Origin of the sequence: Paenibacillus sp. FSL R10-2796, assembly GCF_037965315.1 — a bacterium.
Classification (GTDB): Bacteria; Bacillota; Bacilli; order Paenibacillales; family Paenibacillaceae; genus Paenibacillus_AQ; species Paenibacillus_AQ odorifer.
Genome location: NZ_CP150178.1, coordinates 6799376 through 6857046, shown reverse-complemented (window position 1 = coordinate 6857046; position 57671 = coordinate 6799376). Strand labels below are relative to the sequence as shown.

The window sequence follows — 57671 nt, the reverse complement described above, 5'->3', positions numbered from 1 at the left end:
TTATCTTGGTGGGCATTGCAGAACCTTAAGCTCGATTTGGTCATAAGATATCCCAAGAGTCCTCAGGGAAGGCTGCTGCACTTGCTGTTGGCCATTGTACTTGGTCGTTTTGTAGCGGGGTTCTTCCTGGATTACCTGAGCTGGAGTGGGATGATCCGATATATGTTTTAAGGGGATGTAGTTTGGTTATAAGTGTCTTAGGTCGCAGTGGTCAAAAGGTGTCGAATAATAAGGTTTTATTATGTCAACACTGAACTTTAAGGAACATGCCCGAGTAAATGGGCGTATTGATGGAGTAGAGAACTTTTTTGCAATTACTTTAATCTAAAAAAATAATTTAAGAAATAATGGACGCGGAGGGAAACCGAAAATGAGCAAATTTATCGTCCGCGGTGGCAACAGATTGACCGGGAGCGTGAAAGTTAGCGGCGCAAAAAATTCCGTATTACCGATCATAGCCGCCTCTCTATTGGCAGAAGAAGGAGTAAGCGTCATTGTAGACGCACCTCCGCTTGATGATGTGATGACGATATCAAAAATGCTGGAATCTCTGGGTGCAGGGGTTACATATCAGAACGATATTATCCAGGTGGATGCTACAAATATCACATCCTGTGAAGCACCTTATGAATGGGTTCGAAAAATGCGGGCGTCTTTTTTAGTCATGGGCCCACTGTTATCTAGACTTGGTCAGACAAGAATTTCCCTGCCAGGCGGCTGTGCCATTGGTACACGACCGATTGATCAGCATTTGAAAGGGTTTGAAGCACTGGGTGCGGAGATTAGTCTCGGCCAGGGCTACATTGAAGCGAAAAGCAACGGACGCCTGCGCGGTGCCAAAGTGTATTTGGATGTAGCAAGCGTAGGTGCGACCGAAAATATAATGATGGCAGCTACACTAGCCGAAGGCGTGACCGTTATCGAGAATGCGGCTAAGGAGCCTGAGATTGTCGACCTGGCCAATTACTTGAATGGTATGGGCGCAATCGTACGCGGTGCGGGAACAGGTGTTATCCGTATTGAAGGGGTAGAACGTCTGCATGGGGTCAAACATCATGTAATCCCTGACCGTATCGAAGCAGGTACGTACATGGCGGCTGCAGCAATTACCGGTGGCGATGTATATGTGGAAGGCGCAATTGCTGATCACTTAGGTCCTGTTATTGCTAAGATGGAAGAAATGGGCGTAACCATTATTCCTGACGAGAACGGTATTCGTGTAATCAGTGACAAGCCTCTCAAAGCTGTTGATTTGAAGACTTTGCCGTATCCAGGTTTTCCTACGGATATGCAGTCGCAAATGATGGCATTATTGCTGCGTTCTGAAGGTACCAGTGTCGTTACAGAAACTGTATTTGAGAACCGGTTTATGCATGTGGATGAATTCCACAACATGAACGCTGAGATTAAAATCGAAGGTCGCTCGGCGATCGTTACAGGTAATGCACAATTGGTCGGAGCTAAGGTTTGTGCTACGGATCTGCGTGCGGGAGCTGCGCTTATTTTGGCAGGTCTGGTTGCTGAAGGCACTACTGAAGTAAGCGGAACTCATCATATTGACCGCGGGTATGTTCATTTGGCTGAGAAACTGTCCGGACTGGGTGCGGAAATTTGGCGCATCTCCATGGAAGATACTTCAGCGCAAACCGTGAAGGATGAAGTTCTTAAACCGGAAGTATCCAAGAGTGAATCGACTAAAAACGAAGAGGTTAAACCACGCTTTCAGGTTCAACCAACTTGGGTATAATATCAATCATTAGGAGAGACCAGGCTGCAGTTTGCAGCTTGGTCTTTTTTTATGGAATCCTCATTTGATGGGGATTTTTTTGTATGCAATTTAATAGCCTGTGGTCTAGTAATAGATTGAGGACAGGAACTCTATTTCTCTCAAATTGTGTTCTAGCAGTTGCTGCAAATTCATATCTATAAGAATCACCAGTGATTCACGGAAGGAGCCATAGAGATGAAAGATTTCCGCTACTTGCGAAGAAACAAGACAACGCGCTGGCACTCGCGTCCCCTTGCTCCCCGGCGCAGGCGACTCATCCCCGTCGCCTGGCTCGCAGCGCCTTTCCTGGCGGCGCTGCTGATTCCGCTGGCGGTTGTCCCGCTACACCGGGGACAACCGGCGCCTGTGGCCGTGCCAGCAGTCACGGCCCCTCCGGCGGCGCCGGAGACGGCTGCGCAGGAAGCGCCGCAGCCGGACGTCTCTGTCTATTTGTCACACAGCGGACAAATAGAGACATTGCCGCTGGAGGACTACGTCCGCGGCGTGCTTGCGGCCGAGATGCCGGCCGACTTTGAGCTTGAAGCGCTCAAAGCGCAGGCCGTAGCTGCCCGCACCTTTATCATGCGCCGCCTGGTGGCTGGCGACAGAAGCGGCGTACCCGTTCCGGAGGCGGATGTAACCGATACGGTAAGCCATCAGGCTTACATATCTAAGGACACGCTGGAACGGCAATGGAAGCTCGGCGGAAGAAGCGCCGACCTCGCAAAGCTGCAGCGCGCGGTCCTTGAGACGCGCGGAGTGATCATGACTTATAAAGGGCAGCCGATAACGGCCTCCTTTTTCGCCTCCAGTGGAGGATATACTGAGAACTCAGAAGAGTATTGGAATGCAGCGATTCCCTATCTGCGCAGCGTGACGAGTCCTTGGGAGAAAGAGATTACCCCAAACTATGCAGTGACTAACACCTTTACTGTTGCTGAAATACTTACTAGATTGGGTCTAAACGATAAAGTCATTCCAGCCTCCAAAGAAACTACCAATTCAGGAACTACAACGAAGATTTCATCATCTTCGAGATTACCTATGGAAGTGTTGTCTCTTACCACTGGACATCGGATTAAAGAGGTCTCAATTGGAGGCTCTATATTTACTGGACGTGAAGTGAGAGAGAAGCTGGGCCTACGATCCAGCCAATTCAGTTGGAGTCGTAAGGGAAATAAGATCTTAATCACGACCTTCGGAAATGGGCATGGAGTAGGGATGAGCCAGTGGGGGGCAAATGGGATGGCTAAAGAGGGTGGAACTGCTACCCAAATTCTCAAACACTATTATAGTGGTATCTCATTTACACAAATCTCAACTCTTCTGAAAAAATAACTTGAAAGATACGTATAAAAGAGAAAACCCCGGTAACACTGGTTACTGAGGTGATAACCATATGAATGAACAAGACAAAAACAAAACAAACCAAGATGAATCTCTCAAAAAAACTCAGGGAGATTTACCTGGCGCAAAACCTTCTTCATGGAACAGACTGGTATCTAAACGTTGGGTATTCCCAGCAGTCTACACGGCGGCAGCGGCAATTATACTAACCTTGGTGTGGGTCTATCAGGATGCCGGCCAGAAGCCGCTCAACCAGGACACCGCCGCCACTTCGCAGCAAGTAGGAACTTCCGCTAACGAAGCTGGTACAACAACCGGAGGTCCAGATGCACTTGAAGTTGTTGCTTCAACGGAAAGTATGACTTGGCCAGTAGCTAATCCAGGTGAAGTAGAAGTAGTTAAGCCGTATTATGATGAGAATGGTACAGAGGACAATCACGTTGCCGCTATGGTGCAATATAACGACAAATTTATTCCTAATGTCGGAATCGATATTGCCCGTGAAGACAACAATACGTTCGATGTTAAAGCAGCGCTCAGCGGTGAAGTGACCAGAGTGGAAGATGTTGCGGTATTAGGTAAAGTGATTGAAATTACCCATCAAGGTAATTTGAAGACTGTATACCAAAGTCTTGGTGAAACAAAAGTTAAACAAGGCGATGTAGTGAAGCAAGGAGATACTCTTGCCACAGCTGGTCGCAGTGAGATCGAAAAGGACCTTGGAAATCATGTACACTTTGAAGTGTACGAAGATGGCAAAGTAGTCAATCCATCGGATTTACTGCCACAGCGATAAAAATTTCTATAGCAGGGGGCGAAAGCCCCCTATTTTTTTGTGTATATAAGGATTTTTAAGGTTGTGTTTGTGATGAGCCTTTTGTTTACGCGGGAAACGGTTGTTGACCTAAAGGGAGAACGACGGCTTTTCATCATGCTAATAACACGGGTTATTAGGTTGTCCATTAAATAAAATGAGCCCTCCATAGCTTGTCATGTCTTGAAAGCGCGAATATATAAGCCCGCCCCTCATATAATGTACCAAACTATCCACAGTTGGGAGGCGGGAGCGTGCACGATTACATCAAGGAACGTACGATCAAAATCGGACGCTGCATCGTGGAAACCAGGCATACGGTCCGGACCATAGCCAAGGAATTTGGCGTTTCAAAGAGCACGGTGCATAAAGATTTAACTGAGCGTCTGCCAGAGATCAACCCTGATCTGGCCGATCAGGTGAAGCACATTCTCGAATATCACAAGTCCATCCGACATCTTCGGGGGGGAGAAGCCACAAAAATCAAATATAAAAAATCGACGGGGAAAAAACGTGAGGTTGCTGTAGCATCAAAGCCATGAGATTTTCGGAAATTTAAGGAAATATTCAGCTTTAATACATTGTGTACTTCCCCTAAAGTATGGTATTTTTAAATTTAGTACTAACTGCTGTTTTTTCAATTAAAATAACACTTTGGGGGCTCTTTCATTATGTTTAGCAAGGATATCGGAATCGACCTCGGCACGGCCAATGTGCTCATACATGTTAAAGGAAGGGGAGTCGTTCTGGATGAACCTTCCGTGGTCACACTTGAAAGTGATACGAAGAGAGTCCTTGCGGTGGGAGAACAGGCACGTCGCATGGTTGGACGTACACCTGGAAATATTATAACAATCCGTCCTCTACGGGATGGTGTCATTGCAGATTTTGAAATCACAGAAATGATGCTCAAGTATTTTATCGACCGCGTTGGCGGCCGGTCCTGGTACGCACGGCCCCGTATTCTGATTTGCGCCCCTACAAATATTACATCTGTGGAACAGAAGTCCATACGGGAAGCGGCAGAGCGGAGCGGGGCTAAGGAAGTTTTTATGGAGGAAGAGCCAAAAGCCGCTGCAATCGGAGCGGGAATGGATATTTATCAGCCTAGTGGGAACATGGTCGTCGATATCGGTGGCGGAACGACGGATGTAGCCGTACTTTCTATGGGCGACGTCGTTACCGCTTCTTCGATTAAAGTCGCAGGAGACAAGTTCGATGAGGCCATTTTAAGATATATTAAACAAAAGTATAAGCTGTTAATCGGTGAACGTACGGCAGAGGATATTAAGGTTACAATTGGCACCGTGCGTCCAGGCCTGATGCAGGCTGAAATGGATATTCGTGGTCGTGATATGGTAAGTGGACTCCCTCAGACGCTCACTATTACTTCAGGCGAGGTAAAAGAAGCACTATGGGATCCGGTTTCTTCTATTGTGGCAGCTGCTAAGTCCGTTCTGGAACGTACACCGCCTGAGCTATCAGCAGATATTATTGACCGGGGTGTTGTTCTAACTGGTGGTGGCGCTTTACTTAATGGATTGGACGAGCTCCTCTCAGAAGAATTACATGTTCCGGTGTGGATAGCGGAAGACCCGATGCATTGTGTAGTTAAGGGAACCGGAATAATGCTAGATAATTTGGACAAGGTCGTTAAGAAAAAGTTCTAAGCAGCCGATATAAAAGGTAGCAAAAGATTCGGAAGGGGACTACCTTCATGATAAGAGGATTATATACAGCCGCTGCAGGTATGGTTACACAGCAGCGTAGACATGATACGGCAACACAGAACATCGCTAACTTGAATACAACGGGGTACAAGCAGGTTGACAGTGTCAATCATGCTTTTCCGGATGTATTGATCTCTGCTATGAGTAATGGCAATACAAAGCCAGTGGGGCGCCTTAACACTGGGGTTTTTGCAGAACAATCGATATCCCAATATTTACAGGGTGATTTAAGGGAGAGCGGCAAGACCATGGATTTTGCTTTATCTACGGATTTGCAAGTAGCTGATCCTGTGACAGGTCAAAATATCTCCTTTGATGGTTCAGGCAAATATGTAAGCCCTGAGGGTGAGGTTGTTTATCGTCCACAGGCCTTCTTTACTGTACAGGATGCTGAAGGGAATAATCTGTATACGCGAAATGGGAGCTTCTCAATAAACGCGGCTACAGGAGAGGTACTGAGCAGTGGTGGCTTCAAGGTTCTTGATTCCACAGGCAAGCCCCTTGTCTTGACAGGAAATCAGGACACCCTTAAAGTGGACGGGCAGGGTAATTTGCTTAATCCAGTAACAGGACTTCCGACAGGGACCAAGCTTGGTGTGAGTGTAGTAACAAAGCCACAGGAGCTTGTACGTGACGGTAATGGTGTATTTCACGCTGATGATGTAGAGGCGGCAGATATCCGTTTCTCTAACGGAACAGATAACATGCAAGTACGCCAAGGTTACCTGGAAAGCTCCAATGTAGATCCTACTCAGGTTACTGTGGATTTGAATGCCGCCTATCGGGCTTATGAAGCGAACCAGAAGATTGTTCAATATTATGATGGCAGCTTGCAGAAGGCTGTAAGTGAAGTTGGCAGGGTATAGGCAGTGCTTAGGAATGAGCTTTACAGGTAGAGCTTATAGGAGGTTTGATCTATGAACAACTCAACGATTAGTGCAGCAGTCTCCATGTCGAGCCTTCAGCAGCGGCTTGATATTATAGCGGATAATCTAGCCAACATGGATACCAATGGTTATAAGAGCAAGCAGGGCTCTTTTGAGGACGTGCTGACTCGTGTACAACAGCAATCAGATGATTATGACCAACCGGGCCGTTCTACACCTCTAGGCTTTAATATGGGTTTTGGGACTTATGTGCCTTCGATCTCAACGAATTGGGAAGAGGGACCCCTTAAAGAAACAGGGAGTCCGACCGACTTAGCCATTCAGGGCAACGGGCTTTTTGGTGTTCAGGTCAATGGTACTACGGCGTACACACGTCAGGGTGATTTTCACTTTATTCCTGATACGACTGATGCTAAAAAGATGGTATTGGTTGATAACACTGGAAACTCTGTTTTAAATACAGAGGGCAAACCTCTAACGGTTCCTGTAGGTGTGAATGCTGCTATCGATGAATCCGGTCGTGTGTTAACGAAAAAGACAGAGAATGGACCTGTTCAGGTAGCGGGTACTATAATGATAGTAGAACCTAAGACACAGAATGCCTTAAAGGCTGTCGACGGGAATTTCTATATGCTTGCAGATGGAGTTACAGCACAGCAGGCTTTTGTACAAAGAGCGGCAGGCGAGGCATCTGGAATTGGAGTGCGCTCAGGATGGCTGGAGCAGTCGAATGTCGATATGACCTCAGAAATGACAGAAATGATGCAGATTCAACGCACGTATCAACTCGTAGCTCGGGCACTTTCGTCCAGTGATCAGATGTTTGGTCTAGCCAATAACATGCGCGCGTAGAGGTGAAGGAATGGATCGACAGGAAAAAGTTAAATCGGAAGAGAAGAAAGAACCCTCTCCACGAGGGATCTCCAAATGGACCATGATACAATGGGTTCTTATTCCCTTGCTTCTCGTAGCTGCACTTGGAGGCGGCCTGGCCGTCGGTTACGTTGTCCTGGGTAAGAAAGAGTTAAGCGATGCTCTGCAGTGGAGCACGTGGAGACATGTATATGATTTGGTTTTTGCTCCATAAATGAAGATGATTTAACCACTCCCTTGTTATACAAGGGAGTTTTCTTTTTTATGCTGAAAAATGTATAATGGTGGGGGGCCTCGGGCAGCAAAAAGGGCCCTCTCCGCCATGCTGCCGCATCCGGTGGAGAAAGCCCCTTATCTCAACCTCCACTTCTGCAGTTGGTGAAGGATAAATATAGTTTTTACCGAACCTGCCTAATTTTATGCATTTCGGCAAAGAATAAAAGAAAATGTGCAACATCCGAAAGGAGTTTTGTCATAATGCTGGATATCAACCAAATTCAAGAAATCATCCCCCATCGGCCTCCATTTCTGCTGGTGGACAAAATTATCGAGATTGAAATGGGCAAAAAAGCTGTAGGAATCAAAAATGTAACGATCAATGAACCGTTCTTTGTAGGTCACTTTCCGGGCTATCCGGTAATGCCGGGTGTACTGATTACAGAAGCCCTTGCACAAGTGGGTGCGGTTGCTATCCTGGGAGTAGAGGCTAATCGCGGCCGAATCGGTTTTTTAGCTGGGCTGGACGGATTCCGTTTCCGCGGTCAAGTAGTACCGGGCGATACACTTACTCTTGAAGTAGAGATCACCCGCCTTAAGGGCAGCATCGGAAAAGGACAAGCTACTGCTTCCGTTGAAGGTAAGGTTGTAGCCTCTGGAGAAATTATGTTTGCTCTGAGCTAAATATTTTATTTTTCTATAAATATATCTAAAGGAGAGATTCATATGACTCAATTAAGTGCGAAAGCGGCAGACACATTATCCCGCTGGTTGCAGGACCCTTCTGTTGACGAGGCTACAAAGGCAGAGCTTCGCGCTCTGGAGAATGAGCCACAGGAGCTTGAAGAGCGTTTTTACAGAGACTTAGAGTTTGGTACAGGCGGCTTGCGTGGGGTTATTGGTGCGGGCAGCAATCGTATCAATCGTTATACTGTTGGCAGAGCTACACAAGGCTTCGCTAATTATATTCTAGAAAAGCATACTGGAGAAGGCAGACCTTCGGTTGTTATCGCGCATGACTCTCGTCGCTTCTCGCCTGAATTCACACTTGAGGCTGCTCTTGTACTGGCTGCTAATGGCATCGAGGCGCATTTGTTTACCTCCCTTCGATCAACACCACAGCTGTCATTCAGCGTGCGTTATTTGAAAGCAACGGGTGGTATTGTAATCACCGCGAGCCATAACCCTCCTGAATACAATGGTTATAAGGTCTATAATTCGGAAGGCGGACAGCTTGTACCACACGAAGCCGAAAAGGTCATTTCTTACATACTAGAGGTTGACACTTTTGATGGTGTAAAGCGGATTTCGCAAGAAGAAGCTGAAGCTCAAGGGCTGTTGCACTGGCTAGGAGAGAAGGATGACGAAGCGTTTACCGATACTGTTGCTGCGGTCAGTCTTGCAAGTGAAGAGATTGCCTCTACGCTTGGAAAAGACTTCAAAATCGTATACACTCCGCTGCATGGTACAGGTAATTTGCCAGTCCGCCGTGTACTTGAGAAAATCGGGTTCACCCAGGTACATGTTGTACCTGAGCAAGAACAGCCGGATTCTGAATTCTCTACAGTGAAATCGCCGAACCCGGAGGAGCGTGAAGCTTTTACGCTGGCTATGAAGCTGGGCGAAGAGTTGAATGCTGACCTTTTGATTGGTACAGATCCTGATGCAGACCGTATGGGTGCGGTAGTTCGCGACAATGAAGGTAAATTTGTTGTTCTGTCCGGTAATCAATCCGGAGCACTGATGATTCATTACTATTTGAGTCGTTTGCAGGAACAAGGAAAGCTGCCTAGCAATGGTGCGGTTGTAAAGACTATCGTTACTAGTGAAATGGGGGCTGCTGTAGCTTCTCATTATGGTGCAACTGTATTTAATACGCTGACTGGCTTCAAATATATTGGAGAAAAGATGACCCAGTTCGAACAATCCGGAGAATACACATATCTTTTCGGATATGAAGAAAGCTATGGTTATCTTGCAGGCAATTATGCTCGCGATAAGGATGCTGTTCTTGCTGCTATGCTTATCGCTGAAGCAGGTGCTTATTATAAAGCTCAAGGCAAAACATTATATGATGTTCTTCAGGAATTGTACAAGCAGTTCGGATACTTCTTGGAAAGCTTGGAGTCCCGTACGCTGAAAGGCAAAGATGGCGTTGCGCAAATTCAAGGAATCATGAATGATTGGCGTTCTAATGCACCACAAGAAATTGCTGGATCTGCCGTAACAGAAATTCAGGATTATTCCCTGGGCTTAAATGGACTGCCGAAGGAAAATGTACTGAAGTATTTGCTGGCTGACGGATCTTGGTTCTGCCTGCGCCCTTCCGGCACAGAACCTAAGATTAAGGTTTATTTTGCAGTAGTGGGTGACTCCCTGCAGAATGCTAAGGATAAGGTTGCTGCACTGTCGAAACAGGTTATGGCTCGCGTTGACGGGGGACAATAATAAATATAGAGTGCTTTCTATATTGTGAATTATATTTTACGTAGAAACGGGTACCGTCTCTAAAAGGATGACGATCCGTTTCTACTTTTGTTAAAAGAGTTTTTAAAGCGAAAGAGGAGGTACTTTTGGTGCGGCAAAAATGGCAACGTTGGAATATTACTTCCCGAAAGTGGCTGTGGATCATAGTTGTGGTTGGCGTTATAGCAGCCTTGCCTGTGGTCTATGATCGACTGCAGACGGAGAAGTCTTCCAAGACAGTAGAATTTGTATTTGATTATCGTGATCTGGTTGATGTAGCCAGCTATCGTGCAAATCCACAAGATTATATTTCCGAACAGTTAGATCGCCTTAAAGACGCTGGTGTACAGAGCATGGCGATTTACGAAAGCACATTGGAAGATTACCGTAAGGCGCGTCGTCTAATGATATGGGGTGCGGCTGATATAGCTAATCTTACGGACACGATCATTCCTGAAAATGAAAACTATACCTATATTCTTTTTACCAGTGCTGATTACAGCGATACTTTAGCGCCTGTAATTAAAGAAGCATTTAGTAATCTTGGGATTAATTCAAGAGACTGGAGTTTCCGCGGACAGCAGGGTCTTATCATCGAGACCCCGCTAGAAGACGCTACATTGAAGCCGCTGCAGCCCGATCCATTTACACTGGACATGCTGCATAACAAGGGATTCAGTATTGTACCTCGTCTTGTGGATTCTCTGACTTATAATGAAGCCACGGTAAAGAAGCTGTTGGATCGTTATGAGGAATTGGGTGTTAAACGGATTCTATTTGAAGGTGAGTCTGTTAAAGGGTTTAATGATGATGCCGATACTGGCAGTATCACTGACTTTGCTAATCTCCTTAAGGAACGTGGAATGGGGATTGCAGCAATTGAGAATATTAAAAAACAGCAAAAGGGCTTTAACAGGCTCGCTTATTTGCTGGATTATAATGTGACACGTTTATATTCCCTTAGTGAGGGAGATTCTGCCTTAGATCCAAAAGTAATTTCGGACCGTTTCGCTCTGGCAACAAAGGATCGGAATATCCGCATGATCTACTTAAACACGATTCCTGCAAGAAATACTGCTAAGGCACAGGTTACAGATACATTAGATAACCTTATTACCAGCCTAAGCGAACCAGGCGGAGCAGTTGAGCAGATTAAAGACAATGGATTTAAACTGGGACAAGCTACGGCATTTGAGGTTGTAGATTCCTCTTATCAACGTTACTTTAAGCTAGTTGCGGTGGTTGGGGCAGTGTCTTTAGTGGCTCTGCTGGTCTCTTACTTCATTCCACAGCTCACGCTTGCTGCTTGGGTGTTAGGTCTGATTGGAAGTGCAGGCCTGATGCTAGTGAAGCCTGAAATGTTTGAACAAGCGCTCGCGCTTGCCGCTGCGATAAGTGCACCAACGCTTGCCGTTGTGCTTGCCATTCGTAAGGTTAATGAAATGGGGCCACCTCTACGGAGCAATCCCCTTACCTATAAGGCTATGAGCCCGCAACGCCGGTTTACACATAGCTTAGTGCTTTATTTTAAGACTTCACTGATCTCTTTGAGCGCTGTGCCGTTTATGATAGCACTGCTTAATAATGTTACTTATAGCCTGGTTCTCAACCAGTTCCGTGGTGTCAGTCTGCTTCATATGGCGCCTATCGGTCTTGTGGCACTTTACGTGCTTTTGTATCGCGGGGATTTTGTTTTTAACAAGACAGGTAAGCTGCTGCGGACACCAATCACATTTGCGATGATTATTATTGCCTTTGTTTTGGCGGTTGTTGGCTATTATTACATGACCCGTACAGGTAACGGTGGCAGTGTGAGTCCGTTGGAAATGGTTTTACGTACATTCTTGGAAAATACGGTTGGCGTTCGACCGCGTAATAAAGAGTTTTTGCTAGCGCATCCGTTATTAATTCTTGGCGCATTCTTGGCCTTTAGATATCGGAATGCAGCGTTTATCATGATTATTGCTGTAATCGGTCAGCTCTCGATGGTAGATACCTTTGCTCATATTCACTCGCCAGTTCTGATCTCGCTCATTCGTGGCTTGCTCGGTCTTGGATTAGGACTGATCATTGGTGTGATTGCCGTAATCGTATGGCAAATTGCAGAAGGGTGTTGGAAACGATGGTCGCCACTCCTAAAAAGATAGTTATTTCCGGTTATTACGGTTTCCATAACAGCGGGGATGAGGCGGTACTGCAATCTATATTGATTGCACTGCAACAACATGCTCAAGCTGCAGGAATAGAGATAGAACCCATTGTCTTGTCCATCGATCCTGAGTGGACTAGCGCCACATATGGAGTGAAATCTGTGCACCGGATGAAGCTGGTTGAAGTCCGTCAAGCTATTTATGAGAGTTCTGGTCTGATCAGCGGTGGAGGCAGCTTGCTGCAAGATGTAACAGGAAGCAAGAGTATTCCTTACTATTTAGGTATTATCAAGCTTGCGCAGTGGATGGGTAAACCGACCTTTATTTATGCTCAAGGAATCGGTCCTGTGAATCGTAAGCTTTTCCACCCATTAATCAAATCAGTGTTTCGCAAATGTACCTATATCTCTGTGCGGGATGAACAATCCCGCGAGCTTTTACTTTCTATGGGATTAGAACAGAAGAACATAGAGGTTGTTCCTGACCCGGTGATGGGCTTATCTTTACCTGAAGATACTGATGCTGCTGAATTACCAGAGTCTTCAGATTCACTTCCGGTAGTAGGTATTTCGGTACGTTATTGGGAACAAGATCACAAGGAGCTGAACGCTCTTGCTCAAGGCTTGATTAAGGCGAATCTTGAAAAACCATTGCATTTAAGATTCCTTCCGTTTCATCTTCCATCTGATATTGAAGCCTCACGTTATGTGATGGAGAAGCTGGAAGAAAATATAAGCCAGCATGGGGGGCAGGTCAGTATTTGTGAAGATGCCAGTCATCCGCAACACATGCTGCGGGAAGTAGGGCAATGTGAAGTGCTGATCGGAATGCGTCTTCATAGCCTGATTTATGCCGCAGGGCGGCGAGTTCCGCTGATTGGTATCTCTTATGATCCGAAAATTGATCATTTTCTAGACAGAGTTCGGTGTCAGCCTGTGGGCACGACCCAATCATTAGATGCTGGACAAGTTGCTGCTGAGATAGGCCATCTTTTGGAAACAGCAGAGGGATGGAAAAATGAGCGGGAGACGATCCTCTCCTCGTTGATTCAAGAAGCAGGGGCTCCAGCACGGCAAATCGTAGAATATTTCCACCATAAAGGATGATCTAAAGTGAAAGCAGAAAGCGCGGTACCTACAGTTCCTATTTTTGGGATTAGAGTCTCCAAGGTTGATATGGCAGCAACTGTTGCTTATTTGACAGAGGCGGTTCATACCCGTATCCCGCATCAAGTGATTACAGCTAATCCGATCATGGTTATGGCTGCTTTGGAAGATCCAGCTTATATGGAGATAATGAAGTCAGCTGAATTGGTTGTCCCAGATGGAACCGGTGTGGTATGGGCTGCTAATTATTGTAAGGAGCCTGTAACCGAACGGGTAGCTGGTTTTGACCTGTTACATGAATTGATGCAACAGGGTGAAAGATATGGTTGGAAGGTATATCTCCTTGGTTCTACACCTGAGGTGATTCAGGAAACCGCTGAAAGGTTACAATTGCAATATCCGCGTGTTATTATTGCAGGATATCATGACGGTTATTTTGGTCCGGAATCGGACGATGAAATTATTGCTGGAATTGTTAAAACCAATCCTGACTTATTATTTGTGGCCAGAGGCGCGGATAGTCAGGAACCATGGATTGCAAAACACAAATCCAATTTAGGTGTTCCGATCATGATGGGGGTCGGCGGCAGCTTTGATGTAATTTCTGGCAAGAGCAAGAGAGCACCAAAAGTTTTCCAAAAAATGAGAATTGAATGGTTGTACCGTTTATTAAAAGAGCCTACGCGGTACAAAAGAATGCTTGCGTTGCCGAAATTCGCATTAAAAGTGGCGCGTGAGAAAGATAAAGTAACAAAAGTCTAGTCAAATGCCGATATTCACCTAGAAAATCAGATGAATAGCCTAAAAAAGGGATTGGAATTTGTTTTTGTAACAGCGTATAATTCAATGCGGTAGAGAAATGGGGGTCGACTGATCAAATGTTAATCATATACATCGCTGGATTTATCGTATGCATGGGACTCGCACTTGGCCTCACACCTTTGGTGAAGAAATTCGCCATTAAGATTGGTGCGACAGATGTGCCGAATGCTCGTAAAGTGCACACGAAAATTATGCCCCGCCTTGGCGGATTAGCTATTTTTCTGGCGTTTGTGTTAGGCCTGCTTGCCGTATTGCCGATTATTCCATATGAGTTCACTCCGCGGGAGGCCAACTTCATCAAAGCGCTGCTGTGTGGCGGCGGACTGATTGTACTTATCGGAGGGTTGGATGACCGATTTGAATTATCAGCAAAGTTGAAGCTGCTGGGCCAAATTGTTGCAGCATGTATTGTAGTTTTCGGTTTTGGTATTACTGTAGATTTTGTGAATATTCCATTTAACAATACGTATTCTTCATTGGAAAGCTGGATTGCTATCCCGCTTACGATTTTCTGGATTGTTGGTGTCACCAATGCTGTTAACCTGATTGACGGGTTGGACGGGCTTGCTGCTGGTGTATCAGGGATTGCGATTGCTACGATTGCGGTAATGGCTTTCTTGATGGGTAACACGATGGTTGCCATGTTATGCCTGTTGCTTCTGGGTAGCATAATCGGATTCTTGTTCTTCAACTTCCATCCCGCCAAGATTTTTATGGGGGATACGGGATCGCTGTTCTTAGGCTTCTGCTTAGCTTTACTTGCTTTGCTAGGGTTTAAACAGATTGCCGTGGTTTCGTTTATTACACCTTTGCTTATTATTGGTGTACCGTTGTCGGACACGTTCTTTGCGATCGTGCGCCGTAAGCTGCAGAAGAAACCAATCTTTGCACCAGACAAAGGTCACTTGCATCATTGCCTTCGCGAGCTAGGCTTTAGTCATCGTCAGACTGTGCTCATTATTTATGGTATTGCTGCATTTTTTGGAGTTTTAGCTGTTATTCAATCCTCTGCCGCTCTTTACGAGGCGAACTGGGTTACCTTCGTAGTCATCTGCATCATGCTCTTCTTCTTGCAGATCGGTGCGGAAGTTACAGGTTTGATCGGTAAGACTAAACGTCCGCTGATTGATTTCTTTTTAAGAATTCGTATGAAGGCTAATCCGGAAAGAGGTTCCAAATCTTAATTTATTAATGGTATTATTCTAATATTTTCTATAACTAACAAAACTCATCCCTTTTCGGATGAGTTTTTTGTTGTTTTCCCTAAAAATATCGCTTCCTATGACCGATAAAGAACAAAGTGAAGGTTTACGAGAATTTATACTCAAAGGAGAGATATAACACATGCAACGCTTTAAGAGACCGTTCGTTTGGCTGATGCTGGCGGCTTTGATCGTTTCTATGTTCCCAGGTAAATACACGCCCATAGCGGCAGCGGCTACCACAACATACTTCAGTCCGGATGATCTCACGCTGCGGAATACAATTGAGCTGAAACAGGAGATTGTGCCGGATAATGATTCGAATGCCAAATATAATATTTCTAGACAAACTGTCTACAAGACAAGCAACCCAAATTTCTCAATTACTGGTACGTATGCTCAAGTAACAACTTCTACAATGAAGGTCACTGTGCAGCAATTGACTCAGGATGGTAGCAAGTGGGTTACTGATGCTACTCACTCAACAACAGGTGCGGTTACAACTGATACTACGAATCCTACTAACCGTTTTATTGCTAGCGGTCTCACATTGTTTACTGGTTATAATAAAATTACTTTCTCAGGGATGCAGGGTACTTTAGAACGCTCAGAGTCGTTTTATGTCCTCTATGACAAGGTTCCTTATATATCGTCTCTGCAAGTGCTCGGAGGTGGACCTTCTGCGATTAATCTGAATGAGGGAACTAAGGTTGTTGTTCCTAATCAACAGATCACGCTTCAAGGTAATGTGACCAATGCCACTCGAGTTGGCGTTTCTCTGAATGGAGGATCATCGCTGCAAACCTCATTGCTTGAGGATGGTACGTTTTTCACACCAGCATTAACGTTGAAATCAGGAGAAAATACCTTGGAGATCGTTGTGCAGAATGCAGCGGACTCGATTACTATTAAACGCTCAATTTATTACTTTGATACAAATAGACCTTTTACTGATTTGCAGATTTATCATGGGGATGGAACGAATTATAGAGCCCACAGTATTCTTGATAATGTTCCTACACTAACTGCTTCAGATACTACTGCAAATATCATAGGACAAGTTCTCCTACCTTATAGTGCAAGTGATAAATCTTTTGAAGATGATCATACAGTCAAAATTAATGATCAGGTTGTTCCGGTTAAAGTGTTAAAGTCATATACGATTTCGGCAGATGGTGTTTATGTATCAGTGGCGGGGAATGCTGGAGAGCAGAAGGAAATAGTTATTCCGGGCCCAGACGGTGTGACGCCTCAATACCGACTGGTTTCTTTTGAGACTACATCACCGTTTACCCTTGCTACAGGTTCTGGCAATGTAGTGTTATCTATTAAATATGGATCTTACGAAACCTCAACCAAGGAAAGTTATAAATATCTGAAAGATGAGACCGTGATTACAGATATGTTCTATCTTTCTGGATATACAGAACCTACATCGGGAAGTGTAGACATTTCTTCCGTTTCTAAACTAGCGTTAAATGGTTCTCAGGTCGAAAAACCGGATTTCTACATTCTGGTGAAAACAAATGTTGCTGCAAAAGCTGCAGCGAAATTGCAGGCCTCTTACCTGCCTTTAGGTGCTTCATTAGTGTTAACAGAACAAACTAATGTTACAAACTTAAAGGATAATGAAAAGGTTTATAAAGTTGAAGGCTTCTCGAATGGACAGCAAAAGGTTAAATTTCAATTTTCGGGGTCTCAGTCTTTTTATAATGCCGATATTGCCTATGTTTCGAAGAACTATATTTATGTAGCTAATTTGAATGACGGGCAGACTTATACCTTTAATTCAGCTACTGGCTCTAATAGTATGACTATTGCTGGTGAATATATTGGATTTGAAAGTATCGGTAATCCTCAATTCTTCATTAATGGGATTTCGAATGAAAAAATAATTACAGATGCACATAAAGATGGATACAAATTTGATGTAACGCTCGCTAATCCAAAGTTTTCATTTGATTTACCTATATCCTCTTCCGGTCCACTAGTTTATGGCGAGAACAAGATTGTATTTGTTGGAACCTCGATGGATAAGGCAAATAATAAAAGAGAAATTCGAAAAGAACTACGAATTTATATTATCGATACGAATGTCTCGAATTTGTCGCAATTCCATCCGGCTATATCAAAGGGGCGAGTTGATTTTACCCATGATTTAGTGAAGGACTACAATGAAAAAGAGCTTAATGACATTTTAGGGTTAACTTCAGAGTTTATTTATAAAGATGAAAAGTTCGTTACAAGTCAAACCAAATATGATTTGGTACTAAGGGGTGGAGCTGCAACTAAGCTTAACTTGTACCAAGGATCAGATCTCTTTCTCTCTTTTGGTAGTGAAGTTTTAACAGCAGATGCTGCCGGACATAGAAAGTTGAATGAATTCACTTATAATAAACAAAAATATTATTATGATTTCTCGGGTAACAGCACAGAATTTATGCTTCGTATTCGTGATATCCCAGCTGAAACCGCTGGAAGCATTGTTTATAATCTCGAATTAATTAATGATACAGGTGCACGTACGAATCAACGTCTAGAAGTTGTTCGGGAAGTATCTCCATATCGCATACTGTCTCCAGTGGCAACAGTAGGTGAACAGATTGTAGTTAACAAAAACTTTGTTCGCTTTGATATTGAAGCAGAAGGTGCGACTAAAGTCATCATTGATAAATATGAGGCTGAAAAGCGTACAGATTTGCCAAATCGCTTCACATTGGACTATGTGGGGTTAAAAGCAGATAAAGCAACAACAATTAAAATTCAAATTGTACGAGCAGATTCTACTCTCAGTGATACGGTAAGTGTGTATTATGCAAGTGCGGTTCAAGTAGATACGCAATATATGGCCGAGAAAGTTGCAACGAAGTATAGTGCGTTTAATAAAGGACTTGAGCTAAGCTTCCCTAAAGGAACACTTATGAAAGGTTACACTACCTCAGGGGCAGCTAAGTATTATCCAGATACAAAGCTATTGTTCGGAATAGCTGATCCTGTAGATGGTGTTGTTGAACGTAAAAATGATTATGGGAATACTATCAACGTTGATTCTGATGCCCGGACACCAGGGGGCTTGAGTACACTGTTGATTCCCTCAGATCTAGTATTGCGGTTTAACTCAACAGTAGAAACTAATAACTTCTCACGTGTGTCTGATATTTATTGGCTCAGCGGTGGACTTGGAGAGAAGGGTGCGAAAGGTACGGCTCTTTATAAACCAGCAACTAATGGGATCGCTCCATATTCTATAGAAGGTAATTTCACGCAAATTGAAGCTGAACGCAAAATTGTACCTTCTCAGCGGGGTGAACTTACACTAACCTTTAATCCAAATATTGTTGATGAGGTTGGCACAACGATTACAGTTTTCCGTTATACAGATTCCGGTCAATGGGAGAATATTGGCGGAGAAGTAGATACAAAGAAGCACACGATTACAGTCCCATTTGATCAATTTGGGTATTATACTGTAATGAAGCTTCGTCGTGGATATACGGATATTACTAATCATCCATGGGCAAGAAATGTTCTGAATGGCCTTTATTCTAAAGGCATTATGAAAAATTTGCGTTTTGACCAATTTGGCGCGGATAATACAACTACTCGGGGCGAGTTTGCTACATTGTTAGTGAAGGGCTTGAGTCTTCCGTTAAACTATAATAACAATCAGCAGACTTTCTTCGATATTGTTCCGGAGGCAGTTTCTACCACTTGGGACTTCAAGCATATTGAGACTGCAGCAAGAGCAGGTATTATTACTGGATTAAGCGATGGGTTCTTTGGTCCTGACCAACCTGTTACACGCGAACAGGCGGCTGTGATGATCGCTCGGGCACTTAAGCTAAAGATGGCTACAAATGACAACAAGCTGTTAACTAGTCTATCCAAATCTTTTGTAGACACCGGTAATATGGATTTCTACTCTCGACCAGCCATTGAGGCAGTTTCCAAGGCAAAGATCATGGAAGGCAGTGCAGTGACGATTACAGGGCAGAAGAAGCCTATATATAATTTCAATCCAAAGGGCAAGCTTACTCGTGCAGAGGCTGGTAAGATTGCTGTAGAGCTACTTAAAAAGAGCACAAGTATTTTCCCAAAAACATTTAACTAATTGATTAGAATTAAAAAACGGCCAATCTCGCGAGAACTTTTGCGGATTGGTCGTTCTTCTTACTACTTTAGTGGAGCAGCTACAACCCGCATTTCCATTTGTGTATAAGGCGGTGGAGGAAAAAGCGTAAACTTACCAGCGACATAAATTTTGTAATCTGCACCGATTTACGATACAATAATGTAGAAAATATTATTTTCTGAAAGGTGAAAGCCATCGATGAAACCGATTTTATCAAAAGCACAGCTGGATTACATGAAAGCCAAGAATATGTTTGAGAATAGAGCAAAAGTGTTGGAAAAGGAAATTGCAGCTAAGCGCGCATTACAGGAAATTACTCAGGAGGTCATGGAAGAGCTTGTGCAAGCAACAGGATTCCATGATTCGTACAACGAGCTTGTTGTTACTGAGAACGCTCTGATCGAATGGTCTCATACTACAATCAAGCATGAAAAGAGCTATCGCGAGAACCGCGCAGCTATTGATGCAATGTATGACAATGTGAACTCGAGTCCTGAGAAACGTCAGGAATTGATCCAGTTATCTATGAAGATTCGTTAGAAACAACGTAATAGAAGCAAGCGCCGATACCGGCGCTTTTTTGTTTTATTTGTAGGAATGTTTAAATTATTAGCACTAGTGTTAATGATTCTTAGTAAATATTGCATAATGACGTTTAGAAAGCGACTATGATATACTATTTTCCGTAGGCGCCCATGATTAGCAATAGTTAGTAGAACATACATATGTATCTTCTAATGGGATCTCACCGGAAAATATAAAAAGAAGATTTTTTTTTTGAGAAACCGCAACTTTTTCAAATCTTCTGCGTTTAAGGTGTAGAGTCATTTACACAGGGGCTGAAATTAACCGCTGGTAAAGCCAATTTGAACAAATGGAAAAATTAGCTTTACGTGACTTGAGGCACATTGTATAATACTTAGGTATAATTAGGAATCTAGTATTGTCATGTCCTAAAATCGTTTACCAGTTTCTGTGATACCCGTCACAGACATTATTTATACTTAATTTGCTCAACTCTGGAAAGGGGGTGCATCGGCTAATGAGTGATATGAGCTACTCAACTAAAGAAAAATCTCAGTTTATGAACGTCCAAGGAGGAGAAAAAAAGGTTATGAAGAAAATTTTATCCGTAGCATTATCTACAGCAATGGCATTCTCGATGTTTGCCTCTGTAGCGTTTGGTGACGCAGCAACAACTCCGCAACAAAAATTTGATGCTTTGGCAGCGAAAGGTATTCTTAACGGATACCCAGATGGTCAAGCTCACCTTGAAAAAGATCTTACTCGCGCTGAATTCGCGAAGATCGTTACTAAATTGTTTGATCTTACAGAAGTAACTAACAAATTGTCTTACAAAGACAAAGGTTACAATGCTTCTAACTGGGCAGTTCCTTACATCGAAGCTGTTACTGCAGCTAACTTGATGCAAGGTAAAGATACTGTTAAAGGTATCTTTGATTACAACGGTAAAGTGACTGTTGAAGAAGTATCGGCTGTATTGTTCCGTGCTTTGAAACTGGAACAACCAACTACAACTGACAACTCTGCATCCGCATGGGCTAAAGGTTACGCTCAAGCAGTAATCGACGCAGGTTTGGTTGCTAAAGACACTAACTTCAAAGCTAACGCTAGCCGTTCTTTGGTAGTTGAAACAGCTTATGCTGTTGACCAAAAGCTTACAGTACCACAATTGACTGTAGCTTCTGCTGAAGCAGTAAGCCCAACTAGCGTAGTTGTGACTTTCTCTGACAAAACTACTACTACTGTAACTTTGACTACTGCACTAGTAGAAGGTGTTGAAACTCCAATTACCTTCAAACACAATGATCGTGATTACACAACTAAAGTAACTTTGGCAGCTCCAAAAGTACTTGCTGCAACAGCTCCAAATGCTAAACAATTGGTACTGAAATTCAACCGTGCCATTGATGCTTCTTCACTGATTTCCAGTGACAAAATCAAATCAGGCGTTGTGCAAGTAGTTCCAGTGAACGGTGCACCAGCAGTTGCTGTTGACGGATCTTACGTTTCCTTGAACACAACTACTAACGAAGCAACAATTACTTTCCCTAACACAGATTATTTGAAGGGCCAATATACTGTGGTTGTTACAGACGCTGTTAAAACAGCAAGCGGAACATCTTTCGCTACTTATACTAACCTTATAACTGTTGCTGATACTGTTGCTCCTACTGTAGTGAGTGCAACAGCTGTAGCTAAAACAACAACTAATACGGTTACTATTCAAGTAAGCGAACCTGTTAAGAGAGCTGGAATCATTGCTTATGTTAACGGTGTAGCTTCCACTGCAACAGTATCTAACGATACTTATGACACTATTACTTTGACTACTGGAACTCTTGACAGTGGAAAAACTTATGATGTTTCCTTGTTGAATCTAACTGACTTTGCAGGTAATGTAGCTAATCCTAACCCGATTAAAACTACTGTAACTGTAACTTCTGATACTGCAGCTCCAACAATTGCAAGCATCACACCAGTAAGTGATAAGTACCTTGATGTTAAATTCAATAAAAAAGTGAATTATGAGTCCTTTATTGCTAATGTGAAATTGCTTGATGCTTATGGCGAAAGCAAAGGTACATTGAGCGTAGAAACTAAACAAAATAGTGATACTATCAGACTGCAAGTTCCAGCTGGATTTAAACTTCCAGAATCCGGTACTTTCACTGGTACACTTTCGTTTGGCGCAACAATTAAAGATACTCTAGGTAACACTTTGGGTGCTGTTGTTACTCAACCAGTAACTCTTACTAAGGACGCTACAGCTCCTACAGTTGTAAGTGCTGTGTTCACAAGTGGTAAAGGATTGGTAGTAACATTCTCCGAAAATATCGATAGTACTTTCGGTACTACTGAAACTCCAACTTTGGTCAACGATACTACTGGTAAGTTGGTTAAATTTGAAGATGGTGCTAACTTTAGCGGTGCTAAAATTGACGGTGCTACTGTAACTTATCCAAATGTTGCTCTAAGTGGTCCGTACACTTTGCGTCTGCCAGCAAAATTGGTTAAAGATATTTCTCTTGCTGGAAACACTCTTGCAGCAAGTTCTGTTACAGTGACTGCAGCAGCAGCTTCCTCAACTGATACTACTAGACCAACAGTTGGTGAAATCACTTATACAGACAGCGTTAAAAACGGTGCTGATATTAAAGTGGTTGTGAATGCATCTGACGATAAAGGCTTGAATGTATCATCATTGCGTGACTTGAACAGCTATACTTTGGCTGGTAAAGCACTTCCAGCTGGTTCAACCACAGTAATTACTAATTCCACTGGTTCTGATCTTACTAAGCCGCTTACTGCAACAGTTGAAATTACAATTCCTAAATCTGCAATTAGCAAAAATGATACCTATAACTTTGTAGCAGTTGGTATTACTGATGCTGCTGGTAACGGTAGCTATGCTAAAGATAAGGATCTTGTTCTGACTGACAGAGTAGCTCCTACATTTACTGGTGCTGCTGTATCTTCAGGCGATAACTCAATCTTGGTATTGAGCTTCTCTGAAAATGTTAAGAACGTTAAAGTTGATGGATCTGACTTCAGTTTCATTATCAACTCTAGCCCTGTAACATCTGGCATTACAATTACTAAAGGTGCAGGAAGTGACGCTGGTAAATACTATGCTTCATTTACTCAATACCCTAACTTGAATGCTAATAACATCAATACTATTGAAGTTAAAGTACTTGATTCCAGTAAGATTACTGATGAAGCTTCCAACGACATCACAACTGGTACAGTACAGTACGCTAAGTAATCTCCGATTACTGAAGCACAGAATAGCCTCTTCGGAGGCTATTCTTTTTTTTATAGGTTTTTATCCCCAATAATGAGGAGGAACTTCTTTGAAATCGGTATGGAAAGTAACAACCGCTGCTGTATTACTAGCTGGTGGTGTATGGGCTGGTTCTTTGTTAAACATTACCGCTGAAGGTGCAGGTGTTGGTTCTCAACCCGGTACATCGGATGATCCTGTAGTTACGAAAAGCTACGTAGATCAGCAAATTCAGAAAGCACTTTCGGGTGGCACAGTAACGACTCCGATCGCGACTGCTACACCTGCGCCTAGTGCAACCACAGCACCCGTAGCTACACCTGGCCAAAATAGCAGTGATGAATCTGTAATTGTCGATGTGAAGCCTGGCCAAACTTTAATTGCTTCGGCAGGTGCTGAATTTATAGTTCGCGCGGGTAAAGCAGTCATCGTATCACAGGATGCGAATGGAGTGGCCGATTTAACAGATGGTAAAGATCTTACAAATGGACTAGCTGCACCATCTAACCACTTATTGTCCTTCCCTCGTGATGGTCGTGGAATAGCTGTTCAAGAGGGTCAAAAGCTAGGTCTTGTTGTGATGGTTCGTGGTGGATATACCTTGAAATAATCTGTAATGATATATATTCATAATGCCCGTAAACGGACTTAATCATACCTTTAAACTGTTTTCCAAAGTTACAAATCATTGGCGCGATTGAAGATTAAGTGATGGACGCACAATATTCCTGTAATCTTACAAATTCACAGGAGGTGCTGTAACATGGCACGTAATAATCGTACAGTCGTACCTGAAAGTCGGACAATGCTGAAACAAATGCAATATGAAATTGCAGCTGAATTTGGTTTATATGGGGCTCATTATGGAGGCGGGGCAGACACGGAATTTGCTTCTGAGTTAGGCGCAGTCGGAGGCAGTGGTTCTGGCCGTAGTCAGTACCTTGGACATCTGAGTTCAAGGGATAATGGGTCTGTTGGAGGAGAAATTACGAAGAGACTCATTAAGCAAGCTGAACAGTCTCTTTTTCAATAATATCAGGGGGTAGAATGCCCTTATTTCCTTAACTGATATTGCTTTTTATAGCGTAAAATCAATATTCATACTGTCACGGGGGGGCTTGTGTTTAATTGACACCACCCCCTAAATAAGATAATATGACCTTTGAGGAAAGCCTTAAACCTTTTCCATATGGAAAAGGTTCATTTTTTGAAGAGTTTAGTGAATATAGACATCAAATTTTGCGAAAATCCTTCATAAAAAGAAATCAGGCAAACCTGAATTTATTTATATTATGTAGTTTTATTATTTGGCCTGTGATCATTAAGGAATCCCTTATACAGTGTCAGACTAACCATATGGGAGGTTGTTATACTTGTCTATTAAAGGGCGTCATTTGTTTACTTCTGAGTCCGTTACGGAAGGGCATCCGGATAAAATCTGTGACCAGATTTCCGATGCGGTATTGGATGCATTTTTAGTTAATGATCCAAATGCACGTGTAGCCTGCGAAGTAGCAGTAGCAACAGGTCTTGTATTGGTGATCGGGGAAATCAGTACCAAATCAGAGTATGTTGATATTCCTGCCATCGTACGCAATACCATTAAAGAGATTGGTTACACACGTGCAAAATATGGATTCGACTATAATACTTGTGCTGTGTTGAGTTCTCTTAACGAGCAATCCGCTGATATTGCTCAAGGCGTTAACTCTGCTCTTGAGCACCGTGATCCTGCTCAAGTGGCTGAAGAAACAGCTAATATTGGTGCGGGCGATCAAGGGCTCATGTTTGGTTTTGCTACGAACGAGACACCTGAACTGATGCCGCTACCGATTGCTTTATCACATCGTATTGCACGTCGTTTATCTGAAGTTCGTAAGAACGGAACCTTGGACTATCTTCGTCCAGACGGCAAAACACAAGTTACAATTGAGTATCAAGATGAAAAACCTGTACGCGTAGACGCTATCGTAGTATCTACACAACATGCTGAGGAAATTTCTCTTGAACAAATTCAGGCGGATATTAAAGAACATGTTATTCTGCCTGTTGTTCCTGCGGAACTGCTTGATGCAGAAACCAAATACTTTATTAACCCAACCGGACGTTTTGTTATTGGAGGTCCTCAGGGGGATGCAGGTCTGACTGGTCGGAAGATTATCGTCGATACATACGGCGGATATGCCCGTCATGGTGGCGGAGCATTCTCGGGTAAGGATCCAACTAAAGTGGACCGTTCAGCAGCTTACGCGGCTCGTTATGTAGCTAAGAATCTTGTAGCTGCTGGTTTAGCCGACAAATGTGAGATCCAACTCGCCTATGCAATTGGTGTAGCTACTCCTGTCTCGATTAATGTGGATACATACGGAACAGGTAAAATCAGTGAAGAGAAAATGGTTCAACTGATCAGCGACAACTTTGATCTTCGCCCTGCGGGCATCATTTCTATGCTTGATTTGCGTAAACCGATTTATAGACAAACTGCAGCTTACGGTCATTTCGGACGTACTGATGTTGATCTTCCATGGGAACGCGTAGATAAGGCAGAATTGCTAAGAGATCAAGCTGGATTGTAATTCATCATACGGTCTTATAATATGTTAGCCCGCAAGTTGGCACCTACTGTCAGCTCTGCGGGCTATTTTTGCGTGCGAACACGAGCAAGGCTAGCGAATCTAGCCATAGGGAAGTAGACTACTAAACTTTGCCAGCCTTTTAGCCGAAATATAAGAATATACATAAAGACGTTAGTATGGCTTGAGAGGAGTCTATCACGGAATGAAAAGAAAAATTTCAATATGGACGGCACTTATTCTAGCGGGAGAGTTAGTACTTGGTTCGGGATATCCTGCTATTGGAGTAGGGAATTCAGCAGTGTATGCTGCATCAGAGTTTGGTATAACAGTCTCACCAGCGCCTGGAGCAAGTTATGTAAGTATCGGATCATCTCTTAGACTGAGCTTTGATCGTCAAGTAAACCCACAGTCTGGTGAAATTACCATCACGGGTCAGGGTGATAGTTCACCTTTTTTAACGATTCCTATTGGTAGTTACGGTCTAATTGGTAGTTCAAAAGATTACGAGCTTAAGCTAAATCAACAGTTTACTTCAAACAAGACCTATACAGTGACAATCCCTAAGGGGTTGTTCAAGGATAATGATGGTAATGAGTCAGGAGATACTTCATGGGCATTTACCACCGCACCTGAGAGTAATGCAGCGATTACGGCAGGCAACTTTACACCTGCTAATAATACAAGAGTGGATGCTGGAGCCCTTAAAGAGCTAAGTCTAACCTTAAATAAAAACCTGAAAAAAGGTGGAGGTTCCATCCGAATTTTGTCGTCTGCAGATAACGCAACCGTGCAGGAGTTCAAAATAAAGGATGACGAATCTAGAGTAAACGTTCAGACTGATGCTAACTCTACTACAGTTAAATTAACATTGGATAAAGCATTGGCTACCGGAGCTAATTATTATATTCTTATTGATTCCTACGCTTTTAAGGATGTTGATAATCGAACTTATTCTGGCATTTCTAGCGGTAATGTATGGAGCTTTTCTACTAAGGGTGTGGCTGAGATTCCAGTGACTCCCGCACCAGTAAATGGAGCAGGTGGGGTATCTACCACTGGAGGACTGCAACTTACTTTTGATCGTCCTATGATGCCTGCAGGCGGAGTAATTACAGTATCTCCAGGGGCCGCTAACGATGCTAGAACGAGATGGCTTAATGTAAACTCCCCAGCCGTTACAGGAGGAAGCAGCAGGACTATTACCTTGATTCCGGCATCAACAGCGTCACCCCTGCTAAACAGTACGCAATATACGGTGACGATTCCGCAGGGAGCTTTTTACGATCAAGATGGGAATGTATTTCCAGCTTCGGGTGTGTATACCTGGACATTTACAACGGCTTCTTTGACAGGACTTAACGTAAGCGCGCTAAATCCAGCTGACCGGAGCGAATCCATAGCTAACAACCGATCATTATCTATCACATTCAATCGTGATGTGAATTATAACAGTGCTGTGGCAAATGGTGTAGCGCTTTATAAAAATGGTGGAGCACAGGTTCCAGTTACTGTTAACCGGAGTACAACTGCAGTAAACGAATATGTAATTACGCCTAAAACAGCTTTAGATAGCGACTCAACCTATTATATTGATATCGCTAAAGGGGCTTTTGTAGACGCTATTGATGCTAATGTTATCTATGATGGACTAAATGGCAAAAATTCATGGAGCTTCCGGACCTTGTCTCAGGACAAGACAGCTCCACAGCTCACATCTGCATCGCTCGAGAACAATCGGACCATTCGTTTAAAATACAATGAGACGCTTAACTCTTCCATTGCATTGTTGAGCTCCAGTTTTAGTGCTACGGTGAATGATGAGAGTCGTACAATTGAAAGTGTTTATATCCAGGGAGACAGCGCCTATGTGGTGCTCAGTACAGGGGTAGCGGTTGGACAAATCGTGAAGGTTAGCTATACAGGTGGTCTGCGGACTATTCAAGATCCAAGTGGAAATGCAGCCAGCACTTTTAGCTCAAAGCAGGTCACTAACACTATCGAGTCCTCCATGCCTACACCAAAGGATGGGCGGATCACAGGTAGAACCGTAGCATTGAATTTCAATGACACCTTAAAGGCTGTTTCCACTTACGCACATAGTCAGTTTCTAGTGACTTCAGATGGGGGATCCCTAGGGGTTAACTCCATAAGCTCCAGCGGGAACACAGTATATTTAGGGTTAAACAGCGACGCATATAACGGCCAGGCCGTTCGTGTCTCCTATTATGCAGGCTCTTATCCTTTGCAGAATTCTTTTGGACAAAATATTGCGGATTTCACAGATTTCTATATTCGCAACAGCAACGATACAATTCCACCCGTGTTCCAAAGTGCAACCGGCGGTGGAAATAAAATCCTTCTGAATTACAATGAAGGCTTGTCAACAACTAACCTCCCGATGAACAGTCAGTTCTCTGTACTTGTTGGCAGCACTCCTAACTATGTTACGAATGTATCGGTCAGTGGCTCACAGGTTACGCTGACGCTCCAGAGTGCTTTGACGGTGAATCAGAATGTTACTGTCTCCTATGTTCCGGGAACTACCGGAATAAGCGATTTAAATGGAAACCGTGCAGCTTATATTAACCTGCAGCCTGTGTCCATCTCGGAAAATAGCGGTACTAGCATTCCTGAAATTAGTTCTGCTACCATCAATGGCGACGAGCTTACGGTTACATTCAGTAAAAACATGCAGGCATCCGGTTCCCTCTATGCTAATCAGTTCGGAGTTAGAGCAGATGGAAGCAGTATGGGCGTACAAAATTACTCTTTGTCAGGGGATATTTTAAAAATAACAACCTCTTCACTAGTAAAGACTGGGCAAACTATCGATTTGTCCTATATGTCAGGTTCAGGTACGATCAAGGATTTGAACGGTAATATACTGTCCTCATTCTCTTCTCTCTCTGTTAAGAACCTAACCGGCGTGAGCACCGGAACGGGAAATCGTCCATCCTATCTAGGGACGCTTGCAACAAGTGAGTTTGGAAAAGAATACGCGTTGCTGAAGAGTGACTCTTCACAAATCGTGGATGACCGTTCGTTATACAATCAATCTGTAAAAAGATATACCTTAAACGCAGATCGCCTGGCGGCCAGTTATGAATATCTGTATAAGGCGAGTAGTGATACATTAGCTTTTGAGGTGCCTGCTACAGAACAATCGGCCTATGTGACTGTTCCTTTAAAGCCTATGCTTGATGCTGTTAACCGTAGTAAAGCCACTAAATTTATGATTCGTTATGGCGATCACTTATATAGCGTTGGATTAGACGATATCGATATGAACGGATTAGCGAGTAGCTTGATTGCAGACAGTAAAAATATCTCGTTGGTGTTCCGATTAGAAAAGGTTCCGGCAGGTACGTTCTCCCCATTTGAACAAAAGCTAAAAACTATGGGGATGCAGAGCGTTACAAGTCTTATGGATGTCCGGGTGACTGCGATAGTTAGCAGTAATTATTCTAATGCTAAGGCATTATCTGTACCTGGAGAATACACGGTGCGTACAACTTCTTCATTAAATAGTGCGCAGACATCTGCCGCTAGACTGGATCTTTCCTATTACGATGCAGCCTATCTGCCAACAAAAGTAAGTACGGTTGGTAGCTATACAATTATTCGTGCTCGTACAGAGGGTAATCAGGTGTTAGGAACCTTTTTATCAACCCGGGCCTTCTCAGATATGAGTAGGCATTGGAGTAATTCGATTGTAGCTGAGCTTAGTGCAAAAACTATCATTGATAGCAGCTACGGGACTACATTTAGTCCAGAAAAAAAGATTACCCGTGCAGAGTTTGCAGTAATGCTTAGCCGGGGACTTGGTTTGCTGGGCGATCGTGAGACCGCACAGCGCTTCCGGGATGTGCAACCTTCCACACAAACGGGAGACTATATTGGTGCAGCAGCTAAGGCTGGTATTATTACAGGGAACACGGATGGCTCCTTCCGGCCTAATGATAATATCACTCGTGAGCAAATGGCAATCATGATGATTCGGGCAATGGAATACACCAAACATCCTATTACTTTAAGCGGCACTTCTGCCTCAACACTGGCTCGCTTTAAGGATAAGTCCAAAATTCAGAATCAAAGTGCAGAATTCGTAGCTAAAGCTGTGCAATCGGGGATTATTTTGGGAATGACCACAAGTGAGTTCCAACCTCAGGGTAATGCCACTCGTGCACAAGCTGCTGTGATGCTGCATCGGATGCTGAAGCAAACAGATTATTTGTAGAATTAATAGATTGGTAAAGCCTGGCATTCTGCTGGGCTTTTTTTTATGTTAATAGTTTGTGTAACGTGACTCTATAAAGCTTGAAATCTCTCAATTTCGCAACTTTTTCGCTTATTTTCAGTCTATTAAAAGAGTACTAGAAAAATAGGAACCAGTTTCCAAACTTTTGATAACGGACTTGAAGAGTAAAAAAGAGATGGGAGAGTTACGTCGAAATGAATGAAGTTTTCATGGAGAAGAAGAGTAGAGAAATTGTTCGGGGAATGAAATTATCATCTACTAAAAAATGGGTTGCCGCTTCATTAGCAGGTGTGTTGTGGATTATGCCGGTAATTGGCAGTGAAGGCTTAGCTATGTTTGGTCATAGTTCCACACCAATTGCTGCCGCAGCCACATCTAATTTTAAAGTAAGCAAGCTGGGAGAAGAAGTAATTACTTCGGGCGCCATTATGATGAAATACAAATATACGGCTACGCGTTCAGGAGCGAGCGCTTCTGGCTTGGCGGATGTTATTCGCGTTGACCTCAACAATCCATATGTATCTTTAGATGTTATGACAGGTAAAGGTGGAAACCTGACAACACGTCAAAGTACTGGCGGGATGGCTAAGGAAACTGGAGCCGTGGCTGCAGTAAACGGAGATTATTTTAATACAGGCGGGGAAGGCGCTCCGATTGGTGGACAAGTATCCAGTGGAGTCTTGGTTTCCACCCCTTCGCAATTGGATGGCATGTATGCCTTTGCAGTGACTAAGGATCGCAAGCCTCTTATTGATGAGTTCAGTTTTGAAGGAATGGTAACCGCACCTGACGGCGCACAGTTTGAGATATCCGGTATCAATAAAGGTGCTTATAGTCCTGAAGGTGGAAGCTCTACTTATAGCCATGCTAATGCAATGTATATCTATACGGATGTATGGACCGCACTCGATCGTCCCAAAAACAGCTCAACCACACCGACAGAGGTGCTCGTTGAAAACGGCGTAGTTACTCAAATATCTGAAAATGCTGCGCTTCCTACAGCGGTTCCAAAGGGAGCTTATATTTTGCGGGCCCATGGCTTAGCCGCACGGTATGTTACTGCCCATCTGACTGTAGGACAACCGGTAACAAGTGTGTACTCCCTGAAATCCAAGACTACACAGCAATCGCTAGATCCTGCTAATCTGCAAACAATGATTGGTGGACATACGATTCTTGTAAATAACGGAAAAGCAGCAACGTTCTCTCGCTCGACTAGCAGTATTGGCGGTTATCGTGCACGTACGGCTTTAGGATATTCTCAGGATGGACGTTATGTATATATCATAGCTACTGAAAAAAATGGCAACAGCTCAGGAATGTCATTGACCGAGCTGCAATCTTTTATGACCAATATTGGAGTCTGGAAAGGGCTTAACTTAGACGGAGGCGGCTCTACAACGATGGTAGACCGGCCTCTTGGTGAAAGCTCAGCCACACTAACCTTTAATACAGAGTATGGCACAGAGCAGCGCAGCATTGTTAACGCGCTTGGTGTTTATACTAACGCACCACAAGGTGAAGTAAAAGGAATTAAAATTAGCGGAAGCACTTCGCTATTAGTTGGACAAAAGGCTACTTATTCGTTAAAAGGTTATGACACTTACTATAACCCTATAGATGTAGCAGCAGGCAATCCTACTTGGACATCAAGCGGAGGAAGCGCAACTGTAAGTGCAGGAGAAGTAACGGCAGTGAAGCCAGGCACCGTTACCTTAACGGCTAAAAGCGGCGTAGCAAGTGCTTCTACAACCCTTACAGTCTTGGGTGGAGATGATCTATCCAGCATGAGTGTAGGCACTGCTACAGCGCCACTGACAGCTGGGACAACTGTATCTGTCCCTGTAAAGGCCTCTACGAAGAGTGGAGCAACCATAAGCGTTCCAGATTCAGCGCTGAAGTGGGAGTTTGTAGGCTTTAAGGGAGTCGTGCAAAATGGCAAGCTTACTGTAAACTCTGTGGATGCAGGGGTTACTACAGGTTACGCTATTGCTCGTTATGATGGATTTAGCACAGCGGTTGTATTATCGACAGCAGCAGCTACAACATGGGAAGATTTCGAGAAGGTAAGTTATCCAGTCAACTTTACTACCAATGTGCCAGCGGTACAGGGGACTGCAACAATCGTAGACGGATCGGCTGAAAGAGTAGGCTCCAAGGTGCTGTCACTCAGTTATGATATGACGGCTGGCAGCGGTAAAATGTACGCTTATGCTCAACTTAACGGCACAAGTGGAAAAGCCGTTCCAGCGCTTGCAACTTCGATGTCAGTTGATGTGATGGGCGATATGAGCTTAAATTGGCTGCGTGCTGAGTTTGTAGACAATAGTGGAGCTACAGCCTATGTAGATCTTGCGAAGATTATCGATTGGAACGGTTGGAAGAACATAAACATCGACTTGTCAGGATCAGGGATTAAATTCCCGGCTACGCTGAAGAGACTTTATGTAGTCAACGTAGAGGAAGGCCAAGATGAACGGGCGAAGACAGGTACCGTTGCTTTTGATAATATCACCTTCACAATGCCTTCACTTTCCAGTGATGCAGGGTTACCAAAGGGTACAGCTTCGATGAGCATCGGCTCCAAAGCAATGACTGTAAATGGAAATAAGAAGGCTATTGATGTAGCTCCAATTGTGAAAGACGGCAGTACTTATGTGCCGATCCGTTATGTGCTGGATGCTTTTGGAGGGAATGCTACCTGGGATCAGGTGAATAAGAAGATCATGGTGTTGCGCGGAGCCAAGGCACTGGATCTGACGGTAAATAAAAAGGAATACCTGTTAAATGGTAAGCGACAAAGTGCTGAAGTAGCACCTATTATTTTACAGGGTAGGACTTTAGTACCTCTGAGACTGGTTTCTGAACAGTTAGGATTAACTGTAAAATGGGAACAGAAAACGAAGACCGTAACTATCGAATCGTGATATGTTAATATATAAGGAAAACCTTAATACGATCCGATAGAAAAGGGGCAAGCATCCGTGGAATTTCAAGCCGATGCGATTGATCGCGTTATTAAAAATACCATCGACGTGATGGAGAGCAGCAAGTATCAGATTTTTGAAATATTGCAGGTTGCACGTGATGAACTTGCTGCACTCAACAAGGAACTGCAGCGGGTCATGGACGAAACGGATGAAACGTTGAAAAAGGTAGACAAGCTGGAGCTACAGTATCACCGCTCCAGAATCCGGCTGACAGAGGTCAGCCGGGACTTTGTCCGCTACTCAGAGAAGGATATCCGTATTGCTTATGAGAAGGCTACGGAGCTTCAGCTCGAACTCATGATGACGCGTGAGCGAGAGGTCTATCTTCGAAGCAGACGTGATGAATTACAAATGCGAGTGCGCAGTGTCGAAAATTCTGTAGAGCGTGCAGAGTCAATTGGTTCGCAAATGAGCGTAGTGCTCGAATATTTGTCGGGAGAACTAGGCCAAGTGACGAGAATTGTCGAATCTGCGAAGAACAGACAGATGATCGGACTCAAAATTATCCTGGCTCAAGAAGAAGAACGGAAGAGAATTGCCCGGGAAATTCATGATGGTCCCGCTCAAATGCTGGCAAATCTAGTCCTTAGGACGGAAATTGTAGAAAGAATGCTGGTAAAGCAGGAATTTGGGCTGGTGCAGGACGAAGTAGTAGATTTAAAAGGGCAGGTTCGTAACAGCCTGGAAGAAATGCGTAAGGTTATTTTTAATTTACGACCGATGGCTCTCGATGATTTGGGCTTGATTCCGACTTTGCGGAAATATGTGCATGATTTTGAAGAGAAGACGAAACTGCGGACGACTCTGGAAACCCGGGGACAGGAACACCGACTATCCTCAGCGATGGAGGCGGCGGTATATCGTCTGGTTCAGGAAGCATTGTCTAATGCAGCAAAACATGCCTACCCAAGCTTCGTATTGGTGGAGATTACATACCAAGCGCAGTTAATTAAGATTGTGATTAAAGATAACGGATTAGGCTTTAATGTACAAAAGTTAAAAAATCAGCAAGGTAATCGGGAAAGCTTCGGGCTAGTAGGTATGCGGGAACGTGTAGAACTGCTTGAAGGAAGAATGGAAATTGTATCAGCCGAGAATCAGGGGACAACAATCGTGATCCATATTCCGACGAATGTGGAGAAGGGGAAGGAGTAGTGTGATGGAGAACTTAAACTCTAGTAAAACGCCCATTAAGGTTCTTTTGGCGGATGATCATCAGCTTTTTCGTGAAGGGCTGAAACGCATTTTGAATATGGAGGAGGATATCGAGGTCATAGGGGAGTGCGGCGACGGTATTCAGGTATTAGAGTTTTGTAACGGGACTAAACCGGACATCGTATTGATGGACATCAATATGCCTGTTGAGAACGGCGTAGAAGCCACTCAAAAACTTCGGGAAATGTTCCCGGAGGTTAAGGTAATTATTTTATCCATTCATGATGATGAGAGTTATGTATTTGAGACCCTTCGTAAGGGCGCCAATGGTTATTTATTGAAGGATATGGAGGCCGAATCCCTTATTAATGCCATTCGTTCGGTCTGTGAAGGACATGCCTTTATCCATCCAAAGGTTACTGGAAAGCTTATCAATCAATTGCGGCGTATGACTTACCTTAACGAGACTGGTGTAACTACAGATACAGTGGTGAAGGAAGCTGGTGTTAAATTTATTGCTGGCGACAACAATCCTCTAACCCGTCGTGAAGCAGAAGTGCTGCGTCTAATGGCTGAAGGTAAGAGCAACAAAATGATTGGTGAATATTTATTCATTAGTGAAAAAACAGTTAAAAACCATGTTAGCAGTATATTGCAAAAAATGGAAGTGGATGATCGGACTCAAGCCGTTATTAATTCGATTAAATATGGCTGGGTAACCTTGTAGAAGCTTCACAGTAATACGTTACATATAGGAAAGAAATTAAGTAGACACAGCTTGCTTCCCTGATGGGTGTTCTAGGCAGTCACCGACCTTTTAATGCCGGCATATAGTGTTGGTATACAGAGGAGGTGCATCTCCATGGTAGCCCAGTTGATATGGATTGCGGTTGTTTATGTATCCGCTGCAGTGATGATTCATATGTTGCATAACCGGCAGAAGGTGCGTAAAACACCGCAGTCCGGAAAATGGATTCATTATATTTTTATTACCCGCAATCATGAATCTGTTGTGGAATGGTACATTCGGGCACTGACATTTCAAGCTCTTCTAACCGGAAAACGATTGCGAGTAACGTTCATGGATGATGGTTCGAGCGATGGAACACTTGGGATTGTTTCCAAAATGGCCGCTAGCGGCTGCTCTATCGATCTTGCAACATCTATGTACTCTCTTCAGATGAGTGAAGAATTGCAGCATGAAGGAATTGTAGTAGACTTGCGGCTGTCAGGGCAGTCTGTATCGCTGCCTTTTATGGGGATGGCAGGAAGTAGGGGATGCGAATCAAAGCGCAACAGATCTTAAGTAAATATGTAAGTAACGGGTGAAGCACACTCTCCAAGAACTGGGGGAGTGTGCTTTTTGCGTTTGGGGAGACGGATTCGTGAATTTGGGATCAAATATGGAGTTGCTAAGTACAAGCGAGAGGTAGGAGGGATTATTATGCAAGTCGCTGTATATGCTGTGGAATGCAAGGGGAGCTGGAGGTTTGAAATTTCATTAGATCTTAGCGTGGATAGATGGTGGTGGTCTGTAGCTAGACCGGAGAAGAAAGCTGGGAGTTCCTTAGCGGCGAATAGTTTGGTTCTGCTTTCTTCTGCGTTGCCGCTAGGTTGGGCTGTGAAGCTCCGGGACAACTTTAAACAAAGAAGCGCAATGGGCACCTGGGGGATTAAGGAGTGGGGGCAATATATTAATAGTATGCTTGAGGCTGAGTTGAGAGAGGAGAAAGAGGCAGGGGGACTGTGGGAGGCACAGTGGTTAAATGATGGAATATTCATATGGAAGCCTAATGAATCAAGTTTCGGAATAGAACAGGACAATAAGAAGAACGAAAGATACGATTGGTGTGAAAAAGAGGATTTTGAATCTGGATTACTAGAATCGGATTCAGAACAATTATTGCGGGCTGTGGCCGGGCGCTCTTTATTGGAGCCGGAAGTAGAAGCGCTGCTGGCAGAAGAATTGCCAGAGCTAGGGGGTTGCTGGCGCCAGGCGGCACAACTGGCGTATCTGCAGGGGCGGCTGTTGCTTACAGCCGCCGTAGGCATTGCGACCCCGGCTACGCACGGGGCGCGGGCCCGCCAGCTCCCTGCGGGTGCTGGCGTTATGATGCGTGCGGCGGCTAAGCTGCCGCACATGTTGCGGCGCGGCGCTGTCGCTCGCCGCGCGGTTTCGCGCTGCCTGCGTTGCGGCAGCGTGCCCACCGGTCGCACGGCATGCGCTGCGTGCGGGCTTATGGGCTGCGCCTATTGCGAGGCCTGCCTCGCGCTTGGGCGCAGCCGGGCTTGTGCGCTGCTGCTGCGCAGCGCAGCACTTCCGGCCGTGCGGTGCACGGCCGCCCTTGACCCCGCCGCGGCCGCAGGCCGGTGGGGGCTGAGCCCAGCGCAGGCGGGAGCCGCTGGCGCTGCGCTGGGTTTTCTGGCGGAGCCGCGCAAGCGCTCCGCCACTTCATGCCCAGAGCGGTTTCTGCTCTGGGCGGTAACGGGAGCGGGGAAGACGGAGATGATCTTCCCGCTCCTAGAGGCTGTGCTCGCCGCCGGAGGGCGGGCGCTGGTAGCGACGCCGCGCCGCGACGTCGTACTTGAGCTCGCGCCGCGGCTCGCCCGGGCTTTTCCGGCGGAGGTCATCGCCGTACTTTATGGCGGCAGCACAGATCGCTGGGTGAGCGGTCGCTTAACGCTCGCAACCACCCATCAGCTCCTGCGCTTCCATCAAGGTTTTGATCTCGTAATCATCGACGAGCTGGATGCGTTTCCATACCACAATGATCCTATGTTGGCCTATGCTGCTGAACAAGCCTGTAAAGTGGACGGCTCTTTCATTTATTTATCAGCTACGCCGCCACAAGAAATGCAGCGTTTGGTTCGGTTAGGCAAACTTCCACATGCCAGAGTGCCTGTCCGCTTCCATGGTCATCCCTTGCCTATCCCGCAGCATTTGAGTATACCCTCGGTTCTAACCTGTTTAAAGCGTGGGAGTTTGCCAAGATCGCTTATACAAAATCTTCAAAAGTCATTGGAGCGAAAAGCACAAATTTTTCTATTTGTGTCTCGAATAGCTCATATCGAAGGATTGCTGATACTACTTCGTCGTAGCTTTCCCGGCGTGGTTATTGAAGGCACCTCGTCCAAGGATTCATTTCGGGCAGAAAAGGTGACTGCTTTTCGCAACCGTATCATCTCTTTGTTAGTGACTACTACGATCCTGGAACGGGGAGTTACCGTGCCACGCAGTGACGTATTTATTTTGGATGCAGACAGTGGTCTTTTTGACGAAGCCTCTTTGGTACAGATGGCAGGACGTGCTGGTCGTTCTAAAGATGATCCTGATGGCCATGTTGTATTTGCCTCCCCTCAGTGGAGCCGATCCCAGCGTGGAGCGATTGCTCAGATTCGTACTATGAATATCATTGCTCGCCGCCAAGGATATATTCGTAAAGGTGGGGCTATATGAATACCAAGCTTACAAGGTTCCCAAAATCTCTGTCTTTCCTCCTTACCCCCTCCGTGCCTCAATGTCTAACCTGCGGGAAGCACAGCCCACAGTCCTCACAGCTGCCGGGTATCTGTAAGAATTGTGCGGAATCCATTCCTTGGATACGCGCTCCACGTTGCTTGATATGTGGGCGGCATGTAGGTTGTCCAGACTGCACTCGCAGCGCTGAGCCCTCCCCCATTGTATGTAACCGGAGTGCGGTAGTCTACACTAATGAGATGAGAGAATGGCTCGGTCAATATAAATATCGCGGGAATGAACGATATGCCCCTCTGCTTGGACTCATGCTGGATAGGGCATATTTAACCCTAAAGGAGGAAAAGCAACAGGGGGCTCTTTTATCTCAGAAAGCATCTTTTTTTCATCTTATTCAACATAAAAGGTACATAAAAAACAGCCTTTGGTCAGCTGATTTATTAGTTCCGGTACCTGTCAGTGATTCAAGGCTTCTAGAACGGGGCTTCAATCAAGCCGAAAGATTGGCCGATGTTCTATCTCGTCATAGGAAGATTCCTCAGCTACCGCTACTGATTCGTACGCATCACACGGGTAAGCAGAGCTTTAAAGGGCGTGCAGAGCGACTGGCGGATATGAAACATGCTTTTGGAGCGAATCAGGCAGTCTCCATACCATTTAAGGATTGGCTGAAAGAAAACTCACCTCTAAGCCGTCCTATCCGAATCATTATTGTTGATGATATCTACACAACGGGGAGCACGATTCGTGCTTGCGCTGAAATTCTAAAACAAATGGTTTCAAACTATGATTATGCTGCAGAAATCTATAGCCTAACCTGGGCGCGTTCCTAAAAAACGAAAAAATGCATGATTGTGAATAGCTATATCCATTCCATTAAGGATTAGTTACGGTTGGTAGCGTTTCTTCTGTCCCATAGACGAATTCCTTGCAATCATGTAATCTAGGAGCATAAGAATATTATGCATTGCACAGAATGTACGGAGAGGAGCGGCTGCTTGTTATGAATCTAGACAATTGTCCAAGGTGCGGCCGGTTGTTTGTCAAGAATCTTATGGGGTTGTGCCAGTCCTGTATCAAAGAGCTGGAGCATGAATATGAGATCTGCGTGAATTATTTACGGGAGAACAAAGGAACCAACATTCAGGAGCTCTCCGATGCTACGGGGATTTCTATTAAAGAGATTACCCGCTTTATTCGAGAAGGCCGGATTTCTATAGCTAATGCACCCAATATGATGTACCCTTGCGAAGTGTGTGGTACACTGATTCGGGATGGCCATATGTGTGACAGCTGTCGTAGTCGGCTCAGGAAAGATCTAACGAATGCTGTCAAGGAAAATTCTGCTGAGGATACTACCAAAAAGACATCTGATGGTGCATATCGTGCCATAGATAAGCTGCGTGACCTATAAAATCTGCAAAAAAACGTTTGCAGCTATAAAGAATGTTTCAGTCTACGCCGATAAACTTAGTAAAGATTATCGGCTTTTTTATATTAGAAGGAAGGTGGAAGTTATGAAAATTAACGAGACCGGACGAATTAACGCGATTAATCCGTATCAACGCAGCGCGGAAGCGCAAAGGCAGGAACAAATGAAGAAAAGCACACGCAAGGATGAGGTTTCGATCTCTGATGAAGCGATTCAACTCTTGCAAGCACAAAACACTGGCAAGAATGATCCAGAACGCGCACTTAAGATCGACAATCTAAAGCAGCAGGTCTCCGCAGGTACCTATCAAGTTGATGCATCTAAGCTAGCAGAGAAACTCGCCCCTTACTTTAAGCAATCCTCCGAGAATTAGGTGAAAACATCCATGGCATTGACGACATTAATAGAACTATTGGAGCGGCTAGATGGAGTGCATGTTCAAATGCTGGATCTGGCCGCTGAGAAGAAACAGACGATTATGGATAACAAGGTGGATGCGTTAATAGACATCCTTAACCGTGAGTCCAAACTAATGAAGGTAATTGGGCAGCTCGAGGAAGAGCGAATATTAGCCGCATATACCGTTTTACAAGGTGTGGGTATTCGTTCCAACCTGAACCTGAACCTAACGGAGCTTTCCAGGCTTATATTTGACCCTGAAGACAAGGCACGACTGCTGCATATTCAGCAGAAGCTTTCGGGCACTTTGCATCGCCTGAAAGAAGCCAATGACCTAAATCAGAAGCTGATAGAGCAGTCGCTTACATTTATAGATTATTCTTTGGATCTGTTGGTCGGAAGACCAAATCAGGATATTACTTATCATCGTCCGTCCGACAAAGGCAACAACGTAAATCGGTCGGGGATTTTTGATGCACGAGGTTAGAATTGTACTGATGAAGTGTTCTGCCAGAGCAGAACATAAGGAGGAGTAAGAAGCATGACATCCACATTTCACTCGATAGAGACGGCGAGACGCAGCCTTTTTACTCAGACCGCAGCTCTTAATACAACTGGACACAATATCGCTAATGCGAATACCGAAGGTTATACTCGTCAACGTGTTAATATGCAAGCCTCTTTACCTATTGAAGCGTACGGGTTGTTTAAATCTACCGTTCCAGGTCAAATGGGTACAGGGGTGGAATTCTCATCTATCGATCGGATTCGAGAAATGTTTCTGGATGATCAGTACCGTGGCGAGAACTCTGCTTTCGGCAACTGGAGTCTTCAAGCAGATACGCTCTCTAAGCTGGAAGCTATCGTTAATGAACCATCGGATACAGGCATTCGTACAGTTCTGGATAACTTCTGGAAATCATGGTCGGATCTGAGTAAGAACCCTGAAGATCCAACGGCCCGTAAGATTGTAGTGCAAACTGCACAATCTTTGACAGATGCCATGAACTATATGAGCACGCAACTGAATAATCTGGAGCGGGATCTAACCACTAATATAGATGTTAAGGCAAAAGAAGCTCAGGGTTACCTAACCGCGATCGCAGATTTAAATAAATCCATCTATAAGATTGAGGGTATGGGGGATCATGCGAACGATCTACGTGATCAACGCGACCTGATGGCGGACAAACTCTCCAAAATTGCTAATATTACTGTTGTAGAGACGGAAGCGGGTTATAACATTTCTTTGGGTGGACAACCTCTCGTAGAGGGTGGAGAAGTTACTGCAACCGTAGATGGCGCGTTTCTTAATAATGCTTATGCCTCCGGAACCTTGAAGGGCGGCGAGGCTTACGGAATGATTTTTTCCAATAATACCTATGTTGCCGATTATAAGAAACAGCTCAATGATTTGGCGAGCACTATTGCTACAGGTGACGTTGAAATTACAGTGCCAGCTGGCTCCAATCTTCCTGAGGGATCAGTGTTGACTAGTGATGTCAAGATTACACAAGCTGACGGTACCGTTGTTACCTTGGCTGCTGGTCAGGCTATGCCTAAGGGCGCAACAATGTATGAAGACGCCAAGACCATTGTCAAAGGGTTAAACGGACTTCACAAGTTAGGTTATGCGATGGATGGAAGCGTCGGACGTGATTTCTTTGTAACATCAGGTGAGGCTGGAACGATCAAGCTGAATCCGGAAATTGCAGCTGACGTAAACCTATTTGCAACTTCGTTACGTACAACTGTTGATGCGAACGGAAATACGCAAGTCGTTAAAGGAAACAACACCTTGGCTCTTTTATTGACGAACCTGAAGGATAGTAAATTTACTAAGCCAGACGGTAGTGTGAGCAACACTGTTGGTGGGCTTTTTAGCTCTATGGTTGGTCAGCTGGGTATTCAATCCCAAGAGGCTGCACGTCAGACGGATAACTCAGATTATCTCGTAGAGCAAGTTAACTCCCGTCGTCAATCAGTCAGCGGTGTATCACTGGATGAAGAAATGTCGAATATGCTAGTATTCCAGCATGCTTATAGTGCCGCAGCGCGTTTTATGACTACTTTTGATGAACTGCTCGACAAATTGATCAATTCCACCGGCACAGTCGGCAGATAAAAGGAGATATAGCGTATGCTAAGAGTAACCTCTAACATGATGAATTCACAGCTTCTACTTAACTTAAACCGTAATGCACGTACAATGAACGATACACAGTTACAGCTTGCCACAGGACGTAAAATCAACAAAGCATCCGATGATCCGGTAGGAATCACGTATTCCCTGCGCTATCGTGCGGAGCTTTCCTCTAATGAACAATATACTAAGAATGTAGATAGCGCTCTGTCGTGGCTTGATTACAATGATACAGTTCTAGGACAGGCCGGTGATGTTGTTCAAAAGATTCGCGAACTGTCCGTACAAGCAGCGACAGGGACTAATCCGCAGTCCGCGCTTGATAGTATTAATGAAGAAGTGATGCAGCTAAAAGAGCAGCTTGTGGATATCGCTAACAGTACACTGAACGGTAAATATATATTTAATGGTGAGCAATACTCCACCAAACCTTATGATTTTGTTTTGGGCACGGACGGTACTTACGATGTATCTAAGCCGATTACAACGGATACTGGGCAGATTCAATTTATTGTAGGTGAAGGTGTGCGTATGCCTATCAGTAAGACAGGGAATGACGTATTCGGTAATACGGGAGATGCAGATAATTTGTTTGCAATCATTAATCAATTATCAAGTGCCTTGAAGTCCGGTGATTCCAAAGGAATATCGGCCCAACTCACTTCAATTGATACAAGGACGGAAAAAATTCTGTCGGCTCGCTCTGAAATAGGAGCCAAAACCAATCGTGTTGAATTGATGCAGGATCGGCTTAGTGATTTGAATGTGAACTTAACGGATCTTCAAGCCAAGACTGAAGATGCTGACTACGAAGGTTTGATTATGAATTCAAAGATTCAAGAGAATATCTATAATGCCTCCTTATCCGTGGGTGCAAAGATTATTTCTACTTCGCTTGTAGACTTTATCAGATAACTGAGGTGGTTCACGTTGCTGCAACCAATCTTACAAATTCGTCAGACTCCTGCTCTATTAGGTATTGACGCTGATCCGGGCACATATTCAATCACTCAGCCTAAGGCGGAATTTAGTGTAACAACTACACCGGGTGAACTAACGGTTCAATCCACTAGGCCTGAGCTGACAATAGATCAGTCCCGTGCTTGGGAGGCTTATAACGGTGGAAAGATGCTGGATATGAACAAACGGATTTATTCTGGGATTCAGCAGTTATACCTTCAGGGCATTGCCAAAAAGGTCGAGCAAGGGAATCGGATGGCTGAGTTTTTTAGACCTGGTAATACGATTGCAGAAGTTTACGGTACAGATACCGAACCCAATTCTTTTCCGGAGTTTCGCGGCCCGGCATCCTATGACAATGTGGATATTCACATTGAAACAAGAGCCCCGCAAATTGATTATCGAGCCGCAAAAGTGGATATTCAGGTAGAGATACATAATCCGGAAATTGAATATACCCGCGGGAAGTTAAATATTTATATGCAGCAATACGCTTCGATTCAGTTTATTCCACCAGAATTGAATGTTCAATTGTAGCTTCATGAGCTATAGATGTGCCAAGCGCCTCTATAGCTTTTGTGCTATATATAATGTAGTAGGCTTTCGTAAGAAGTTAGTTTTGCGCAGCAAAACTTTTGAGGAGTGAATAACTTGATTATAGAAACATTATCTTGGGGTAAACTGGAAGTAGATGAGGAACAATTATATCATTTTTCTAAAGGACTACCTGGTTTTGATGAAGAAACAGATTTTGCTTTGATCGCGATGGCGGAGACGCCTTTTTGGTATTTGCAGTCAATAAAAAGCAAGGGACTATCCTTTCTTCTGGGTGATCCATTTGTTTTTTATCCGTCCTATGAGTTTGAGTTGCCGGATGATGAAGCAGAAGAACTAGGTATAGACAATGAGGTCATCGTTAGGTGCGTTATTACACTTAAGGAAGAAGCCGAGCAGTCCACGATTAATCTTCTTGCTCCTATTGTATTGAATCCTGTAGGGCATACTGGTAAACAAATCGTGCTGCATAAAGCGCCTTATCATACGAAGCATAGCCTACTGCAAGGGCAACCAGTTATCGATGGAAAGGACGGTGGATGATATGCTCGTACTTTCCCGTAAAAAAGGGGAGTCCATTGTTATTCAAGATCAGATCGAGCTGACAATCTTAAGCGTGGAAGGTGACACAGTAAAGGTTGGCATTTCTGCACCAAAACATGTCGATATTTTTCGTAAAGAGGTATATCTCTCGATCCAAGAGGCTAACCGTGAGTCTGTCGCTCCTCAGCAGTCTGATCTGAATGCATTGATCCATCGACTTCGTGGTGTAAATAAGAATGAATAATTTACATGTAGCACACACATAATCCAGAACCTGGGACTGCTTAATCGCAGATTCAGGTTTTTTATTTTATTTTGGAGAATTTAACCAAGAAATTTCAAAAAAACTTCGATTTGCTCTAAACAGTTGGGTGCATACCGTCGATATATGTATTAGACGCTGAGCCGGCAGGGCGGCCGACCTTAATGGATCGGCGTTTACCACATGGATGTGGAACTAACTTAATTTCAGGGAGGAAATATCAAATGATTATCAACCACAATATCGCGGCGATGAACACCCATCGTCAACTGACTGCTAACACAGCTAACACTAACAAAAATATCGAGAAATTGTCTTCCGGTCTTCGTATCAACCGTGCCGGTGACGATGCTGCCGGTTTGGCAATCTCCGAAAAAATGCGCGGTCAAATCCGCGGTTTGGATATGGCTTCCAAAAACTCACAAGATGCAATTTCTTTGATTCAAACTGCTGAAGGCGCTTTGAACGAATCTCACAGCATCCTGCAACGTATGCGCGAATTGGCTGTTCAATCTTCCAATGATACAAATACAGATGCTGACCGTAAAGAACTTCAATCAGAAGTTAAACAATTGGTTACTGAATTGGACCGTATCGGTAACACTACTGAGTTCAATACAAAAAAATTGTTGGATGGCTCTGCTAAGGGTGTAACTGAAGCAGTAGCAGGTACTGCAAAAGTTAACAATAACTCCGGTGTTAAAATTGATGCTACAGCTCTAGAAACTTTGAATAAAGCGGCGGGTACAGCTGCTACCAAGTCAAATGTTGACGGTGCTTACATGATCGTAAGAACTGGAGCAGCTAATGCCGATGGATCATTCGCTGCTGGAGATTACAAAGTTGTTGGACCAGATGGTCAACCTTCCACTGCAATCTCATTGACCGATAAAGACACCATTGCTTTCACAGCTGCGATTATTACTGGTGGAACAACCTTAACTGTTGGTGATGTGGCTGCAAATATGAAAGTCGGAGAAAGTATGACTTTTGTATTCGGTAAAGATGTTGCAGCAGGTAGTGATCTCGACAACTCTATCATGACTCAAATCGGTGCGAATGCTGGTCAAACGGCATTTATCTCCGTAGGAGATATGCGTGCTGACGCTCTTGGCGTTAAAACAATTGATATTTCCTCTAAATTCGGTGCAGCTACTGCAATCGAAACGGTTCAAAACGCTATGCAAAAAGTTTCTTCCCAACGTAGTAACCTGGGTGCTATGCAAAACCGTTTGGAACACACCATCAACAACTTGGGTGCTGCTTCCGAGAACTTGAGTGCAGCTGAGTCCCGTATTCGTGACGTTGACATGGCTAAAGAAATGATGCAACAAACGAAAAACAACATTCTTGCTCAAGCTTCACAAGCTATGTTGGCACAAGCTAACCAACAACCACAAGGCGTTCTACAATTGCTTCGTTAATTTCTTCTTGTTTGACCAAAGCTCCGGGGAAACCCGGGGCTTTTTTTCTTTTTTTTTCTTGACAGGCATCAAATCCTAAATTATCCCTAAATGAAACCGATATATACAATATAAATTAGCGTCGCTGGAGGTCAGGATAATGAATGTACAGTTTTCACTTACTGCCAGTTCTACGATAAGCAGACCTAGCGGTACAGAGCACAGCACAGAATCGACATCACAGGTGAAACCACTCTCTCCGATTCAAGATACTAGGGAGATGAGTTTGAGGGAGAAGCAAGGCGTGAACGTGTCTGTTGCCGAAGAACAGCTTATCCGAACCATCGAGCGAGCAGTAAAATCTCTACAGGGCCCTCAGACCACTCTGGATATCAGTATCCACGAGAAGACGCATGATATTATGGTCAAGGTACTTAATAAAGATACCGGTGAACTCATTCGTGAAGTTCCACCAGAGAAAACGCTGGATCTTGTTGCTAAAATGATGGAAATAGCCGGTATACTTGTGGACGAGAAAATCTAACATTTGGAGGTGCTGATTTGGTTACAAGAATCAATGGATTTTCGGGTATGGATATTGACAGTATGGTCAAAAGCATGATGGCAACTAAGCGTGTACCCCTTGATAAACTCAATCAGGATAAACAGGTATTACAGTGGACTAGAGAAGGTTACCGTGAGCTGAATAGTGTTTTGTATGATTTCCGCACCAATAAATTGAACGATAAATATAAAAAATCGGACTCCTTGAATGTGAATAAAGCAGTGACCACAGGTAATACAAACGCTGTGAAAGCCGAAGCTACTGCAACAGCTAATGGGGTCGATATGAAGATAAGTGTAACTAAGCTAGCTACCAAAAACACTCTTCAGACCTCCGGTTTAGGTCAAGGTATACCTAGTTCAACTTCTTTAGCACAGCTAGACGGGGTAGATTTATCAGAGCTTACTGATGAAGAAGAGGCTGCATATCTGAGCAAAGGCTTTGACATCACCATTAATGGTGTGAGTTTTAAGGATAGTGCAGGTAATTCTCTGTTTAATGGTCTCACTTCTATATCTTCTCTGGTAGCAGCGATCAATTCTAATACAAAGGCTAATGCTGTTGCAAGTTATGATGAGATTACAGGGAAGTTATCAATCGCCTCTAAAAGTGGTGGTTCAGAAGGAACGGTTAAAGTTGAGACCCCAGCTGGTAGCAATTCATTACTGGCACTTTTTTCAAAGAAAACAGTGGTGGAAACTAACGGGGCAGGCACAGGTGTCACAAGTGATAAAACACTCGCTGATTTGCAAAAAATGCTGGATGGGAAAGACCCTGATCCAGCTGCTCCGGCAAAATATTATAGTTTTAATATTAACGGGAAGAGCTTTTCATTTAATGCTTCCACTACAATAGCAGATGTAGTATCAGCGATAAATACCAAACCAGATGTTAATGTGACAGCAAATTTCGTAGATGGTAAACTAACGATTACTGGTAATTCCGCTGGAGAAGTGAAAATGAGTGGAGCCTCCTATGAATTTTTAGGCCTATTCAAAGGTGCAGTACCTTTTGCCGAAGGCACGGATGCAATCAAAGAGGTTATTAAGGGCGAGAATGCAGAAGTCACGATTAATGGTGAGGCTATCAAAAACGTTACTAGCAACGTGTTTACTATTAATGGGGTCCAACTAACATTATTGGATGTGACCAATAGCAGCGGTACAGACATTCCTACCAATGTTAAAACTCAAAGTGATCCAGATAAAGCGCTGGAAACCATCAAGGGTTTTATGGAGGACTATAACGCTTTAATAAAAGCACTTAATAGCAAAGTTAATGAAACTAGGTATCGTGACTTTAAACCACTGTCAGATGAGCAGAAAAAGGAAATGAAAGAAGGAGAAATTGACAGCTGGACAGAAAAAGCTAAGAGTGGTTTGTTCAAAAACAACGATATTGTCACTAATCTTCTATCAAAAATGAGAGAAGCAATAACGGAGAAGCTTGGAAGCCTTAATGCAATTGGTATAACCACAGGGAACTATATGGAGAACGGCAAGTTGGTTATATCGGATGAGACGAAGCTTAAAAATGCTTTAAGTGCAAATCCACAGCTCGCTATTGATCTATTTCAAGGTACCGCAAACGCTCCACAATCAGGTATCTTTAATAAATTAGCAACTAACATTACTAGCACCTTAGATATGATCTCTGATCGCGCTGGTACTAACAAATTCTCTATGGATTTAAATAGTACCTTTAAAGAGGAAAGTGTTATTGGGAAACAACTTAGAAGTTATAATAGTCGAATAACTACTATGCAGAAAAATCTGCAAATGGTAGAAGACCGTTATTACAAGCAATTCTCAGCGATGGAAAGTGCAATGAACAAGCTGACAACACAGTCCTCCAGCCTGATGTCCAGCTTGGGACTATCTTAAAATAAAGGGTGAGACAATCTTGCTTACATCTCCTTATGAGAAATACCGACAATCATCTATCCAAACTTCCACGCCTGCACAGTTAGTTGTAATGTTGTATGACGGTGCAATTCGTTTCGTGAGAACAGCAATGGACGGGCTGAAAAAGCATGATTTGGAGAAGACTAATCTTAACCTTGGCAAAGCTCAGACTATTATCAGCGAGTTAATGAGTACCCTTGATTATACCTATGAAATATCCAAAAACTTATACTCAATGTATGAATATACGAATTTTCTGCTGGTTGAGGCTAATATTCGTAAAGATATAGTTAAGGCAGAAGAAGCTTTGGGCTATCTAACAGAGTTGCGGGAAACTTGGCTACAAGCTTCGAAACTCGCGACAACTCAGGGGCTAGAGCCGTTATCTACGGAAAGTGCGAATGGATAAAGATAAGCTTATTGTAGAGTTGAAGCAATTGACGCAGAATATAATGGAGCGGTTATACGAAGTAGAATTTGAGGAGTTAGAGTCCTTCGTGGACGAGCGTCAGAAATTGATTGATGACATCATCCGACAGCTCTTGTCAGTTCCTGCAACGGAGGCGCAAAAGGTCGAAATTGAACGGATTTTGTATCACGATTCAGAAATCACTGCTCGCATGAACGCTCTTTGCCATGAGGCTCTGGACTGGCTACAGAAGCGGAATCAGGCCAAAGCCCAACGCAACGCCTACGAGGCCGCCTACACTCCAGACAGTTTTCTTATGGATCGCAAAAAATAATTTTATCGGTGTTTCACTATAGGAGTAGACGGGTATTAAATACCGTCTGCTCCTTTTTTTGATCATTGTACCGAATCTATTTCTTGTTTATGGAAAATTTAATAGTTTATTTTACGTGGTAAATTATTGAATGTAAACATTTTCTTTTCCAATTGACAATAAATAAGTTACGGTGGTATAGTCGAATTGTGAGCAAGACTCACGTTCATCTGATGACGAAGGGAATGTTTAATCAATGGAAGGTAAAGTAAAATGGTTTAACGCAGAAAAAGGTTATGGTTTTATCGAGACTGCAGACGGTGGCGACGTATTCGTACACTTTTCCGCGATTCAAACTGATGGTTTCAAGACATTGGATGAAGGTCAATCCGTAGAATTCGATATCGTTGAAGGTGCACGTGGACCACAAGCAGCTAACGTAATCAAATTATAATCATCCGGCGAAGCCGAACTACATATAAGTAGATGGTTAGCAATTTAGACAGCGCTAGCAGGGATCTTGGAATCTTCCAGGATCCTTTTTTTGTGCGTTCATATGTGTCTAGTATAGCCAATCCTAGTAAAGAAAATAGCATACTTTGTAAATTCATTTTATGGAAAATGTTAGAACTCTGCGAAAGGTGGGTAATAGATATACGTTGAGCTGTTTATCTTACCTCGACACACACTATGTTAGCCTAGGTTATTACATTCACCAAAAAATTCAATATAGCCTAAGCTATCAAAACAATTAGGAGGGTGATTAGCAGGATGAAGAAGATGTGGCGCGGTCTTATGACCGGAATATTAGGTACTAGTATGTTATTAGGGTCTCTCGGCAGCGTATCTGCTGCAACTGTACCTAAGGATATTCAAGGCCACTGGGCGCAAGGTCAGCTGCAGGAATGGCTAGATAGAGGATACCTTGGAGGCTACCCAGATGGAACGGTGAAACCAAATAAGGCAATTACGCGTGGTGAGTATGTGACTATGGTAAATCGCCTGTTAGGGTTTACATCTAAAGCAACAGTAACTTTTAAAGATATGAAAAGCACAAACTGGAATTACAGTGAAGTGGCTAAAGCCGTGGAAGCTGGATATATCGGAGGATACGAGGATAATACGTTCCGTCCTAATAATCCGCTCACAAGACAAGAGGCAGCTGTGATTACTGCAAAATTACTTAAATTGAGCACCAATACGACTTCGAACAAATTTAAAGACAATGCACAAATTGCAGCATGGGCAAAAGGTGCTGTAGCAGCTGCAGTGGAAAAGAAGATTGTTAACGGTTATCCAGATGGAACCTTTGGTCCTAAGAGATCGTTAACACGTGCCGAGGCTGTAGGTATTATCAATACTTCAGCTATTTATTATCCTGGTAGTGGCACAGGTGGTGGTGTAACACCTACACCAACTCCAACGGCGACTCCGACACCAACAGCTACACCAACCCCAACTGCTGCTCCAGGTGGTAGTACGGGCGGAGGTTCTGGTGGTGGTAACGGTGACGGCGGAAGTAGCACAGCGCCAACAGTAAGTGGGGCAACCTACGGTAATGTTGGTTCGGTCACAGCGGATGTATACCTGACACCTTCCGTAACTGGTGCAGTATACTATGTTGTAGCTCCTTATAATGCTGATGTAACTGCTCCAACTGCATTGCAGGTGGAAAAAGGACAAATTAGTAACGGGACTGCAAGTGGTATCCATGGTAGTGTTGCGACTGTAGCTAAAACAACGGTTACATTCTCTGTTTACGGATTGAATCCTGGTACAGAATATGCAACATATATCACGCTGGCGGATGCAGCTGGTAACTTGTCTACTGTAACGACAGTTCGGTTGACTACTGCTCAAGCTACTGCTAGCTCGATTTCGCTTTTTGAGCCGGGACAAGTTAGTACAGTTACAGCAGATGTATATGTTAAATATGGTGTGACAGGTGGCACTACAACCCCAGTTAGATATGTAGTATTGCCAGCAACTGATAAGGCACCTACTGCAGCACAGATTGCTTTAGGTCAAAATGGTAGCGGTACTGCATTGGCTGCTCCGTGGACTAACACGCTTACGTTTGCTCCTGGTGTAAAGCATACACAGACTTTAACTGGTTTAGCAGCAAATACTGCCTATAAGGTATATGTTATTGCAGGATCGGGTTCTCAATGGTCTCCTGTAGAAATTATTCAAATTCATACCAAATAGCCTGACCTTATGTGATTTCATTCGGAGAATATAAGAGTGGAATCCGTACTATAATAACGACAGGTTTACTTTTGGTCCGGTAGGGCGATTGGTTGCTCTTACCGGACTTGTTTTATTTGTGAACGCTATGACAACATTTGTTATCTAAATGTAAGGGCTGTAAGGAATTGCTTTTTACTTAGCGCTTACAATTTGGTATAATGAAGGTGTAACTAAAGGAGGAGTGGCCATGCAATTCACCATTCGAGGTCAACAAATTGACGTGACCGACGCTTTGAGAGAGTATGTTGATAAGAAGCTCAGCAAACTTGAGAAGTATTTCGAAGCACCCCCTACCTCTGAAGGGTCTGTGACGCTTGGCGTAGTTCGCGGCCTTCATACGGTGGAAGTAACCATTCCGCTTGCTGGCGTGACGCTTCGTGCGGAAGATCGCAGCGATGACATGTATGCTTCCATAGACGCCGTTGTGGACAAGCTGGAACGCCAAATTCGCAAACACAAAACGAAGCTGAATCGGAAGTTCCGTCAAGAGGGACTCAAGACGCTGTTTGTGGATGGAGCTAGTGCCGCTGTTGCTGTAGAAGAACAAGATTATGATGATTTAGAAGTGGTTAGGAACAAACGCTTTACGATGAAGCCGATGGATGTGGAAGAAGCGATTCTGCAAATGAACATGGTAGGACATAATTTCTTTGTGTTTTCCAATATCGACACCTCGGAAGTTAGCGTAGTTTACAAACGTGATGATGGTAAATATGGACTGATTGAACAGGGCTAAGTTATAATGATGCCAGTTATGCTCTAAGTATAAAGGGCCTCGAGAGTTAGTCAGAACCTAAGAAATTTAAACCGAGCCCCTATTCGCTTATAGCGAATAGGGCTCTTGTGCGTATATATGAAAAATGTGGCTGTTACACCTTGTATTGCGGCATCTCTTACAAACTGTTACAATTTATGAAGCAGCGGAATCGAATTTATAAATGGCCCTTTCAATTTTGTGAGGATGGGCTCGGTTCCACCATCTGTGTTGCATGAAAGGGGTTAACCATGCTAGGACTTGTAAAGAAAATATTCGGAGACACAAACGATCGTGACGTTAAACGTCTCATGAAGACAGTCGATGTAATTAATGGATTGGAGCCGGAATTTGTAGCACTATCCGATGAAGCTTTAAAAGCTAAGACGGAAGAGTTCCGCGCCCGTATTGAGAAAGGCGAAACCTTGGAAGAAATTCTTCCTGAGGCGTTTGCAACCGTACGTGAAGCTTCCAAACGGACGCTTGGCATGCGGCATTTTGATGTACAGTTAATTGGTGGTATGGCCCTGCATGAAGGCCGAATCTCCGAGATGAAGACTGGTGAAGGTAAGACTCTAGTAGGAACATTGCCAGTGTACTTAAATGCTTTGCTTGGTAAAGGCGTACACGTAGTAACGGTCAATGACTATTTGGCTCAGCGCGACAGCGCACAAATGGCACAAATCTATAACTTCCTGGGCATGACGGTTGGGGTTAACCTAAGCGGTATGGACCATGCTGATAAACAAGATGCTTACGCCTGCGATATTACGTATGGCACGAACAACGAATTTGGTTTCGATTATTTGCGTGACAACATGGTGCTTTATAAAGAACAAATGGTTCAGCGCCCTCTTTATTTCTGTATTATTGATGAAGTGGACTCCATTCTTATTGATGAAGCACGTACACCTCTTATCATTTCCGGACAAGCTGAGAAGTCTACTGAATTGTACTTTGCGGCAGACCGTTTTGTGAAAAAGCTTAAAGCTGAAGAAGACTACACAGTTGATATCAAAGTGAAGTCCGTAGCCTTGACTGAAAAAGGTGTAGCTACTGCTGAACGTGCTTTTGGTATTGAGAACTTGTATGATCACAGTCATGTAACCTTGAATCACCATATCGTCCAAGCCCTGAAAGCAAACGTAATTATGCGTCGTGACGTAGATTACGTTGTTAACGAGGGTGAGGTCGTTATTGTTGATGAATTTACGGGACGTTTAATGTCAGGCCGTCGTTATAGTGACGGTTTGCACCAAGCGATTGAAGCGAAGGAAGAAATCGAAGTACAGAATGAGAGCATGACGCTTGCTACGATTACTTTCCAGAACTATTTCCGTATGTATCGCAAATTGGGTGGTATGACAGGTACAGCTAAAACTGAGGAAGAAGAGTTCAAGAAGATTTATGGTCTTGAAGTTCTTCAAGTCCCTACGAATAAACCGAATCAGCGCATAGATATGCCGGATGTTGTCTACAAGAGTGAGAACGGTAAGTTCAACGCTGTTGTGGCAGAAATTGTAGAACGTCACAAAAAGAACCAACCTGTACTTGTGGGTACAGTGTCGATTGAGAATTCAGAGCTCGTATCTGAAATGCTGAAGCGCAAAGGCGTTAGACACCAAGTGCTTAACGCGAAGCATCATGCTGCGGAAGCTGAAATCATTACACATGCAGGTCAGCCAGGTACAGTTACGATTGCTACCAACATGGCTGGTCGGGGTACAGATATCGTTCTAGGTGAAGGTGTGACAGATCTTGGAGGTCTGCATATCATTGGTACAGAGCGTCATGAATCGCGCCGGATTGATAACCAGCTGCGTGGTCGTGCGGGTCGTCAAGGAGACCCAGGTTCTACACAATTCTACTTGTCCCTTGGGGATGAGTTGATGAAGCGTTTCGGCGCTGACAACGTTTTGAGTATGATGGATCGCCTTGGGTTTGAGGAAGATCAGCCGATTGAGAGCCGCATGATTACGCGTGCTGTGGAATCTGCTCAGAAACGTGTTGAAGGTAATAACTTTGATATTCGTAAAGTCGTATTGCAATATGATGACGTGATGAATCAACAGCGTGAAATTATTTATAAACAACGCCGTGAGATTCTGGAGTCTGAAAATATTAAAGATATCGTACTTGAAATGATCAAGCCAGTTATTGAACGTATTGTTCACGCACACTGCAGTGACGATATTCCTGAAAACTGGGAGCTGCAAGAAGTTGCTGATTACGTAAACAGCAAGCTGCTTGAAGAAGGTGCTTTGACTCGCGATATTCTGTGGGGCAAGGAAGCAGAAGAGATCATTGAGTACATCTTTGAACGTGTACTTGAGAAATATGCTGCTCGTGAAGAACGCCTAGGTTCAGAATTGGTACGTGAATTCGAGAAGGTAATCGTGCTGCGCTCCGTGGACAGCAAGTGGATGGATCATATCGATGCGATGGATCAACTGCGTCAAGGAATTCACCTACGTGCTTACGGTGGTACAGATCCACTTCGCGAGTATCAATTCGAAGGATTCGAAATGTTTAATACTATGACGGCTACGATTCAAGAAGAAGTAGCTACTTATATTATGAAGGCTCACATCGAGACAAATCAGGAGCGTCAATCTGTTGTAGAGGAAAATAAAATTTCCACTAACAGCGAACCTGCTGAGAAACGTCCGGTACATGTTGAGGCGGCAGCTGGTCGTAATGATCTTTGCCCTTGCGGAAGCGGCAAGAAGTACAAGAACTGCCACGGTCAAAACGCATAAGACAAACGTTTAGTAGCGCTCATATATTCAGGTGTTGAAGATGTAAGTCTTTAACCCTGATCTCTATGGGTATACTAACCATAAAGAGCGGCTGGGCCCGGGGGTATCCCCCGTTTACGGCCCAGTCGCTTTTTTGGATATATAGCACTTGAGTGAATGTGGAATGGAGAGAAGGTTTGGAACTGGAGAAACGGAGTGTTCGCCTTTATTTCGGGATTCCAACCGCTATGCGGTTATCAATTCAAGGAATCTGGAAAGAACAGCGATCGGAAGTCCAATCCTTCTCGGAATGGCTGAACATTCACTCATTACTAACTTTCCAATAGCGAAGACCGTAACAACCTATTTTGAAAGGTGAAGTGACCATATGATTGAAGCTAATGTAAAGCAGGATCTGCGTGAAATAGGCAAGAAACTAACTGACCTTAGGGGGTCTCTTTGACTTAGATCTTAAGCAAGAGATGATCTCGAACTTTGAAGAAAAAATGGCTGCTCCAGGCTTCTGGGATAATCCAGAGCAGGCACAGAGCGTGATCGGCGAGATGAATGCTGTGAAATCGTCCGTGGATCAATACGAGAAGCTGCAACAAGAATACGACGATGCTGCGATGATGGCAGAGCTTGCGGATGAAGAGGGCGATGAAGATCTTGCGGCAGAGATTGGGGAGACGATCAGCAGTTTAGGCAGCAAAGTGGATGAATTCGAGCTGCAATTGCTACTTAACCAGCCGTATGACAAGCTGAATGCTATTCTTGAGCTCCATCCGGGTGCGGGCGGTACGGAATCCCAAGACTGGGGCCAGATGCTACTGCGGATGTATACCCGTTGGGCTGAAAAACGTGGATTCAAGGTTGAGGTGCTGGACTACTTACCAGGTGATGAAGCGGGAATTAAGAGTGTTACACTACTTATTAAAGGCTTCAACGCCTACGGATATCTGAAAGCTGAAAAAGGTGTACATCGGCTAGTACGGATTTCTCCGTTTGACTCTTCGGGCAGACGGCATACCTCTTTTGTATCCTGTGATGTCGTTCCGGAAATTGCCGATGATGTAGAAGTTGAAATTCGTACTGAGGATTTGAAGATCGATACGTATCGGGCGAGCGGCGCGGGTGGACAGCATATTAATACCACAGACTCTGCGGTGCGGATTACCCACTTACCTACGGGTGTGGTGGTAACCTGTCAGAACGAACGTTCACAGATCAAAAACCGCGAGCAAGCAATGAAGATGCTGCGTTCCAAGTTGTATGAGCGTAAACTGCAAGAACAGCAACAGCATTTGGATGAGATTCGCGGCGAGCAATCCGATATTGCTTGGGGCAGTCAGATCCGTTCCTATGTATTCCATCCGTATAACATGGTTAAGGATCACCGTACTTCCGTGGAAACGGGGAATGTGGGTTCTGTGATGGACGGAGATATTGATGTATTCATTGATGGTTACCTGCGTAGCCAGATCAAGATTGAGGCAGAATAAAAGAGAAAGTTTCGGGGGAAACGGATACCATTCATGGATTAGGATGGGATGGCCGTTTCTTCTTTCGTAGAGCAAGATGACACTTTAAGGAGAGCCTTTGAAATGCAAAAAGTCAATTCACGTAATAAACCCCCACTGATTCCTCTGAATGGGCCACTCCGACATGTGGTGGATACGATGTTAATTTTGCTCGGATCGCTAGTTACAGCGCTGGGGTTTAATCTTTTTTTTCTGCCTAATCATATTGCTTCTGGTGGTGTATCCGGTCTGTCGGTATTGGCTGAAGCTTGGTTTGGGGCTGAGCCGGCATTTACGCAATGGGCGCTTAATATTCCGTTGTTTGTACTCGGGGTAATCTTCTTGGGTAAACAATACGGAGTTCGCTCGCTCCTTGGGAGCTTTGTGTTGCCGCTCTTTATCTTGTTAACAAAAGATTTGCCTGCACCTACCACCAATCCACTCTTAGCCTCCATTTATGGCGGTATCTGTGTGGGGGTGGGGTTAGGTCTTGTGTTCCGCGGACGGGGCTCGACAGGTGGACTTACTATTTTGGCGCAGATTATTCAAAAGATATCCGGTCTCAGCTTCTCGATTTCTGTAGTGCTGCTGGACGGGACGGTCATTGTGCTGGCTGCTTTTATACTCGGTATGGAACAAGCACTGTATGCACTGATCGGTCTGTTTGTTACAGGTAAGGCCATTAATGCGATAGAGGTAGGCTTCCGTTATACAAAGGTGGCTTACATAATCTCGGACAAGACGGAAGAAATATCTGAGGCGATTTTGAATGATCTGGATCGGGGTCTGACGAAGCTGGATGCACATGGCGGTTATACTGGTGATGAGCGTACGGTGCTAATGGTTGTAGTAGGCCAGAATGAGGTTTCCAGATTAAAAGCGATTGTTCAATCGGTAGATACTAGTGCTTTTGTGATTATAACTGAGGCGCATGAGGTGCTGGGTGAAGGCTTTAAAAGAGAAGTGTAATTTCTCCGAAAGGAGAAGCTACGCTTCTCTTTTTTTGTAAATAGAATTATATTTAGGAATAAAGAAAGTTAACACTATGTGTTGTATTTATATTAATTGAGTCGTATAATAATACATATTTCTAAGACGGTATGCATTATATTATTTATTATAATTCATGATAAGCAGGAAGTGGGGATGACAGTGGAAGGCAAGCTGAGAGCGGCGATTGTTGGATCAACGGGTTATGGGGGCGTAGAGCTGATTCGGCTGCTACAAAGTCATCCTAAGGTAGAGATTACTTCGGTAATTTCCTCATCAAGTGCAGGGGATGCTATAGAGGAAGGTTTTCCGCATTTGACGGGCATCATTGATCGAAGGCTGGATGGCGTTGACCCGGCTCAGATGGCTGAGCGGGCGGATGTGGTATTTACGGCAACGCCGTCGGGTGTGAGCGCAAAGCTGGTGCCGCAGCTGCTGGAAGCTGGACTTAAGGTCGTGGATCTGTCCGGTGATTTCCGATTGAAGGATGGTGCAGAGTATGAGCACTGGTATAAACATCCCGCTCCGGCTGATGAATATCTAGAGCAGGCTGTATACGGACTTTGCGAGGTGTTTGGAGAGCGTGCGGCTGGGGTTGATTTTATATCTAATCCAGGCTGTTATCCTACAGCTACACTTCTTGGACTAATTCCTGCAATTCAGGCAGGTTGGATTAAGCACGACAGTATTATTATTGATGCGAAATCAGGAGTTACTGGAGCAGGACGCGGAAAAAGCCTGATGGTACATTATGCA

48 protein-coding genes (2 of these 48 running past the window's edge) are annotated in these 57671 nt (G+C 44.1%); all 48 read left to right on the top strand.

Features of this window, described 5'->3' with window-relative positions; genetic code table 11:
- Window positions 1-171, top strand: partial view of a DUF1146 family protein gene (locus NST58_RS30640; RefSeq protein WP_036681556.1) — the 3' portion only. Its footprint begins 87 nt before the window's first position; only the last 171 of its 258 coding nucleotides appear in the window; the start codon falls outside the window, past its left edge; it ends in the stop codon at window positions 169-171.
- A 199-nt stretch (window positions 172-370) separates the two neighbouring features.
- Complete coding sequence (gene murA / locus NST58_RS30635) at window positions 371-1747, top strand: UDP-N-acetylglucosamine 1-carboxyvinyltransferase (protein WP_076123926.1); 1377 nt, start codon at window positions 371-373, stop codon at window positions 1745-1747.
- Window positions 1748-1963: 216 nt separating this feature from the next.
- A complete protein-coding gene (spoIID, locus tag NST58_RS30630; RefSeq protein ID WP_076182075.1) occupies window positions 1964-3106 on the top strand; it encodes a stage II sporulation protein D in 1143 nt (380 codons plus the stop codon).
- Window positions 3107-3167: 61 nt separating this feature from the next.
- Window positions 3168-3911, top strand: a complete 744-nt coding sequence (locus NST58_RS30625) for a M23 family metallopeptidase (protein WP_076123922.1) — start codon at window positions 3168-3170, stop codon at window positions 3909-3911.
- A 272-nt stretch (window positions 3912-4183) separates the two neighbouring features.
- A complete protein-coding gene (gene spoIIID, locus NST58_RS30620) occupies window positions 4184-4471 on the top strand; it encodes a sporulation transcriptional regulator SpoIIID (protein WP_036681548.1) in 288 nt (95 codons plus the stop codon).
- Between the two features lie 129 nt (window positions 4472-4600).
- Window positions 4601-5599, top strand: a complete 999-nt coding sequence (locus NST58_RS30615) for a rod shape-determining protein (protein WP_036681546.1) — start codon at window positions 4601-4603, stop codon at window positions 5597-5599.
- Between the two features lie 47 nt (window positions 5600-5646).
- Window positions 5647-6525, top strand: a complete 879-nt coding sequence (locus tag NST58_RS30610; protein WP_038573634.1) for a flagellar hook-basal body protein — start codon at window positions 5647-5649, stop codon at window positions 6523-6525.
- A gap of 51 nt (window positions 6526-6576) precedes the next feature.
- Window positions 6577-7398: a flagellar hook-basal body protein gene (locus NST58_RS30605; protein WP_076099680.1), complete on the top strand. Its 822-nt coding sequence runs from the start codon at window positions 6577-6579 to the stop codon at window positions 7396-7398.
- Between the two features lie 10 nt (window positions 7399-7408).
- Window positions 7409-7633, top strand: a complete 225-nt coding sequence (locus NST58_RS30600) for a DNA-directed RNA polymerase subunit beta (protein WP_036681538.1) — start codon at window positions 7409-7411, stop codon at window positions 7631-7633.
- 263 nt (window positions 7634-7896) lie between these two features.
- On the top strand, window positions 7897-8319 hold the full coding sequence (gene fabZ, locus NST58_RS30595; protein WP_036681536.1) for a 3-hydroxyacyl-ACP dehydratase FabZ: 423 nt from the start codon (window positions 7897-7899) through the stop codon (window positions 8317-8319).
- 42 nt (window positions 8320-8361) lie between these two features.
- Complete coding sequence (locus NST58_RS30590) at window positions 8362-10083, top strand: phospho-sugar mutase (RefSeq protein WP_076219973.1); 1722 nt, start codon at window positions 8362-8364, stop codon at window positions 10081-10083.
- Between the two features lie 128 nt (window positions 10084-10211).
- A complete protein-coding gene (locus NST58_RS30585; RefSeq protein WP_076219972.1) occupies window positions 10212-12248 on the top strand; it encodes a DUF5693 family protein in 2037 nt (678 codons plus the stop codon).
- Window positions 12224-13357 carry a polysaccharide pyruvyl transferase CsaB gene (gene csaB, locus NST58_RS30580; protein WP_339245299.1) on the top strand — a complete coding sequence of 378 codons (1134 nt, stop codon included), beginning with the start codon at window positions 12224-12226 and terminating at the stop codon, window positions 13355-13357. The genes NST58_RS30585 and csaB overlap by 25 nt, the downstream gene beginning before the upstream one ends.
- 6 nt (window positions 13358-13363) lie before the next feature.
- Window positions 13364-14119 (top strand): WecB/TagA/CpsF family glycosyltransferase, encoded by a 756-nt coding sequence (locus NST58_RS30575; protein ID WP_076220268.1) that lies wholly within the window; start codon window positions 13364-13366, stop codon window positions 14117-14119.
- A 116-nt stretch (window positions 14120-14235) separates the two neighbouring features.
- The gene (locus tag NST58_RS30570) at window positions 14236-15363 is read left to right on the top strand and encodes an MraY family glycosyltransferase (protein WP_036681523.1); all 1128 of its coding nucleotides are present in this window, start codon (window positions 14236-14238) and stop codon (window positions 15361-15363) included.
- A 160-nt stretch (window positions 15364-15523) separates the two neighbouring features.
- Complete coding sequence (locus NST58_RS30565) at window positions 15524-19492, top strand: S-layer homology domain-containing protein (protein WP_076276915.1); 3969 nt, start codon at window positions 15524-15526, stop codon at window positions 19490-19492.
- Between the two features lie 219 nt (window positions 19493-19711).
- Window positions 19712-20053, top strand: coding sequence for a hypothetical protein (locus NST58_RS30560; protein ID WP_036681520.1), 342 nt, complete (start codon window positions 19712-19714; stop codon window positions 20051-20053).
- 502 nt (window positions 20054-20555) lie between these two features.
- The gene (locus tag NST58_RS30555; protein ID WP_076220030.1) at window positions 20556-23303 is read left to right on the top strand and encodes an S-layer homology domain-containing protein; all 2748 of its coding nucleotides are present in this window, start codon (window positions 20556-20558) and stop codon (window positions 23301-23303) included.
- An 88-nt stretch (window positions 23304-23391) separates the two neighbouring features.
- A complete protein-coding gene (locus tag NST58_RS30550) occupies window positions 23392-23931 on the top strand; it encodes a hypothetical protein (protein WP_076220031.1) in 540 nt (179 codons plus the stop codon).
- A gap of 153 nt (window positions 23932-24084) precedes the next feature.
- On the top strand, window positions 24085-24354 hold the full coding sequence (locus tag NST58_RS30545; RefSeq protein ID WP_036681516.1) for an alpha/beta-type small acid-soluble spore protein: 270 nt from the start codon (window positions 24085-24087) through the stop codon (window positions 24352-24354).
- A gap of 340 nt (window positions 24355-24694) precedes the next feature.
- Window positions 24695-25897, top strand: a complete 1203-nt coding sequence (gene metK, locus NST58_RS30540) for a methionine adenosyltransferase (RefSeq protein ID WP_076276914.1) — start codon at window positions 24695-24697, stop codon at window positions 25895-25897.
- 202 nt (window positions 25898-26099) lie between these two features.
- On the top strand, window positions 26100-30134 hold the full coding sequence (locus NST58_RS30535; RefSeq protein ID WP_339245291.1) for an Ig-like domain-containing protein: 4035 nt from the start codon (window positions 26100-26102) through the stop codon (window positions 30132-30134).
- A 215-nt stretch (window positions 30135-30349) separates the two neighbouring features.
- Window positions 30350-33082, top strand: a complete 2733-nt coding sequence (locus NST58_RS30530) for a stalk domain-containing protein (protein WP_081387502.1) — start codon at window positions 30350-30352, stop codon at window positions 33080-33082.
- Window positions 33083-33139: 57 nt separating this feature from the next.
- The gene (locus tag NST58_RS30525; protein ID WP_036681511.1) at window positions 33140-34300 is read left to right on the top strand and encodes a sensor histidine kinase; all 1161 of its coding nucleotides are present in this window, start codon (window positions 33140-33142) and stop codon (window positions 34298-34300) included.
- A 4-nt stretch (window positions 34301-34304) separates the two neighbouring features.
- The gene (locus NST58_RS30520; protein WP_036681509.1) at window positions 34305-35027 is read left to right on the top strand and encodes a response regulator transcription factor; all 723 of its coding nucleotides are present in this window, start codon (window positions 34305-34307) and stop codon (window positions 35025-35027) included.
- Between the two features lie 135 nt (window positions 35028-35162).
- Complete coding sequence (locus NST58_RS30515; protein WP_076123908.1) at window positions 35163-35606, top strand: glycosyltransferase family A protein; 444 nt, start codon at window positions 35163-35165, stop codon at window positions 35604-35606.
- 138 nt (window positions 35607-35744) lie between these two features.
- The gene (locus tag NST58_RS30510; RefSeq protein ID WP_076276912.1) at window positions 35745-37757 is read left to right on the top strand and encodes a helicase-related protein; all 2013 of its coding nucleotides are present in this window, start codon (window positions 35745-35747) and stop codon (window positions 37755-37757) included.
- On the top strand, window positions 37754-38608 hold the full coding sequence (locus NST58_RS30505; protein ID WP_339245286.1) for a ComF family protein: 855 nt from the start codon (window positions 37754-37756) through the stop codon (window positions 38606-38608). Before NST58_RS30510 ends, NST58_RS30505 begins: the two co-directional genes overlap by 4 nt.
- Window positions 38609-38778: 170 nt before the next feature.
- Window positions 38779-39189: a TIGR03826 family flagellar region protein gene (locus tag NST58_RS30500; protein ID WP_036678678.1), complete on the top strand. Its 411-nt coding sequence runs from the start codon at window positions 38779-38781 to the stop codon at window positions 39187-39189.
- Window positions 39190-39292: 103 nt separating this feature from the next.
- Entirely contained in the window at window positions 39293-39580 is a 288-nt protein-coding gene (gene flgM / locus NST58_RS30495; protein ID WP_036678454.1) for a flagellar biosynthesis anti-sigma factor FlgM, read from the top strand.
- Window positions 39581-39592: 12 nt separating this feature from the next.
- Window positions 39593-40093 (top strand): flagellar protein FlgN, encoded by a 501-nt coding sequence (locus NST58_RS30490; protein WP_036678457.1) that lies wholly within the window; start codon window positions 39593-39595, stop codon window positions 40091-40093.
- A gap of 54 nt (window positions 40094-40147) precedes the next feature.
- Window positions 40148-41731 carry a flagellar hook-associated protein FlgK gene (flgK, locus tag NST58_RS30485; protein ID WP_339245284.1) on the top strand — a complete coding sequence of 528 codons (1584 nt, stop codon included), beginning with the start codon at window positions 40148-40150 and terminating at the stop codon, window positions 41729-41731.
- Window positions 41732-41746: 15 nt separating this feature from the next.
- The gene (gene flgL, locus NST58_RS30480; RefSeq protein WP_339245281.1) at window positions 41747-42664 is read left to right on the top strand and encodes a flagellar hook-associated protein FlgL; all 918 of its coding nucleotides are present in this window, start codon (window positions 41747-41749) and stop codon (window positions 42662-42664) included.
- 15 nt (window positions 42665-42679) lie between these two features.
- Window positions 42680-43246, top strand: coding sequence for a DUF6470 family protein (locus tag NST58_RS30475; RefSeq protein WP_339245279.1), 567 nt, complete (start codon window positions 42680-42682; stop codon window positions 43244-43246).
- A 114-nt stretch (window positions 43247-43360) separates the two neighbouring features.
- Window positions 43361-43807 (top strand): flagellar assembly protein FliW, encoded by a 447-nt coding sequence (locus tag NST58_RS30470; RefSeq protein ID WP_339245276.1) that lies wholly within the window; start codon window positions 43361-43363, stop codon window positions 43805-43807.
- 1 nt (window position 43808) lies between these two features.
- On the top strand, window positions 43809-44051 hold the full coding sequence (csrA, locus tag NST58_RS30465; protein WP_076282420.1) for a carbon storage regulator CsrA: 243 nt from the start codon (window positions 43809-43811) through the stop codon (window positions 44049-44051).
- A 242-nt stretch (window positions 44052-44293) separates the two neighbouring features.
- Window positions 44294-45493 (top strand): flagellin, encoded by a 1200-nt coding sequence (locus NST58_RS30460; protein ID WP_339245273.1) that lies wholly within the window; start codon window positions 44294-44296, stop codon window positions 45491-45493.
- 139 nt (window positions 45494-45632) lie between these two features.
- Window positions 45633-46016 (top strand): flagellar protein FlaG, encoded by a 384-nt coding sequence (locus NST58_RS30455; protein ID WP_076282422.1) that lies wholly within the window; start codon window positions 45633-45635, stop codon window positions 46014-46016.
- Between the two features lie 17 nt (window positions 46017-46033).
- Entirely contained in the window at window positions 46034-47920 is a 1887-nt protein-coding gene (gene fliD, locus NST58_RS30450) for a flagellar filament capping protein FliD (protein WP_339245269.1), read from the top strand.
- A gap of 19 nt (window positions 47921-47939) precedes the next feature.
- Entirely contained in the window at window positions 47940-48350 is a 411-nt protein-coding gene (gene fliS, locus NST58_RS30445; RefSeq protein ID WP_076282424.1) for a flagellar export chaperone FliS, read from the top strand.
- The gene (locus NST58_RS30440; protein WP_339245266.1) at window positions 48343-48684 is read left to right on the top strand and encodes a flagellar protein FliT; all 342 of its coding nucleotides are present in this window, start codon (window positions 48343-48345) and stop codon (window positions 48682-48684) included. The genes fliS and NST58_RS30440 overlap by 8 nt, the downstream gene beginning before the upstream one ends.
- A 235-nt stretch (window positions 48685-48919) precedes the next feature.
- Complete coding sequence (locus NST58_RS30435; protein WP_019915069.1) at window positions 48920-49117, top strand: cold shock domain-containing protein; 198 nt, start codon at window positions 48920-48922, stop codon at window positions 49115-49117.
- A 317-nt stretch (window positions 49118-49434) separates the two neighbouring features.
- On the top strand, window positions 49435-50871 hold the full coding sequence (locus NST58_RS30430) for an S-layer homology domain-containing protein (RefSeq protein WP_339245263.1): 1437 nt from the start codon (window positions 49435-49437) through the stop codon (window positions 50869-50871).
- A gap of 229 nt (window positions 50872-51100) precedes the next feature.
- Window positions 51101-51649 carry a ribosome-associated translation inhibitor RaiA gene (raiA, locus tag NST58_RS30425; protein WP_036678506.1) on the top strand — a complete coding sequence of 183 codons (549 nt, stop codon included), beginning with the start codon at window positions 51101-51103 and terminating at the stop codon, window positions 51647-51649.
- A 269-nt stretch (window positions 51650-51918) separates the two neighbouring features.
- Entirely contained in the window at window positions 51919-54426 is a 2508-nt protein-coding gene (gene secA / locus NST58_RS30420; protein WP_036678509.1) for a preprotein translocase subunit SecA, read from the top strand.
- A gap of 367 nt (window positions 54427-54793) precedes the next feature.
- Window positions 54794-55907 (top strand): peptide chain release factor 2 gene (gene prfB / locus NST58_RS30415; protein ID WP_139329815.1). Its coding sequence is split into 2 segments (ribosomal slippage): window positions 54794-54865 and window positions 54867-55907, totalling 1113 coding nucleotides; the frame shifts between segments, so codons are not numbered across the junction.
- Between the two features lie 102 nt (window positions 55908-56009).
- On the top strand, window positions 56010-56894 hold the full coding sequence (locus NST58_RS30410) for a YitT family protein (RefSeq protein ID WP_036678511.1): 885 nt from the start codon (window positions 56010-56012) through the stop codon (window positions 56892-56894).
- Between the two features lie 183 nt (window positions 56895-57077).
- Window positions 57078-57671 carry the 5' portion of an N-acetyl-gamma-glutamyl-phosphate reductase gene (argC, locus tag NST58_RS30405; RefSeq protein WP_339248810.1) on the top strand. The gene runs 456 nt beyond the window's last position, so 594 of the gene's 1050 nt are visible here — the first part of the coding sequence; it begins with the start codon at window positions 57078-57080; the stop codon falls past the right edge of the window.

What these genes read in the sequence shown, in the direction of transcription:
- murA (WP_076123926.1), top strand. Translation starts at nt 371, where the DNA reads ATGAGCAAATTTATCGTCCGCGGTGGCAACAGATTGACCGGGAGCGTG.
- spoIID (WP_076182075.1), top strand. Translation starts at nt 1,964, where the DNA reads ATGAAAGATTTCCGCTACTTGCGAAGAAACAAGACAACGCGCTGGCAC.
- NST58_RS30625 (WP_076123922.1), top strand. Translation starts at nt 3,168, where the DNA reads ATGAATGAACAAGACAAAAACAAAACAAACCAAGATGAATCTCTCAAA.
- NST58_RS30615 (WP_036681546.1), top strand. Translation starts at nt 4,601, where the DNA reads ATGTTTAGCAAGGATATCGGAATCGACCTCGGCACGGCCAATGTGCTC.
- NST58_RS30610 (WP_038573634.1), top strand. Translation starts at nt 5,647, where the DNA reads ATGATAAGAGGATTATATACAGCCGCTGCAGGTATGGTTACACAGCAG.
- NST58_RS30605 (WP_076099680.1), top strand. Translation starts at nt 6,577, where the DNA reads ATGAACAACTCAACGATTAGTGCAGCAGTCTCCATGTCGAGCCTTCAG.
- NST58_RS30600 (WP_036681538.1), top strand. Translation starts at nt 7,409, where the DNA reads ATGGATCGACAGGAAAAAGTTAAATCGGAAGAGAAGAAAGAACCCTCT.
- fabZ (WP_036681536.1), top strand. Translation starts at nt 7,897, where the DNA reads ATGCTGGATATCAACCAAATTCAAGAAATCATCCCCCATCGGCCTCCA.
- NST58_RS30590 (WP_076219973.1), top strand. Translation starts at nt 8,362, where the DNA reads ATGACTCAATTAAGTGCGAAAGCGGCAGACACATTATCCCGCTGGTTG.
- csaB (WP_339245299.1), top strand. Translation starts at nt 12,224, where the DNA reads ATGGTCGCCACTCCTAAAAAGATAGTTATTTCCGGTTATTACGGTTTC.
- NST58_RS30570 (WP_036681523.1), top strand. Translation starts at nt 14,236, where the DNA reads ATGTTAATCATATACATCGCTGGATTTATCGTATGCATGGGACTCGCA.
- NST58_RS30565 (WP_076276915.1), top strand. Translation starts at nt 15,524, where the DNA reads ATGCAACGCTTTAAGAGACCGTTCGTTTGGCTGATGCTGGCGGCTTTG.
- NST58_RS30560 (WP_036681520.1), top strand. Translation starts at nt 19,712, where the DNA reads ATGAAACCGATTTTATCAAAAGCACAGCTGGATTACATGAAAGCCAAG.
- NST58_RS30555 (WP_076220030.1), top strand. Translation starts at nt 20,556, where the DNA reads ATGAGTGATATGAGCTACTCAACTAAAGAAAAATCTCAGTTTATGAAC.
- NST58_RS30545 (WP_036681516.1), top strand. Translation starts at nt 24,085, where the DNA reads ATGGCACGTAATAATCGTACAGTCGTACCTGAAAGTCGGACAATGCTG.
- NST58_RS30535 (WP_339245291.1), top strand. Translation starts at nt 26,100, where the DNA reads ATGAAAAGAAAAATTTCAATATGGACGGCACTTATTCTAGCGGGAGAG.
- NST58_RS30530 (WP_081387502.1), top strand. Translation starts at nt 30,350, where the DNA reads ATGAATGAAGTTTTCATGGAGAAGAAGAGTAGAGAAATTGTTCGGGGA.
- NST58_RS30520 (WP_036681509.1), top strand. Translation starts at nt 34,305, where the DNA reads ATGGAGAACTTAAACTCTAGTAAAACGCCCATTAAGGTTCTTTTGGCG.
- NST58_RS30515 (WP_076123908.1), top strand. Translation starts at nt 35,163, where the DNA reads ATGGTAGCCCAGTTGATATGGATTGCGGTTGTTTATGTATCCGCTGCA.
- NST58_RS30510 (WP_076276912.1), top strand. Translation starts at nt 35,745, where the DNA reads ATGCAAGTCGCTGTATATGCTGTGGAATGCAAGGGGAGCTGGAGGTTT.
- NST58_RS30505 (WP_339245286.1), top strand. Translation starts at nt 37,754, where the DNA reads ATGAATACCAAGCTTACAAGGTTCCCAAAATCTCTGTCTTTCCTCCTT.
- NST58_RS30500 (WP_036678678.1), top strand. Translation starts at nt 38,779, where the DNA reads ATGAATCTAGACAATTGTCCAAGGTGCGGCCGGTTGTTTGTCAAGAAT.
- flgM (WP_036678454.1), top strand. Translation starts at nt 39,293, where the DNA reads ATGAAAATTAACGAGACCGGACGAATTAACGCGATTAATCCGTATCAA.
- NST58_RS30490 (WP_036678457.1), top strand. Translation starts at nt 39,593, where the DNA reads ATGGCATTGACGACATTAATAGAACTATTGGAGCGGCTAGATGGAGTG.
- flgK (WP_339245284.1), top strand. Translation starts at nt 40,148, where the DNA reads ATGACATCCACATTTCACTCGATAGAGACGGCGAGACGCAGCCTTTTT.
- flgL (WP_339245281.1), top strand. Translation starts at nt 41,747, where the DNA reads ATGCTAAGAGTAACCTCTAACATGATGAATTCACAGCTTCTACTTAAC.
- csrA (WP_076282420.1), top strand. Translation starts at nt 43,809, where the DNA reads ATGCTCGTACTTTCCCGTAAAAAAGGGGAGTCCATTGTTATTCAAGAT.
- NST58_RS30460 (WP_339245273.1), top strand. Translation starts at nt 44,294, where the DNA reads ATGATTATCAACCACAATATCGCGGCGATGAACACCCATCGTCAACTG.
- NST58_RS30455 (WP_076282422.1), top strand. Translation starts at nt 45,633, where the DNA reads ATGAATGTACAGTTTTCACTTACTGCCAGTTCTACGATAAGCAGACCT.
- NST58_RS30440 (WP_339245266.1), top strand. Translation starts at nt 48,343, where the DNA reads ATGGATAAAGATAAGCTTATTGTAGAGTTGAAGCAATTGACGCAGAAT.
- NST58_RS30435 (WP_019915069.1), top strand. Translation starts at nt 48,920, where the DNA reads ATGGAAGGTAAAGTAAAATGGTTTAACGCAGAAAAAGGTTATGGTTTT.
- NST58_RS30430 (WP_339245263.1), top strand. Translation starts at nt 49,435, where the DNA reads ATGAAGAAGATGTGGCGCGGTCTTATGACCGGAATATTAGGTACTAGT.
- raiA (WP_036678506.1), top strand. Translation starts at nt 51,101, where the DNA reads ATGCAATTCACCATTCGAGGTCAACAAATTGACGTGACCGACGCTTTG.
- secA (WP_036678509.1), top strand. Translation starts at nt 51,919, where the DNA reads ATGCTAGGACTTGTAAAGAAAATATTCGGAGACACAAACGATCGTGAC.
- NST58_RS30410 (WP_036678511.1), top strand. Translation starts at nt 56,010, where the DNA reads ATGCAAAAAGTCAATTCACGTAATAAACCCCCACTGATTCCTCTGAAT.